Source organism: Cellulomonas cellasea, assembly GCF_006538745.1.
Lineage (GTDB): Bacteria > Actinomycetota > Actinomycetes > Actinomycetales > Cellulomonadaceae > Cellulomonas_A > Cellulomonas_A cellasea.
This window is the reverse complement of record NZ_BJLR01000025.1, coordinates 1-57,671: the sequence shown is the minus strand read 5'-3', so window position 1 is coordinate 57,671 and position 57,671 is coordinate 1. Positions and strand designations below refer to the sequence as shown.

The 57,671-nt window shown below is 75.7% G+C and carries 48 protein-coding genes (1 of these 48 running past the window's edge); 26 read left to right on the top strand and 22 right to left on the bottom strand.

The window, feature by feature from the left end:
• Both clsA and CCE01nite_RS13375 read right to left on the bottom strand, forming a co-directional pair.
• Positions 1-71, bottom strand: the 5' end (the start) of a protein-coding gene (gene clsA / locus CCE01nite_RS13380) for a cardiolipin synthase ClsA (protein ID WP_034628572.1). The gene continues 517 nt to the left of window position 1, outside the view; the window shows 71 of its 588 coding nt (coding positions 1-71); the start codon lies at positions 69-71; its stop codon lies off the left edge, out of view.
• 152 nt (positions 72-223) lie between these two features.
• Positions 224-1,675, bottom strand: coding sequence for an RNB domain-containing ribonuclease (locus CCE01nite_RS13375; protein WP_052103973.1), 1,452 nt, complete (start codon positions 1,673-1,675; stop codon positions 224-226).
• 166 nt (positions 1,676-1,841) lie between these two features.
• Here CCE01nite_RS13375 and CCE01nite_RS13370 point away from each other — a divergent pair, with 166 nt between their 5' ends.
• Together CCE01nite_RS13370 and CCE01nite_RS13365 are read left to right on the top strand one after the other, a co-directional pair.
• Entirely contained in the window at positions 1,842-2,261 is a 420-nt protein-coding gene (locus tag CCE01nite_RS13370; RefSeq protein WP_034628613.1) for a CoA-binding protein, read from the top strand.
• A gap of 263 nt (positions 2,262-2,524) precedes the next feature.
• Complete coding sequence (locus CCE01nite_RS13365) at positions 2,525-4,351, top strand: DEAD/DEAH box helicase (protein ID WP_052103975.1); 1,827 nt, start codon at positions 2,525-2,527, stop codon at positions 4,349-4,351.
• A gap of 61 nt (positions 4,352-4,412) precedes the next feature.
• Here CCE01nite_RS13365 and CCE01nite_RS13360 read toward each other — a convergent pair whose 3' ends face one another.
• Positions 4,413-7,124 carry a substrate-binding domain-containing protein gene (locus CCE01nite_RS13360; protein WP_034628574.1) on the bottom strand — a complete coding sequence of 904 codons (2,712 nt, stop codon included), beginning with the start codon at positions 7,122-7,124 and terminating at the stop codon, positions 4,413-4,415.
• 132 nt (positions 7,125-7,256) lie between these two features.
• Between CCE01nite_RS13360 and CCE01nite_RS13355 the strand changes: the two genes are divergently transcribed.
• The 3 genes from CCE01nite_RS13355 (at position 7,257) to CCE01nite_RS13345 (ending at position 13,194) form a co-directional block, all read left to right on the top strand.
• Positions 7,257-8,243 (top strand): LacI family DNA-binding transcriptional regulator, encoded by a 987-nt coding sequence (locus CCE01nite_RS13355; RefSeq protein WP_246056543.1) that lies wholly within the window; start codon positions 7,257-7,259, stop codon positions 8,241-8,243.
• A 267-nt stretch (positions 8,244-8,510) separates the two neighbouring features.
• The gene (locus CCE01nite_RS13350; RefSeq protein ID WP_052103977.1) at positions 8,511-10,826 is read left to right on the top strand and encodes a glycoside hydrolase family 6 protein; all 2,316 of its coding nucleotides are present in this window, start codon (positions 8,511-8,513) and stop codon (positions 10,824-10,826) included.
• Positions 10,827-10,941: 115 nt separating this feature from the next.
• Positions 10,942-13,194, top strand: a complete 2,253-nt coding sequence (locus CCE01nite_RS13345) for a cellulase family glycosylhydrolase (RefSeq protein WP_034628576.1) — start codon at positions 10,942-10,944, stop codon at positions 13,192-13,194.
• A gap of 183 nt (positions 13,195-13,377) precedes the next feature.
• On the opposite strand, the gene CCE01nite_RS13340 is transcribed toward CCE01nite_RS13345, so the two are convergent.
• The 5 genes from CCE01nite_RS13340 to ku all read right to left on the bottom strand — a co-directional run bounded on the left by CCE01nite_RS13340 (position 13,378) and on the right by ku (position 17,705).
• On the bottom strand, positions 13,378-14,430 hold the full coding sequence (locus tag CCE01nite_RS13340) for a threonine aldolase family protein (RefSeq protein WP_034628578.1): 1,053 nt from the start codon (positions 14,428-14,430) through the stop codon (positions 13,378-13,380).
• 77 nt (positions 14,431-14,507) lie between these two features.
• Complete coding sequence (locus CCE01nite_RS13335) at positions 14,508-14,912, bottom strand: Fur family transcriptional regulator (protein ID WP_052103983.1); 405 nt, start codon at positions 14,910-14,912, stop codon at positions 14,508-14,510.
• A gap of 202 nt (positions 14,913-15,114) precedes the next feature.
• The gene (locus tag CCE01nite_RS13330; protein ID WP_034628582.1) at positions 15,115-15,396 is read right to left on the bottom strand and encodes an HU family DNA-binding protein; all 282 of its coding nucleotides are present in this window, start codon (positions 15,394-15,396) and stop codon (positions 15,115-15,117) included.
• A 163-nt stretch (positions 15,397-15,559) separates the two neighbouring features.
• Entirely contained in the window at positions 15,560-16,612 is a 1,053-nt protein-coding gene (locus CCE01nite_RS13325) for a PHP domain-containing protein (protein WP_211254540.1), read from the bottom strand.
• Positions 16,613-16,616: 4 nt separating this feature from the next.
• Positions 16,617-17,705 carry a non-homologous end joining protein Ku gene (gene ku, locus CCE01nite_RS13320; protein WP_034628584.1) on the bottom strand — a complete coding sequence of 363 codons (1,089 nt, stop codon included), beginning with the start codon at positions 17,703-17,705 and terminating at the stop codon, positions 16,617-16,619.
• Positions 17,706-17,814: 109 nt separating this feature from the next.
• Here ku and CCE01nite_RS13315 point away from each other — a divergent pair, with 109 nt between their 5' ends.
• From CCE01nite_RS13315 to CCE01nite_RS13305, 3 genes are read left to right on the top strand one after another with little or no spacing between them, the layout of a single operon-like run.
• A complete protein-coding gene (locus tag CCE01nite_RS13315; RefSeq protein ID WP_307722743.1) occupies positions 17,815-18,741 on the top strand; it encodes an ATP-dependent DNA ligase in 927 nt (308 codons plus the stop codon).
• Complete coding sequence (ligD, locus tag CCE01nite_RS13310) at positions 18,726-19,619, top strand: non-homologous end-joining DNA ligase (protein ID WP_246056542.1); 894 nt, start codon at positions 18,726-18,728, stop codon at positions 19,617-19,619. Before CCE01nite_RS13315 ends, ligD begins: the two co-directional genes overlap by 16 nt.
• A 39-nt stretch (positions 19,620-19,658) precedes the next feature.
• Positions 19,659-20,282, top strand: coding sequence for a DUF4126 domain-containing protein (locus tag CCE01nite_RS13305; RefSeq protein WP_034628591.1), 624 nt, complete (start codon positions 19,659-19,661; stop codon positions 20,280-20,282).
• A gap of 148 nt (positions 20,283-20,430) precedes the next feature.
• On the opposite strand, the gene CCE01nite_RS22415 is transcribed toward CCE01nite_RS13305, so the two are convergent.
• A complete protein-coding gene (locus tag CCE01nite_RS22415) occupies positions 20,431-21,105 on the bottom strand; it encodes a TetR family transcriptional regulator (protein ID WP_052103979.1) in 675 nt (224 codons plus the stop codon).
• A 316-nt stretch (positions 21,106-21,421) separates the two neighbouring features.
• Between CCE01nite_RS22415 and CCE01nite_RS13295 the strand changes: the two genes are divergently transcribed.
• The 3 genes from CCE01nite_RS13295 to CCE01nite_RS13285 all read left to right on the top strand — a co-directional run bounded on the left by CCE01nite_RS13295 (position 21,422) and on the right by CCE01nite_RS13285 (position 23,949).
• Positions 21,422-22,069 (top strand): biotin transporter BioY, encoded by a 648-nt coding sequence (locus tag CCE01nite_RS13295; RefSeq protein WP_052103981.1) that lies wholly within the window; start codon positions 21,422-21,424, stop codon positions 22,067-22,069.
• 177 nt (positions 22,070-22,246) lie between these two features.
• The gene (locus CCE01nite_RS13290) at positions 22,247-22,831 is read left to right on the top strand and encodes a Dps family protein (protein ID WP_034628594.1); all 585 of its coding nucleotides are present in this window, start codon (positions 22,247-22,249) and stop codon (positions 22,829-22,831) included.
• Between the two features lie 8 nt (positions 22,832-22,839).
• Positions 22,840-23,949, top strand: coding sequence for an App1 family protein phosphatidate phosphatase (locus tag CCE01nite_RS13285; RefSeq protein ID WP_034628598.1), 1,110 nt, complete (start codon positions 22,840-22,842; stop codon positions 23,947-23,949).
• Positions 23,950-24,033: 84 nt separating this feature from the next.
• Here the strand turns inward: CCE01nite_RS13285 and CCE01nite_RS13280 are convergent, their stop codons facing one another.
• Positions 24,034-24,243 (bottom strand): hypothetical protein, encoded by a 210-nt coding sequence (locus CCE01nite_RS13280; protein ID WP_034628599.1) that lies wholly within the window; start codon positions 24,241-24,243, stop codon positions 24,034-24,036.
• A gap of 197 nt (positions 24,244-24,440) precedes the next feature.
• On the opposite strand from CCE01nite_RS13280, the gene CCE01nite_RS21825 reads away from it, so the two are divergent.
• Entirely contained in the window at positions 24,441-25,175 is a 735-nt protein-coding gene (locus CCE01nite_RS21825; RefSeq protein ID WP_141372585.1) for a helix-turn-helix transcriptional regulator, read from the top strand.
• Positions 25,176-25,310: 135 nt separating this feature from the next.
• Here CCE01nite_RS21825 and CCE01nite_RS13270 read toward each other — a convergent pair whose 3' ends face one another.
• The gene (locus CCE01nite_RS13270; protein ID WP_141372584.1) at positions 25,311-28,547 is read right to left on the bottom strand and encodes an AfsR/SARP family transcriptional regulator; all 3,237 of its coding nucleotides are present in this window, start codon (positions 28,545-28,547) and stop codon (positions 25,311-25,313) included.
• A 250-nt stretch (positions 28,548-28,797) separates the two neighbouring features.
• Between CCE01nite_RS13270 and CCE01nite_RS13265 the strand changes: the two genes are divergently transcribed.
• On the top strand, positions 28,798-31,545 hold the full coding sequence (locus CCE01nite_RS13265) for a cellulose binding domain-containing protein (RefSeq protein ID WP_281282395.1): 2,748 nt from the start codon (positions 28,798-28,800) through the stop codon (positions 31,543-31,545).
• 165 nt (positions 31,546-31,710) lie between these two features.
• On the top strand, positions 31,711-32,670 hold the full coding sequence (locus CCE01nite_RS13260; RefSeq protein ID WP_034632373.1) for a pirin family protein: 960 nt from the start codon (positions 31,711-31,713) through the stop codon (positions 32,668-32,670).
• A 3-nt stretch (positions 32,671-32,673) separates the two neighbouring features.
• On the opposite strand, the gene CCE01nite_RS13255 is transcribed toward CCE01nite_RS13260, so the two are convergent.
• The 4 genes from CCE01nite_RS13255 to CCE01nite_RS13240 form a co-directional block, all read right to left on the bottom strand.
• Positions 32,674-33,879, bottom strand: coding sequence for a sulfate/molybdate ABC transporter ATP-binding protein (locus CCE01nite_RS13255; protein ID WP_084142822.1), 1,206 nt, complete (start codon positions 33,877-33,879; stop codon positions 32,674-32,676).
• Positions 33,876-34,658: an ABC transporter permease gene (locus CCE01nite_RS13250; protein WP_034632371.1), complete on the bottom strand. Its 783-nt coding sequence runs from the start codon at positions 34,656-34,658 to the stop codon at positions 33,876-33,878. Before CCE01nite_RS13250 ends, CCE01nite_RS13255 begins: the two co-directional genes overlap by 4 nt.
• Positions 34,659-34,744: 86 nt before the next feature.
• Positions 34,745-35,488, bottom strand: coding sequence for a molybdate ABC transporter substrate-binding protein (gene modA / locus CCE01nite_RS13245; RefSeq protein WP_034632367.1), 744 nt, complete (start codon positions 35,486-35,488; stop codon positions 34,745-34,747).
• A gap of 92 nt (positions 35,489-35,580) precedes the next feature.
• A complete protein-coding gene (locus CCE01nite_RS13240) occupies positions 35,581-35,985 on the bottom strand; it encodes a TOBE domain-containing protein (RefSeq protein ID WP_034632364.1) in 405 nt (134 codons plus the stop codon).
• Between the two features lie 256 nt (positions 35,986-36,241).
• Here CCE01nite_RS13240 and CCE01nite_RS13235 point away from each other — a divergent pair, with 256 nt between their 5' ends.
• Positions 36,242-37,822 (top strand): SDR family NAD(P)-dependent oxidoreductase, encoded by a 1,581-nt coding sequence (locus tag CCE01nite_RS13235; protein WP_084142818.1) that lies wholly within the window; start codon positions 36,242-36,244, stop codon positions 37,820-37,822.
• 123 nt (positions 37,823-37,945) lie between these two features.
• Here CCE01nite_RS13235 and CCE01nite_RS13230 read toward each other — a convergent pair whose 3' ends face one another.
• The 3 genes from CCE01nite_RS13230 to CCE01nite_RS13220 are packed head-to-tail and all read right to left on the bottom strand — an operon-like array spanning position 37,946 to position 41,131.
• Complete coding sequence (locus tag CCE01nite_RS13230; RefSeq protein WP_246056540.1) at positions 37,946-38,764, bottom strand: carbohydrate ABC transporter permease; 819 nt, start codon at positions 38,762-38,764, stop codon at positions 37,946-37,948.
• 8 nt (positions 38,765-38,772) lie between these two features.
• Complete coding sequence (locus tag CCE01nite_RS13225) at positions 38,773-39,732, bottom strand: carbohydrate ABC transporter permease (RefSeq protein WP_084142817.1); 960 nt, start codon at positions 39,730-39,732, stop codon at positions 38,773-38,775.
• A 1-nt stretch (position 39,733) separates the two neighbouring features.
• Entirely contained in the window at positions 39,734-41,131 is a 1,398-nt protein-coding gene (locus CCE01nite_RS13220; RefSeq protein ID WP_034632356.1) for an extracellular solute-binding protein, read from the bottom strand.
• A gap of 323 nt (positions 41,132-41,454) precedes the next feature.
• On the opposite strand from CCE01nite_RS13220, the gene CCE01nite_RS13215 reads away from it, so the two are divergent.
• From CCE01nite_RS13215 to CCE01nite_RS13170, 10 genes are all read left to right on the top strand, one after another.
• The gene (locus CCE01nite_RS13215; protein ID WP_052104285.1) at positions 41,455-42,201 is read left to right on the top strand and encodes a GAF and ANTAR domain-containing protein; all 747 of its coding nucleotides are present in this window, start codon (positions 41,455-41,457) and stop codon (positions 42,199-42,201) included.
• A 344-nt stretch (positions 42,202-42,545) separates the two neighbouring features.
• Entirely contained in the window at positions 42,546-44,222 is a 1,677-nt protein-coding gene (locus tag CCE01nite_RS13210) for a carbamoyltransferase family protein (RefSeq protein WP_034632351.1), read from the top strand.
• Positions 44,219-45,883, top strand: coding sequence for an HAD-IIIA family hydrolase (locus tag CCE01nite_RS22510; RefSeq protein WP_141372582.1), 1,665 nt, complete (start codon positions 44,219-44,221; stop codon positions 45,881-45,883). The genes CCE01nite_RS13210 and CCE01nite_RS22510 overlap by 4 nt, the downstream gene beginning before the upstream one ends.
• The gene (locus CCE01nite_RS13200) at positions 45,880-46,911 is read left to right on the top strand and encodes a glycosyltransferase family 9 protein (RefSeq protein ID WP_141372581.1); all 1,032 of its coding nucleotides are present in this window, start codon (positions 45,880-45,882) and stop codon (positions 46,909-46,911) included. The genes CCE01nite_RS22510 and CCE01nite_RS13200 overlap by 4 nt, the downstream gene beginning before the upstream one ends.
• A complete protein-coding gene (locus tag CCE01nite_RS13195) occupies positions 46,908-47,867 on the top strand; it encodes a glycosyltransferase (protein ID WP_141372580.1) in 960 nt (319 codons plus the stop codon). The genes CCE01nite_RS13200 and CCE01nite_RS13195 overlap by 4 nt, the downstream gene beginning before the upstream one ends.
• Positions 47,864-49,099: a glycosyltransferase gene (locus tag CCE01nite_RS13190; protein WP_141372578.1), complete on the top strand. Its 1,236-nt coding sequence runs from the start codon at positions 47,864-47,866 to the stop codon at positions 49,097-49,099. Before CCE01nite_RS13195 ends, CCE01nite_RS13190 begins: the two co-directional genes overlap by 4 nt.
• Complete coding sequence (locus tag CCE01nite_RS13185; protein WP_141372576.1) at positions 49,096-49,788, top strand: D-sedoheptulose-7-phosphate isomerase; 693 nt, start codon at positions 49,096-49,098, stop codon at positions 49,786-49,788. The genes CCE01nite_RS13190 and CCE01nite_RS13185 overlap by 4 nt, the downstream gene beginning before the upstream one ends.
• On the top strand, positions 49,785-51,206 hold the full coding sequence (locus tag CCE01nite_RS13180; protein WP_141372573.1) for a PfkB family carbohydrate kinase: 1,422 nt from the start codon (positions 49,785-49,787) through the stop codon (positions 51,204-51,206). The genes CCE01nite_RS13185 and CCE01nite_RS13180 overlap by 4 nt, the downstream gene beginning before the upstream one ends.
• A gap of 9 nt (positions 51,207-51,215) precedes the next feature.
• Complete coding sequence (locus tag CCE01nite_RS13175) at positions 51,216-51,944, top strand: SDR family oxidoreductase (protein ID WP_141372572.1); 729 nt, start codon at positions 51,216-51,218, stop codon at positions 51,942-51,944.
• Positions 51,941-52,960 (top strand): glycosyltransferase family 9 protein, encoded by a 1,020-nt coding sequence (locus CCE01nite_RS13170; protein WP_141372570.1) that lies wholly within the window; start codon positions 51,941-51,943, stop codon positions 52,958-52,960. The genes CCE01nite_RS13175 and CCE01nite_RS13170 overlap by 4 nt, the downstream gene beginning before the upstream one ends.
• Positions 52,961-53,046: 86 nt before the next feature.
• On the opposite strand, the gene CCE01nite_RS13165 is transcribed toward CCE01nite_RS13170, so the two are convergent.
• Both CCE01nite_RS13165 and CCE01nite_RS13160 read right to left on the bottom strand, forming a co-directional pair.
• A complete protein-coding gene (locus CCE01nite_RS13165) occupies positions 53,047-54,039 on the bottom strand; it encodes a UDP-glucuronic acid decarboxylase family protein (protein ID WP_141372568.1) in 993 nt (330 codons plus the stop codon).
• Positions 54,036-54,968, bottom strand: a complete 933-nt coding sequence (locus tag CCE01nite_RS13160; protein ID WP_141372566.1) for a glycosyltransferase family 2 protein — start codon at positions 54,966-54,968, stop codon at positions 54,036-54,038. The genes CCE01nite_RS13165 and CCE01nite_RS13160 overlap by 4 nt, the downstream gene beginning before the upstream one ends.
• A 255-nt stretch (positions 54,969-55,223) precedes the next feature.
• On the opposite strand from CCE01nite_RS13160, the gene CCE01nite_RS13155 reads away from it, so the two are divergent.
• Entirely contained in the window at positions 55,224-55,973 is a 750-nt protein-coding gene (locus tag CCE01nite_RS13155) for an ANTAR domain-containing protein (protein WP_170223974.1), read from the top strand.
• Between the two features lie 69 nt (positions 55,974-56,042).
• Here the strand turns inward: CCE01nite_RS13155 and CCE01nite_RS13150 are convergent, their stop codons facing one another.
• Both CCE01nite_RS13150 and CCE01nite_RS13145 read right to left on the bottom strand, forming a co-directional pair.
• A complete protein-coding gene (locus tag CCE01nite_RS13150) occupies positions 56,043-56,834 on the bottom strand; it encodes a GAF and ANTAR domain-containing protein (protein WP_141372562.1) in 792 nt (263 codons plus the stop codon).
• On the bottom strand, positions 56,831-57,529 hold the full coding sequence (locus CCE01nite_RS13145) for a GAF and ANTAR domain-containing protein (RefSeq protein ID WP_170223973.1): 699 nt from the start codon (positions 57,527-57,529) through the stop codon (positions 56,831-56,833). The genes CCE01nite_RS13150 and CCE01nite_RS13145 overlap by 4 nt, the downstream gene beginning before the upstream one ends.
• Between the last annotated feature and the right edge of the window lie 142 nt (positions 57,530-57,671).

Below are 57,671 nucleotides of genomic sequence, written 5' to 3'. Positions count from 1 at the left end.
ACCAGCCGCACGAGGCTGATCACGTTCGGGACGGTCAGGACGCGATCCGAGACGGCACCCTGCTCGGTCACTGCCTCCCCTGACGTCGACCCGGATGGACGGGGACGATCCTATGGTGCCGGTGCGTGGGCACGGACCGGCACACGCGGTGATCAGGTGGACGACGTGAGCAGGTGTCGGGTCAGGCCTCCGCGAGGGCGTGCCGGACACCCGGCCGGTCGGGTCAGGGGCGCGCAGGCTCCGCGGCCCGCACGTCCGCGTCGAGCGTGAAGCGGACCTCGCGCGTGTCGACGTCGGCCCGCACCAGCCGCACCCGGACGCGCTCCCCGACGGGGAGGTCCTCGCCGTCGCACCGCGCCACGACGGCGGGGTCGGCGAGCTGCACGGTGTCGTGGTCGAGCGCGACACCGTCGAAGACCGTACCGACGTGCAGCGCCAGCACGGCGGCCTCGACGACGTCGGTGCACGCGCGGTCCACCGCGGACGACCGCCGCGCGGCCGTCGCCATCTCCTCCCCGAGCGTGGGCAGCGCGGCCGTCACCCACTCCGGGACCGGCGTCCCGGCGTGCGCCGCGAGGCTGACCTCGAGCCCGTACCGGTCGACGAGCCGGCGCAGCGGCGCGGTCACGTGCGCGTACGGCGCCGCGATGGCGCCGTGCAGCGGCTGCGCGGGCGGAGTGCCGTCGAACGGCGTCCAGGCCGCACCGCGGAACAGCGCCGTCGCCGCGGAGAGGAACGCGGCCGTCCCCGGCTCGGTGTGGTCGAGCCGCGCGAGGACGTCGCCGTACTCCTCGCCGTCGGCCCACGCCACCCCGAGCGCGCGTGCCTGCCGCCGCAGCCGGGCGAGCGCCTCGGCGTCGGCCGGGGGCATCGTCCGCAGGATCCCGGCGCCGGCGTCGAGCATCAGCCCCGCGGCAGCCATGCCGGTCAGCAGCGAGATCTGCGCGTTGTGGTCCTCGACCGGCAGCGGCGCGCGGTACTCGAGACGCCAGCCGGTGCTGTCGGGCACGACCTCCTGCTCCGGGCGCCCGAGCGAGACGCCGCCGCGGGCCCGCTCCTGCCGGGCGCGCAGCGTGCCGATCTCGGCGAGCAGCGCCGGCAGGTCGTCGCGGCCCGCCGAGGCGAGCTGCGCCTGGACGCCGGCGTAGTCGAGCTGCTCGCGGCTGCGCACCCGTCCCCGGCGCACGTCGGTCGACGCCACCGCTCCCTCGGCATCGAGGTCGAAGGTCCACACCACGGCGAGCCGCTCGACGCCCGCGAGCAGCGACGCCGCACCCTCGGACAGCTCCGCGGGGTGCAGCGGGATGCGCCCGTCCGGGCAGTAGACGGTCTCCCCGCGCCGGTGCGCCTCCGCGTCGATGGCGCCGCCGGCCCGCACGAACGCGGCGACGTCCGCGATCGCGTACCGGACGCGGTAGCCCGTGCCGCGGCGCTCGAGGTGCACCGCCTGGTCGAGGTCGGTCGACCCCGGCGGGTCGATGGTCACGAACGGGACGTCGCGCAGGTCGGTCCGCTCGCCGTCGTACGGGTCCTGCGTCGACGTCGCGGCCGCGTGGGCCTCGGCGAGCACGTCGGCGGGCAGCTCCTCGGGCACCTCGAGCTCCCGGCGGACGGCGGCGAAGGCCCCGCGCAGGACGTCACCGTCGGCGGCCAGGGTCAGCGATGGTCTCGGCACGCCCTCACAGTAGGGCCGGCCCGCGGGGCCCGCCGGGCGCCGGGCGGCGTGCCCACGCGGCGGTGCTGGGCGCCGCGCCCCGGTGCGCGGTGCGCCGCCTCCGCGTGCGGCGTCCCGAGCGAGCCCGGGCGCTGTGCCGGACGGGGCGCTGTGGTTCGCTGGGTGGGTGAGCCACGTCAACGACCCCGAGGTCATCCGCCGGCTCCTGACGACCCCGGCGCGCTGGGCGGTCGTCGGGCTGTCCACGAACCGTGCGCGGGCCGCGTTCGGCGTCGCGGCCTACGTCCAGGGCACGCTCGGCCACGAGATCGTCCCGGTGCACCCCCGGGCGGAGACCGTGCACGGCGCCGCCGGGTACGCCGCGCTCGCGGACGTCCCCGGGCGGGTGGACGTCGTCGACGTCTTCGTGAACTCGCGGCTCGCGGGCGCCGTCGTCGACGACGCGATCGCGGCCGGGGCGGGCGCGGTGTGGCTCCAGCTCGGCGTCGTCGACGAGGAGGCGTCGCAGCGCGCGCTCGCCGCGGGTCTCGACGTCGTGATGGACACGTGCCCCGTGATCGAGGGGCGGCGCACCGGCCTCGTCTGACGCTGCCCCCGGGCCCCCGGCACTGCTCGCGGCGTCGCGTCGGAGGACCGCGCGAGGTCCCCGTGTGCCCGACGTCACCCCCGGTCCCCACGCCAGGACGGCGGTGGCCCGGTAGGCTGGGATCACCCCCGGAGTTTGTCGCGCTTCCCTCGTGTGTCTGTGCCGGTGTCCGCACCGTCGATGTGTTCGGGACAAGCGACCTCCTGGACGGCCCCCCTGGCCGGCCACGACGCCACTCCCCCGCACACGATCGGTGATCCCACATGACCTTGACCGACCCCACGCTGCCCGCGACCTCCCCCACCGGCCCCGCCTTCGCCGACCTCGGCCTGCCCGAGGCGCTCGAGCGCGCGATCGCCGACCTCGGCTTCGAGATCCCCTCCGCGATCCAGGCCGAGGCCATCCCGGCGCTCCTCGCCGGCCGCGACATCACGGGCGTCGCCCAGACCGGCACCGGCAAGACCGCCGCGTTCGGCCTGCCGCTCCTCGCCGCGATCGACCCCGAGCTGCGCCAGGTGCAGGCGCTCGTCCTGACCCCGACGCGCGAGCTCGCGATGCAGGTCGCCGAGGCGATCGAGTCCTTCGCGCGGCACCTGCCGGGCGTCGAGGTCGTCGCCGTGTACGGCGGCTCGCCGTTCCTCCCCCAGCAGCGCGCGCTGGCCCGCGGCGCCCAGATCGTCGTCGGCACGCCCGGCCGCGTCATGGACCACCTCGACCGGCGCACGCTGCGCCTCGACGACGTGCGCTTCCTCGCGCTCGACGAGGCCGACGAGATGCTCCGCATGGGCTTCGCGGAGGACGTCGAGAAGATCTTCGCGTTCGCGCCGGCCCAGCGTCAGGTCGCCCTGTTCTCCGCGACGATGCCGCCCGCGATCCGCCGCGTCGCCGCGCACCACCTGACCGACCCGGTCGAGATCACCGTCTCGCGCCAGTCGTCGACCGTGACCGACATCCGCCAGACCTACGCGGTCGTGCCGTTCCGGCACAAGACCGGTGCGCTCGCGCGCGTCCTGGCCGTCTCGGACGCCGAGGCCGCGATCGTCTTCGTGCGGACCCGCGGCGCGGCCGAGGAGGTCGGCAGCGCGCTCGTCGAGCGCGGCATCCCCGCGGCGTACATCTCGGGCGAGGTCGCGCAGGGTGACCGCGAGAAGATCGTCGAGCGCCTGCGCAACGGCACGCTCGACGTGCTCGTCGCGACCGAGGTCGCTGCGCGCGGGCTCGACGTCGACCGCATCGGGCTCGTCGTGAACTTCGACGTCCCGACCGAGCCCGAGGCGTACGTGCACCGCATCGGCCGCACCGGCCGCGCCGGGCGCACGGGTGAGGCGCTCACGTTCGTCACGCCGAGCGAGCAGCACCGCCTGCGCGCAATCGAGCGGACGACCCGCCAGCGCCTCGAGGAGATCCAGATCCCCTCGCCCGCCGACGTCTCCGCGCACCGCGTGACCAAGCTGCTCGGGCAGGTCGAGGAGCGCACCGCGCTCGGCCGGCTCGACCTCTACCGCACCGCGGTGAGCGAGTACCTGGGCGCGAACCCGGGCGTCGACCCGGTCGAGCTCGTGGCGGTCCTCGCGGCGCTCGCGGTCGGCGACACCGGCCCGAGCGCACGCCCCACGCAGGGTGACGACATGGACGACGCGCTCTCGCGGGCGTCGCTCAGCCCCGAGCGCGACGGCCAGCGGTCGTCGGCGTCGGGCTCCGGCCCGCGGCGGACCAGCCACCGTCCCGACGGTGCGCTCCGCTACCGCATCGCGGTCGGGCACACGCACGGCGTGCAGCCGGGCGCGATCGTCGGTGCGCTCACGAACGAGGGCGGGCTGACCGGCAAGGACCTGGGGAAGATCGACATCTTCCCGAGCTTCTCGCTCGTCGAGATCCCCGGCGGCCTGACGCCCGAGGCGTTCGACCGCATCGGGCGCGCGCGCGTCGCGGGCCGTCCGATGCGCATCCGGGTCGACGAGGGACCGGGCCCGCGCAGCGGCCAGGGCGCCTCGCGACCGACCGGCCCGAGCACGCACCGGGGCGAGCGTCGTCCCGAGAACCGCTCGGACTCGCGCGAGCGCCACGCCCGCCCGCACGCCGCCCGCTGAGCCCGCGGGCCTTCGGCCCGACACTCGGCGAACGACCTCCCCGGCCCCCGGCCGCCCTCGATCAGCGCACGGTCGAGCGGCGCCGCGGGTCGGGCTGCGTCTGCGCCCGGAGCAGCGCGATGTCCGCCTCGCGCAGGGCGTCGTCGGCGTCGTGGAAGCGCTGGATGCTCGACAGGACCCCGACGGCGACGTCGACGCCGAGGTCGGTCCGCACGTGCGTCAGGAGCTCCTCGACGCGCACCGGGTCACCGCCGGCGCCCACGTCGTCGAGCAGCACCGCGAACTCGTCCTGGCCGAGCCGCGCCGCCGAGTCGCCCTCGTGCAGCGCTCGCCGCAGCCGGCGCACGACCTCCCGACGCACCTCGACGTCGCCGTCGCCCAGCTCGGTGCCGTCGTCGCGCAGCGGGTGCCCCGGCTCGGCGACCACCCGCAGCAGCACGACCGTGCAGTCGAAGTGCCCCGAGCGGCGGGTGCGTTTGATCGCGGCGCCCAGCCGGTCGAGGAACAGCATGCGGTTCGCGAGCCCGGTCTCGGGGTCGCGCAGCGCGTTGCGGCGCAGCGCGAGCTCCTGCTCCTTGCGCTCGGTCATGTCGACGAGCGCACCGACGAGGCGGGCCGGGCAGCCGGCGTCGTCGAGCACCGTGACCGCGCGGCACATCATCCAGCGGTAGTCGCCCGACGACGTGCGCACGCGGTGCTCGAGCTCGAGCGGCGTGCGGGCACCACCGAGCTGAGCGGCGATCGACGCCGAGAGCTCGTCGCGGTCGTCGGGGTGCACCCGCTCGAGCCACTCGGTCGGCGAGGAGCCGATCTCGTCCTCCTCGTAGCCGAGCGTCTGCTTCCACCGGGGCGAGTAGTAGACCGTGCCCGCGGAGACGTCCCAGTCCCACGTGCCGTCCTGCGCCGCCATCGACGCGAGCGCGTACCGTTCCTCGCTCGCCCGGACGGTGTCGGCCAGCGCTCGCTCCCGGGCCGCCGCCTGCTCGAGCGCGCGGCGCTGGTCCCGCAGCGAGGCCACGAGCCGCTCCTGGTCGAGCGCGACCGCGAGCAGCGCCGCCCAGTGGTTGTACTTGTCGCGCGCGCTCGTCATGCGCGTCTCGACGTTCCCGTCGATCGCGAGCAGGCCCCAGTCGCTCCCGCCGAACGTCACGGGGATGACGAACGTGAGCTCGGTGCTCCCGATCGTCCCCGCCCGCGTCAGCGCCGGCGGCGGGAACTGGCTCGCGGGCGTGCGCAGTCCGATGAGGCGCGAGAGCGTGCCCGACGTGTCGTTGACGCCGACGATCTCGATCTCCCGGTCGCCCGGGGACCGCTCGTGACCGACCCACAGGCCCAAGCACGCCGGCCCACGCACGGCCCGTGGGAGCCAGGTGAGCGCGCGGGGGCTCGGCCCCTTGCCGCGCAGGAGGTCCATGTCGACCTCGTACTGGTCCGCGATCGTCCGCTCGAGGTACCCGCTGCGGGCGAGCATCGGGCGCGTGCAGCCCTTGGTCAGGGTCAGCAGCACCTCGGTCGTCACGCGACGCAGCACGGGGTGCCGGTCGGACGTCGGTGGGAGCGCGCCCATGAGCTCGCTCTCGAGGTCCCGGACCGCCGAGACGAGCTGCTCGAGCGCCTCGGGGTGCGGTTGCAGCGCGGACGTGAGGTCCGCCAGGCGACCGAGGGCGACCCCGGACGGCGCCGAGCCGCGCTCCGCGGCCGCGGCGACCGGGTCGACCACCGCGTGCAGCCAGCTCGTGCGTGCCTCGTCGCCCGCACGCCGGGTTCCGGCGGCCGCAGACGGACCTGCGAAACCGGTGTCGGACAGGCGCCGCAGCCGCGCCCGGGCCGGCGTGGAGCCGTACGTGTCGAGCGAGCCGTCCTCGTGGCACGCGTCGGGCGTCGTGCTGGGCTCGCCGCACCCGCACGACTCCCGGGTCACGAGCGTCGCCGGCGCCCGGTGCGCACCCGTTGCGACCTCCTCGCCGCGCAGCCGCGCGAGCAGCAGCTTGACGGCGAGCTCGCCGACACGGTCGTTGTGCGGGTCGACCGTCGACAGGCGCGGGACGAGCCGGGCGCCGCTCTCGGTGTGGTCGAACCCGACGACCGCCTGGTCCCGCGGCAGGACGAGCCCGCTCGCGCGCAGCGCCCGCAGGAAGCCGATCGCGTTGCGGTCCGTCGCCGCGATCGTCGCCGTGGTCGGCACGCCCGCCGCGAGGAACCGGGCCGCCGCGTCCGCGCCGCCCTGCTCGTGGTTGTCGACGGTCTCGTAGAACCACTCGGGGTCCGGCTCGACGCCGTGCTCGGCGAGCGTCGCGCGGTACGCCTCGTAGCGCTCGCGGATGTCGCGCTGGGCGAGGCTGCCGACGAACGCGATGCGCGTGTGGCCGTGCTCGAGCAGGTGCTCGACGGCCGCGCACACGCCGCCCGCGTTGTCGGGGACGACCACGGGCGCGGGGAGCTGCGTCTCGTCCTCGCTGATCATGACGACCGGGCGGCCCCACTCCTGCACCGACGCGAGCCGGTCGTGGCGCACCGCCTTCGCGATGATGATGATGCCGTCGACCGCGCCGAGCGCGACCGGCACCTCGAGCAGGGGCTCGTCGGGGTAGCGCTCCCGGTCGAGGCCCGCGGGGTAGGTCTGCACCGCCACCACCCGGTGACCCGACGTGCGTGCCGCGCGGGAGACGCCCGCGATGAGCCCGCCGAAGTAGAAGCCCCCGACGACCGGGGACAGGACGCCGATGGTGCGCCGAGCGCTCGCCGCCACCGGGCCGCGCCGAATCGTGCCCATGCACACTCCTCGTCCACGTCATCGGAGCCGAGACGATGCGCTCGCACGCATCGGGCGACACACTAGGCGATTGTGGTCACACCCGCAGCAGACAGCCCAGGATCGCTCTCCCGCCGCCCCACGATCTCCGACGTGGCGCGCGCGGCAGGGGTCTCGATCGCCGTCGTCTCGTACGCGCTGAACGGCAGGCCGGGGGTCTCGGCGGCGACGCGCGAGCGCGTCCTGCGGGTCGCCGACGAGTTCGGGTGGCGCCCGAGCGCGGCGGCGCGCTCGATGCGGACCGGTCCACGAGCCGTTGGTCTCGTGCTCAGCCGCGGGGCGGGGGCCGCCGCGCACGCGACCTCGTTCCTCGACTTCGTCACGGCGACGCAGGACGTCGTCGCGCAGCGCGGGCTGGCCCTCGTGCTCCAGATCGTGGACTCCGCCGAGGCCGCCGTCACGACGTACCGCGAGTGGTGGGCCGAGCGGCGGTTCGACGTCATGGTCGTCACGGACGTCCTGACGCAGGACCCGCGCGTCGAGGCGCTGCGCCGCATGCGCGCACCCGCCGTGGTGCTCGGGCCGCCGTCGGTCGCGCAGGGGCTCGCGTCGGTCTCGCTCGACGAGGACGAGGCGTACACGCGCGTCGCGAACTACCTGCTCGAGCTCGGCCACCACGACGTCGCCGCGGTCACCGCACCGGCGACGCTGCACCGCACGCGCCTGCGCCTGGACGCGCTGGGGCGGGCGATGGACGCGGTCGGCGGCCGGCTCGTGCACGAGCCGACGAACGCCACCCCCGAGGAGGCGGCCGCGGCCACGCGGCGGCTGCTGACGGCGCCGGTCCCCCCGTCGGTCATCGTGTACGACTCGGACCAGATGGCGGTCGCGGCACTCGACGTCGCCCGTCGCACGGGGCTCGAGGTGCCGTGGGACCTGTCGATCCTCGCGGGCAGCGACTCGGCGCTGTGCCGGCTCGCGACGCCCTCGATCACGACGCTGCCCCTGCCGCTCGGTGACCTCGGCACGGCGGCGGGCGAGGCCGTGCTGGCGGTGCTCGACGGCACCGCGGACATCGAGCGCACGGTGCCGATCGGCGGCATCGCGGTGCGCGGGAGCACAGGGCCGCGCTCGCGCTGACGGCGCACGACGACGCACCGGGGGCGGGCGTCCGCGGCAGGGATGCCCTGCTGCGGGTGGCCTTTCCCGGTGTTCGGCGTGGCCTCGGCGCCGGCCGCGTGAAGGTCACGATTAGGTAACGCGGAAACGCCTAATCGCTTCACCCGCTGCCCGGCCTGCGGCGCCGCGTGTGAGGTTCACGGCAGTCGCCGAGGACTCACCCCGGGCGACTCGTGCCTGGGCCCTCCTGCTTGGGACCGGCACGCCGATCCCAACCCGGAGGACCGTGTGTCCAAGATCCCCAAGCGGCTGAGGGCCGCCACCACCGCCGCAGCTGCAGCGGCGCTCGTCGTCGCGCCGCTGACCTTCGTCGCCACCGGCGCCCAGGCGGCCGAGGCGCACGTCGACAACCCGTACGCGGGTGCGACGCAGTACGTGAACCCGACCTGGTCCGCTGCGGTCGAGGGCGCAGCGACGCGCGTCTCGGACCCGGCGCTCGCCGCGAAGATGCGTGCGATCAAGAGCATGCCGACAGCCGTGTGGATGGACCGCATCAGCGCCATCAACGGCAACGCGGACGGGAACGGGCTGAAGTTCCACCTCGACAACGCGGTGGCCCAGAAGAAGGCCGGCACCCCGCTCGTCTTCAACCTCGTCATCTACGACCTGCCGGGTCGCGACTGCTTCGCGCTCGCCTCGAACGGTGAGCTGCCCGCCACGGACGCCGGGCTCGCGCGCTACAAGACCGAGTACATCGACCCGATCGCGGCGCTCCTCGCAGACCCGAAGTACCAGGACATCCGCGTCGCGGCGACGATCGAGCCGGACTCGCTGCCGAACCTCATCACCAACATCGCCGAGCCGACGTGTGCGACCGCGGCTCCGTACTACCGCGAGGGCGTCAAGTACGCGCTCGACAAGCTGCACGCGATCCCGAACGTCTACAACTACATCGACGCGGCCCACTCGGGCTGGCTCGGCTGGGACTCCAACGCGGGTCCGGCGGCCAAGCTCTTCGCCGACGTCGCCAAGACGACCAAGGCCGGCTTCGCGTCGATCGACGGCTTCGTCACCAACACGGCGAACTCGACCCCGCTCGAGGAGCCGTTCCTGACCGACCCGACCAAGCAGGTCGGCAGCGGCCAGGTCCGCTCGTCGAAGTACTACGAGTGGAACCCCGACTTCGACGAGATCGACTGGACGGCGCACCTGCACCGCCTGCTCGTCGCCGAGGGCTTCCCGGCCACCACCGGCATGCTCATCGACACGTCGCGCAACGGCTGGGGCGGTGCTGCCCGTCCCACCGCCGCGTCGACGAGCACGACGCTCGACACCTATGTCGACCAGTCCCGCATCGACAAGCGCACGCACCGCGGCGCCTGGTGCAACCCGCTCGGTGCCGGTATCGGTGAGCGCCCGAAGGCGACGCCGTCCGGCTACGCCGCCTCGCACCTCGACGCGTTCGTCTGGATCAAGCCTCCGGGCGAGTCCGACGGTGCCTCGTCGGAGATCGCGAACGACCAGGGCAAGCGGTTCGACCGCATGTGCGACCCGACGTTCAACTCCCCGAAGCTCGCCGGCGCGCTCACGGGCGCCACGCCCAACGCCCCGCTCGCGGGTCAGTGGTTCGAGGAGCAGTTCGTCACGCTCGTGAAGAACGCCTACCCGGTCATCGAGGGCAACGGCACGGTCGACCCGACCGACACCGTCGCCCCCACGGTGCCCTCGGGCGTCACGGCCGGTGCGGTGACGAACACCTCGGTCGCACTCTCGTGGACCGCCTCGACCGACGCTGTCGGCGTGGCCGGTTACGACGTCTACCAGGGCACGACGCGCGTCGGCACCTCGGCGACGACGAGCTTCACGGTGACCGGTCTGACGGCCAACACCGCCTACTCGTTCACCGTCCGCGCCAAGGACGCCGCCGGCAACGTCTCGTCGCCGTCGACCGCGGTCTCGGCCCGCACCACGAACGACACGACGGTCCCGCCGCTCGACACGACCGCTCCCACGGCGCCTTCGGGCCTCGTGGCCGGCACGGTCACGCAGAACTCGGCCGCGATCTCCTGGACCGCCTCGACCGACGCGGTCGGCGTCACGGGCTACGAGATCTTCAACGGCACCACGTCGGTCGGCACCTCGACCACGACGAGCTTCACCGCGACCGGCCTCACCGCCGCCACGGCGTACTCGTTCACCGTCAAGGCCAAGGACGCGGCGGGCAACGTCTCGGCGTCGTCGACCGCGCTGTCGGTCACCACGAAGCCGGCCGACACGGTCCCGACCGGTGGCTGCTCGGTCACCTACTCGGCCAACAGCTGGAACTCCGGCTTCACGGCCTCGGTCAAGGTGAAGAACACCGGCACCACGCCGCTGGCCAACTGGAAGCTGACGTTCTCGTTCGCGAACGGCCAGACGGTCCAGCAGGGCTGGAGCGCCACGTGGAGCCAGTCGGGCACGGCGGTCACCGCCACCGGCGCGTCGTGGAACTCCACGCTCGCACCGGGCCAGAGCGTCGACATCGGCTTCAACGGGAACCACTCGGGCACGAACAACGCCCCGACCGGGTTCGCGGTCAACGGTGCGGCCTGCACGAACGGCTGACACCGCAGCCCCCCGTGCGTGGTCCCCGCTCCTCGCGAGCGGGGACCACGCACGGCCCCCGCTCCCCACCTCCCCCGGTCGCACCGCGGCCCACCCCGTACCCCGGAGGTACTCCGTGTCACTCGCTCCCTGGTCGACGGCTCCCCGTCGCGTGCGCGCCGCCGTGTCGGCGCTCGCCGCGGCCGCGGTCGTCGCCGCCCCGCTGGTTCTCGCCCCTCCGGCGCAGGCCGCGCCCGCGCAGGACTGGCTCCATGTCGAGGGCAACCAGATCGTCGACGAGGCGGGCCAGGAGGTCTGGCTCACGGGCGTGAACTGGTTCGGATTCAACGCGAGCGAGCGCGTGTTCCACGGTCTGTGGTCCGCGAACCTCGAGCAGACGACGAAGGCCATGGCGGACCGCGGCCTCAACGTCGTGCGCGTGCCGATCTCCGCGCAGCTGCTCCTCGAGTGGTCCCAGGGCAAGACCGTCGCGGCGCCGAACGTCAACACGTTCGCGAACCCCGACCTGGTGGGCCTGAACAACCTCCAGATCTTCGACCGGTTCCTCGAGCTGTGCGAGAAGTACGGCCTCAAGGTGTTCCTCGACCTGCACAGCGCCGAGGCGGACAACTCCGGGCACGTGTACCCGATGTGGTGGAAGGGCTCGATCACCACCGAGAAGGTCTACGAGGCGTGGGAGTGGGTCACCGCGCGGTACAAGACCAACGACACGATCATCGGCGCGGACGTCAAGAACGAGCCGCACGGGTCCTTCTCCGAGCCCGAGTTCGCGAAGTGGAACGACACCACCGACGCGGACAACTTCAAGCACTTCGCGGAGACCGCCGGCAAGCGGATCCTCGCGATCAACCCGAACCTGCTGATCTTCGTCGAGGGCACCGCGGTGTACCCGAAGGACGGCGCGAGCTGGACCTCGAAGAACAAGGACGACTGGTACAACACGTGGTGGGGCGGCCAGCTGCGCGGCGTCGCCGACCACCCGATCGACCTCGGGGCGAACCAGGACCAGCTCGTGTACTCCCCGCACGACTACGGCCCGCTCGTGTTCGAGCAGCCCTGGTTCACGGGCACGTGGGACGCGACGACGCTCGAGCGCGACGTGTGGGACCCGAACTGGCTGTACATCCACAAGCAGGACATCGCTCCGCTGCTCATCGGTGAGTGGGGCGGGTTCATGGACGGCGGCCCGAACCAGAAGTGGATGACGGCGCTGCGCGACCTCATCGCGAAGTACCGCCTGCACCACACGTTCTGGGTCCTCAACCCGAACTCGGGCGACACCGGCGGCCTCCTCGGGAACGACTGGGTCTCGTGGGACGAGGCCAAGTACGCGCTGGTGAAGCCGGCGCTGTGGGCCGAGGGCGGCAAGTTCGTCAGCCTCGACCACCAGGTCAAGCTGGGCGGCGCGGCCAGCACCACGGGCATCTCGCTCAGCGAGGCGACGGGCGGCGGCGGCGAGCCCGCGGACACCACGGCGCCGTCGGTCCCGACCGGCCTCACCGTCGCGGCGACCACCGCCTCGAGCGTGTCGCTGACCTGGACCGCGTCGACCGACGCCGGCTCGGGCGTCGCGGGCTACGAGGTGTACCGCGGTGCGACGCGCGTCGGCACGTCCACGACGACGTCGTTCACCGCGACCGGCCTCACCGCCGACACCGCCTACTCCTTCACCGTGCGGGCCACCGACCGCGTCGGCAACATCTCGGCCGCCTCGGCCGCCGTGGCCGCACGCACGAGGACCGGGACCACCCCGACCGACACGACGGCGCCCAGCGTGCCGACGGGTCTGCGGGCCGGCACGGGGACGTCGACGTCGGTGGCCCTCGCCTGGGACGCCTCGACGGACGAGGCGGGCGGCAGCGGGGTCGCCGGGTACGACGTGTACCGCGGCACGACGCTCGTCGGCAGCAGCACGACGACCATGCTCGGGGTGAGCGGGCTCAGCCCCGCCACGGCGTACACGTTCACCGTCCGCGCCAAGGACGCCGCCGGGAACGTCTCGGCCGCGTCGGCGCCGGTCGCGGTGACGACCCCGCCGGACCGGGCGACGGGTGCGTGCGCGGTCCGGTACACCGCGAACGGCTGGAACGCCGGCTTCACGGGGACCGTCCGGCTCACCAACACCGGCACCTCGGCCCTCTCGAGCTGGACGCTCGGGTTCGCGTTCCCGTCCGGCCAGACGGTGACGCAGGGCTGGAGCGCGACGTGGGCGCAGACCGGGACCGCCGTCACCGCGACGTCGCTGCCCTGGAACGGCACCGTCGCTCCGGGCGCCAGCGTCGAGGTCGGCTTCAACGGCGCCCACGGCGGCACCAACACCGCACCGACCGCGTTCACGCTGAACGGCGCGACGTGCACGGCCGGCTGACCGCCGGCCCCTGAACGCAGGTGCGGGGGGCGGGCGGATCGCCCCCCGCACCTGTTCCCACGTGTCACCCTCCCGTGATCTCCGGGTGACAGCACGAGGCCCCGCGCGACCGGACCCCCACCGGTTGCGCGGGGCCTCCTGCGTGCGCCCCCGCGGCGCGCGCGGGTTCTCCCCGGCGACGCGTCAGACCCGGGCGAGCTCGCCCTCGAGCGCGGCGACGAAGCCGTCGACGTCGTCCTCGGTCGTGTCGAACGAGCACATCCACCGCACCGAGCCCGTCGCGGGGTCCCAGTCGTAGAACCGCCGCACCTCGCGCAGCCGCTCCGCGACCGGCGGCGGGACGACCGCGAACACGGCGTTCGCCTGCGTGGGCAGCATGAGCGTGACGCCGTCGAGGCGCTCGACGCCGGCGCGCAGCCGGGCCGCCATCGCGTTGGCGCGCCGGGCGGAGCGCAGCCACAGGTCGTCCTCGAAGAGCGCGACGAGCTGGGCGGACACGAACCGCATCTTCGACGCGAGCTGCATGTCGATCTTGCGCAGGAACTCGACGCCCGTCACGGCCGCGGGGTCGAGCACGACGACGGCCTCGCCGAACATCGCGCCGTTCTTGGTCCCGCCGAGCGACACGAGGTCGACGCCCGCGTCGGTCGTGAACGCGCGCAGCGGGACGTCGAGCCACGCGGCGGCGTTGGCGATCCGCGCGCCGTCCACGTGCACGCGCATGCCGAGGCCGTGCGCGTGCTCGGTGATCGCGCGCACCTCCTCGGGCGTGTAGGTCGTCCCCAGCTCCGTCGACTGCGTGAGCGACACGACGCCCGGCTGAGCACGGTGCTCGTCGCCCCAGCCCCACGCGTGCCGGGCCACGAGCTCGGGGGTGAGCTTGCCGTCGGGCGTCGGGACGGTCAGGAGCTTGAGCCCGCCGACGCGCTCGGGGGCGGCGTTCTCGTCGGTGTTGATGTGCGCGGTCTCGGCGCAGATCACGGCGCCCCAGCGCGGGAGCGCGGACTGCAGCGCGAGCACGTTGGCGCCGGTGCCGTTGAACACGGGGTACGCGTGCGCGTCGCCGCCGAAGTGGTGGGCGACGACCTCCTGGAGGCGCGCGGTGTACGCGTCGCCGCCGTACGCGGTCTGGTGACCGCCGTTCGCCGCCGCGATCGCGGCGAGGACCTCGGGGTGCACCCCGGCGTAGTTGTCGGACGCGAGCTCGCGCCGCTCGGTGTCGTGCAGTCGGTTCACGCGTCCCAGTCTCCCCCACGCCGGTCGGTCGTCCGCGCGGGGCGGGCGCGACCGGGCGTCGCGACGGGCCGGGGTGCTCAGTGCGTGGCGCTGCGGGCGGCGCGGCAGTCGGCGCACGTGCCGACGAGCTCGATCGTGTGCTCCACGTCGACGAACGCGTGCGCCGCGGCGATCTGGTCGGCCCACGTCTCGGCCGCGGGACCGTCGATCTCGACGGTTCGCCCGCAGTACCGGCACACGAGGTGGTGGTGGTGGCTGCCGCGGCGCTCGCACCGGCGGTACACGGACTCGCCGTCCTCGCTGCGCAGCACGTCGACCTCACCGCTCTCGGTGAGCGACTGCACCGCGCGGTAGACGGTCGCGAGGCCCGTGGACGACCCCCGCGCCCGCAGGAGCTCGTGGAGCTGCTGCGCGCTGCGGAACTCGTCGAGCCCGTCGAGGAGCGCGAGGATCTCCGCGCGCTGGCGCGTGTTGCGCTGGATCACGGCCACGGGTTTCCTCCGTCCGGGTCACGCGGCGGGCTGGGGCACGGCGGGGACGACCCCGCCGCACGGAAGATTCTAGGCGAGCGGCCCGCGGGCACCCGGGTCGGGGGCGTGCGCGGGCACGGCTCGGGCCCCCGTGCGGTCAGCACGAGGGCCCGGACCGGGTCCGGGCGCCCGGATGCGGCGCCCGAGGGGACGACTACTTGGCGACGGCGCGCTTGAGCGCGCTGCCGGCCGTGAGCTTCACGCGGTAGCCGGCCGGGATCTCGAGCTTCTCGCCGGTCTGGGGGTTGATGCCGGTACGAGCGGAACGGTCCGCACGGGAGACTGCGAGCAGCCCGGGGATGGTGACGCTCTCGCCGGCGGAGAGCTGCTCGACCAGGACCTCCTGGAAGGCCTTGAGCGCCGCGTCGGCGGCGGTGTTGGTCAGACCCGCCTTGGCGGCGATGGCCTGGACGAGCTCGGTGCGGTTCACGCTCACGGGATGTGCTCCTTGTAGGTCGGACGTGCCTGCCCGGGCGACACGCCCGGACGTTCAGGCCGCACCCGTGGCGGCGGGGTGGGGACCCCTCCGCCGTCGGCCTGTCGCGGACGACCTTAGTGGCCGCTCAGGCTCGCGCACGCCAGGACGGGCGTCGAGCGCGTCACCCGACGCGCCGTTCCGCGCGGTCGAGGAGCCGCTCGACCGGCCACGTGCACACGATCCGCTCGGGCCCTAGGTCGTGCTCGACGGCGCGCTCGCACCCCGCGACCTGCCAGTCGAGCTGCCCGGGGGCGTGCGCGTCCGAGTCGATCGAGAAGACGCAGCCGGCCTCGATCGCGACGTCGAGCAGCGCGTGCGGCGGGTCGAGCCGGTCGGGGCGGCTGTTGATCTCGACCGCGACGCCGTGCTCCGCGCACGCCTCGAAGACCGCACGCGCGTCGAACTCGCTCTCGGGCCGTGGCCGGCCGGTCAGGCGGCGGCCCGTGCAGTGCCCGAGGACGTCGGTGCGCGGGTCGCTGACCGCCGCGACCATGCGCCGGGTCATCTCCTCGCGCCCCATGCGCAGCTTCGAGTGCACCGACGCGACGACGACGTCGAGCTCGTCGAGCAGGTCGGGGTCCTGGTCGAGGGTCCCGTCGTCGAGGATGTCGACCTCGATGCCCGTGAGCACCCGGAACGGCGTCACCGCACGGTTGAGGGCCGCGACCTGCTCGAGCTGGACGCGCAGCCGTGCCGCGCTCAGGCCGTTCGCGACCGTCAGGCGCGGCGAGTGGTCCGTGATCGCCAGGTACTCGTGGCCCAGGTCGACCGCCGCGAGCACCATCTCCTGCAGCGGGCTCGACCCGTCGCTCGCCTCGGTGTGGGAGTGCAGGTCCCCGCGCAACGCGGCCCGGAGCGCCGCCCCGGGACCGGCGTCCGACGCGCGCGTCCCGAGACGCTGCTCGAGGTCCGCGAGGTAGTCGACGGCTCCCCCGGCGGCCACGTCCGCCGCGACCTGCGCCGTGCGGGCGCCGACGCCCGGGAGGTCCGTCAGGGTCCCGGCGGCGACCCGGGCCGCGACCTCGTCGGCCCCGAGCCGCTCGACCGCGCGCGCCGCCCCACGGAACGCCTCGGCCCGGTACCCGCTCTCCTGCGCCCGCTCCAGCAGGAACGCGACACGCCGCAGCGTCGCGACGACCCGCTCGCGCAGGTCGCCCGTCGAGGCGTGCCCCACGGCCTCAGGACGCCCGACGACGCGACGCCGCCTTCGCGGGCTCCTTCGCCGCGCCCGACCGCGCGGTCGACGCGCGCTTCTTCGGTGCCGCCGGCTCGCCGTCGTCGTCGGCCTTCGCGCGGCGCGACCTCGTGCTCGCCGCGGGGGCGTCGTCCTTCGCGCTCGCGGACGCCTTCGACGCGCGCTTCGCCGCGGGCTTGCGCCCGGCACCGGGGTCGCCGTCCTCGTCCGACGACGACGCACGCGCGCGCTTCGCGGGTGAGGTCTCCTCCGTCGCCTCCTCCGTGTCCGCCGCCGCTCCCCCACGCCCCGCGCGCGCCTTCTCGACGCTGCGCTGCAGCGCAGCGAGCAGGTCCACGACCTCGCCGCCGGTGCTCTCGTCCTTCGCCGCCGTCGCCGGGACCTGGCGCGTGCTGCCCGAGGAGACCTTCGCCTCGATGAGCGCCTCGAGCGCCGCCTGGTAGGAGTCCTCGAAGCCCGACGGGTCGAAGTCCCCCGCGAGGGACTCCACGAGCGAGGAGGCCATCGCGAGCTCCTGCGGGCGCACCGTCACGTCGGTGTCGAGGATCGGGAAGTCCGCCTCGCGCACCTCGTCCGGCCACAGCAGCGTCTGCAGGCAGATCACGTTGTCCCGCACCCGCAGCACGGCCATCGACTCGCGCTGCCGCAGCGCGACCTTGACGACCGCCATCCGGTCGCTCGCCTCGAGCGCCTCGCGCAGCAGCGCGTACGGCTTCGCCGACGTCTTCTCCGGCTCGAGGTAGTACGTCTTGGCGAGCAGGATCGGGTCGACCTGCTCGGCGGGCACGAACTCGACGACCGAGATCTCGCGCTCGGTCGCGAGCGGGAGCTCCGCGAGGTCCTGGTCGGTCAGCACGACGAGCTCGCCCTCGTCGGTCTCGTAGCCCTTGGCGATGTCGCTGAACTGGATCGTCTCGCCGCACACGCTGCACACCTTGCGGTAGCGGATCCGCCCGCCGTCGTCGCGGTGCACCTGGTGCAGCGGGACCTCGTGCTCGCCCGTGGCCGCGTAGAGCTTCACCGGGACGTTGACCAGACCGAAGGCGACGGCACCCTTCCAGATGGCACGCACCGACGACCACCTCCTCGAGCTCCGTGACGCGCAGCCTCGCCGGTCCGCAGAGCGCGCTCGAGCGCGCGCCGAACACGGCCTACCTGGGCAGGATGGACCCGTGCAGCCCATGCTCGCCACCCCTACGACCTCCGGGTCACCCCTGCCGAGCGGCCCGGACTGGGCGTTCGAGATCAAGTGGGACGGGGTCCGCGTGCTCGCCGACACCACGAGCGGGCGCCTGCGGCTGCACGCACGCAGCGGGCGGGACGTCACCGTCGCCTACCCCGAGCTCGCCGCGCTCGCGGGCGTCCCCGGCGCGGTGCTCGACGGCGAGGTCGTCGCGATGGCCGACGGGATCCCGTCGTTCGAGGCGCTCGCCTCCCGCATGCACGTGCGCGACGCGGCCCGCGCGGCGGCGCTCGCGCAGCAGCTGCCCGTCAGCTACCTCGTGTTCGACGTCCTGCAGCTGTACGGCGTGGACGTGACCCGCCGGACGTTCGACGAGCGTCGCGCGACCCTCGAGCGCCTCGACCTGCCGGCGCCCGCGACGCTGTCCCCGGTCTACCCCGACGGCCCCGAGCTCTGGGAGGTCACGCGCGCGCACGGGCTCGAGGGGGTCGTCGCCAAGCGCCGGTCCTCGACGTACCAGCCCGGGCGACGTTCACCCGACTGGCTCAAGGCGGCGCACCGCTCGACCCGCACGGCGCTCGTCGCGGGCTGGCGTCCCGAGACGACGGGCTCCGGGCGGCTCGGCGCGGTGCACCTGGCCGCCCCCGCCGCCGACGGCCGGCTGCGCTACCTCGGTCGCGCCGGCAGCGGGCTCGCCGGGGAGCTCGGGCGGGAGCTGCGGCGGCTGCTGGAGCCGCACGCGCGCGCCGGCTCGCCGCTCGACGACGAGATGGCGACCGTCGACCGGCGCGACACCCACTGGTGCGAGCCCGTGGTGCAGGTCGACGTCGCGTACCTGGGCCGCACGGGCTCGGGACGGCTGCGTCACCCCGCCGTCCGGGGGGTGCGCGACGAGGTGCCGGTCGACCCGTGGGAGGACCTGTGACGCCGCAGGGTGACGTCCAGGTCGTCGACGTGGGCGGGCGTCCGGTGCGGCTGACGCACCTCGATCGCGTCATGTACCCGTCGACGGGGACGACGAAGGGCGAGGTGCTGCACTACGTCACGCAGGTGGCACCCGCGCTGCTGCGGCAGCTGCGGGACCGGCCGGTGACCCGCATCCGGTTCACGGGCGGCGTCGACGGCGAGACGTTCTTCGAGAAGAACCTGCCCGCGTCGGCGCCCGACTGGGTCCGGCGCCAGACGCTGCGGGCCGCACCCGGGGCCGACGACGAGGGCAAGGAGCTGACCCTGCCCTTCCTCGACGACCTCGCGTCGCTCGTCTGGGCGACGAACCAGGGCGCGCTCGAGCTGCACACCCCGCAGTGGCGCGTCGGACCGCGCGGCGGCGTGCGTCACCCCGACCGGCTGGTGATCGACCTCGACCCCGGGCCGCCCGCGGGGCTCGACGCGTGCGCCGAGGTGGCCCTCCTCGTGCGCGAGCGGCTGCGTGCCGACGGGCTCGCGTGCCTGCCGGTGACGTCGGGCAGCAAGGGCATGCAGCTCTACGCGCCGCTGCCGGGGCGGCGCAGGGTCATGGAGGTCCGCGCGTACGCCCGCGACGTCGCGCACGAGCTCGCGGCGGCCCACCCCGACCTCGTCGTCGCGATCATGCGCAAGGAGCTGCGCGGCGGGAAGGTCCTGCTCGACTGGAGCCAGAACCACCCCGCCAAGACGACGATCACGCCGTACTCGCTGCGCGGGCGCGAGCGGCCGTCCGTCGCGGCACCGCGCCGGTGGGACGAGATCGGCCCCGGGCTCACGCAGCTGGGTCCCGACGAGGTCGTCCGTCGGCTCGAGGAGGACGGCGACCCGCTCGCCTGACCGGGGTGCGGCCGTCGCCCGGGATGGGATGCTGACCGCATGCTCGAGGCGCTCACCGGCACGGGCCTGGCCACCGCGGCGGGCCTCAACGCGTACGTCCCGCTGCTCGTCATCGGGCTGCTGGGTCGCTGGACCGACCTCGTGGACCCGCCGGTCGGCTGGGAGTGGCTGTCGAACGAGTGGGTCCTCGTCGTGCTCGGGGTGCTCCTGCTGCTCGAGGTCGTCGCGGACAAGATCCCCGGCGTCGACTCGGTCAACGATGTCGTCCAGACGGTCGTCCGCCCCGCTGCCGGCGGCATCGCCTTCGGTGCGGGCTCGACCTCGCAGACCGCCGTCGTGAGCGACCCGGGCGCGTTCGTCGAGTCGGGCCGGTGGGTTCCCGTCGTGATCGGGATCGTGCTCGCGCTGGTCGTGCACGCGGCCAAGGCGACCGCCCGGCCGGTGCTCAACGCCGCGACGCTCGGGATGGGTGCCCCGCTGGCCAGCACGGCCGAGGACGCGACGAGCGTCGGCCTGTCGTTCGCCGCGATCCTCGCTCCGGTGCTCGTACTGCTGCTGCTCGTCGGGCTCGGGTTCGTGTGGTGGCGCCTGCGGCGACGCCGGGCGGCGCGTGCGCGGACCGGCGTCGAGGCCGACGGGGCACCGCCGCCGCTCGTCGGCTAGGAGACGCGCGACGCCGCGCGTCACGCCGTGGTCGTCCTGGGCCGGCGGGACGCGGCCCCGCCCGAGCCGGGCACCTCGACGGTGCGAGGGTTGAGGCCGGAAGCGAGGCTTCACGCCAGGAGCGAGGCTCCCGGCCGGGCGCGAGGGATCAGGCCGGTGGCTCGACGGCTCGCAGGGCGAGCCCGTCGAGGAGCAGCGCGAGGCCGAGCTCGAAGCGCTCCCCCGCGTCGTGCCCGGTCTCGGCGCCCGCCGGGGCCCCGGCCACGAGCTGCGCGTGCGCCTGCTCGTGCGCGGTGTGCCCGAGCACGTAGTGCACGAGCGCGGCCGCGCCGGCGGCCGCCAGCGCCTGCGGGACGCCCGCCGCACGGATGCGGTCCGTGAGCGCCGAGACGGTGGGGTCCTGGTCCGAGCGCAGCGCGTAGGCCGTCGCGACGACGTCGGCGCCGTCCCGGTGCCCGAGGAGCGTGCGGCGCAGGGCGCGCGCCCAGCCGGCGACCCCCGCGAGGGCCTCCGGGGCGGCCGAGGCATCCGGGGAGACACGGTCCTCCGGCGCGTCGAGCGCGTCCGGCGCGGCCGGCGCGAGCCCGGGAGCGTCGGCGGTCGTGAGCCCGGGAGCGTCGCCGGTCGTGAGCGCCGGGAGGTCGGCGACGATCGCGTCCGCGACCTCCGCGAGCAGCGCCTGCTTGTTCGCGACGTGCCAGTACAGCGCCCCGGGCTGCACGCCGAGCGACGTCGCCAGGCGACGCATCGTGAGGTCGCCCAGACCGTACTCGTCGAGGATCTCGAGCGCGGCCGCGACGACCTGGACGCGACTGAGGGCCACGCTCCCTCCCCTCCAGACCGTCGGTCACGCGCAGCGACCGGACCGGCTGCGCGCCTTGACGCTACTGCAGGCCGACGCTAACTTGAACGCCGTTCAGGTCGCCTGAACGATGTTCAATCGTCCGGAGGCCCGGTGGACAGGACCTCGCACGATCGCAGACGCCGGGCGGTCGTCGAGGGGGCGGCGACCGAGCGGACGGCGGTGGACGACGCTCCCCCGCCGGTCGTCGCGCGCCGGCCCGGCGCGGGCACCGCACTCGGCCGAACGCTTGACCCCGTCCCTCCCGACCACCACCCGCACCGACCCGAGGAGCCCCATGACCACCGTGAGCCTGTCCGCACCACGCCCGCACGTCCTCGCCGACCTCGTCCCGGCGGTGCGGGCCCGAGCGGCCGTCGACGCCGCGCTCGTGGTCACGGGGACGCTCTTTATCGCGGCGTTCGCCCAGCTGACCATCACGCTGCCGTTCACCCCGGTCCCGATCAGCCTCTCGACGCTCGCCGTGCTGCTCGGCGGCGCCGCGCTCGGTGCCCGGCGCGGCGCCCTGAGCGTGCTGCTCTACATCGCCTGCGGCGTCCTGGGTGCCCCGTTCTACGCGGACGGGAACAGCGGCTGGGCGATCGCGTCGTTCGGCTACATCCTCGGCTACCTCCCGGCGAGCGCGCTCGCGGGCTACCTCGCCCGGCGCGGCGCCGACCGCGGGCCGGTCCGGGCGTTCGGCGCCGTCGTGCTCGCCTCCGCGGTCGTGTACCTCGGCGGGGTGCCGTGGCTCATGGCCTTCCTCGACGTCGACCTCGCGACCGCCGCGCAGCTCGGGGTGTGGCCGTTCCTCGTCGGCGACACGATCAAGGCCGTCCTCGTCGCGCTCGCCCTCCCGGGCGCCTGGCGCCTCCTCGGACGGCACACCGGCACCCTCGCAGCGGCCCCCGGACCCGCCGCCGCCGGACCCGACGACCAGGGCTGACCCGCCACCGCGAGACCCGCCTCCGCCCGCCCGCGACGCGCCCACCTGCGCGCTCGCGGGCGGGCGGCGCTCCTGCGGTCGGCGACGCCCGGATGCGACGCCGTCGCAGGTAGGGCACGGTGGAGGCACACGAATCCAGGCGCCAGCACGGCGCCGGACACGAGGAGGCACCCCACCATGGCCCGTCGTACAGGTCTGCCCAAGTTCACCGTGCCGTCGATCTCCCCCGAGGACGGCGCCCAGCTCGCCGAGATCCTGCAGACCCGCCTGAACGCCCTCAACGACCTGGCGCTCACGCTCAAGCACATCCACTGGAACGTGGTCGGCCCGCACTTCATCGCGGTCCACGAGATGCTCGACCCGCAGGTGGAGGCGGTCCGGGCGATGGTCGACGCGATCGCCGAGCGCATCGCGACCCTCGGTGTCCCCCCGCGCGGCACGCCGGGCGCGCTCGTCGCCGAGCGGACCTGGGACGACTACTCGATCGGCCGCGCCGGCGCCATTGAGCACCTGGGCGCGCTCGACGAGGTCTACCAGGGCGTCATCACGGACCACCGCAAGGCGGCCAAGGACACCGAGGAGCTCGACGACGTCACGAACGACCTGCTCGTCGGGCACCTGCACGAGCTCGAGCTGTTCCACTGGTTCGTCCGCGCCCACCTCGAGTCGGCGGGCGGCGTGCTGAGCACCGACGGCGCGACGACCGAGAAGGCAGCGGCGAGCAAGGCCGGCTCCGCCGCCAAGGGCGCGGCAGACCGCTGAGCGCTCCGATGACGCACCACGCGCGACCCGCCGCGACCACGACCCAGCGCCCGCACCGCGCGGCGCGCTACGAGGACGCGCTCAACCGGCGGGTCGCGCGCTGGCTGTCCGGCCGCGGGTGGACCGCCCGGATCGAGCCCTACGTCGGCTACGGCTCGTCGGCCGGGTGGGTCCGCGTGCTCGCGCGCGTGCTCCTCGCCTCGCCGGCCGTGCCCGACGCGGACCTCCCGGGTGCCGGCACCGTGACGAGCGAGCGCGACGCGCGCGACGTCGGCGCGGTGCGCGGCTGGCGGTCCTTCGCGACCGCGCAGGTGCCCGAGGCCCGCGTCGAGATCGAGGTCTCGGGCCGGACCTTCACCGCGGTCGCGGACCGCGGCGGGTACGTCGACGCGGTCGTGGAGGCCGAGCTCGCTCCGGGCTGGCACGACGTCACCGTGCGGGCGCCCGGCGGGGCGAGCCAGTCGGTCCCGGTCCTCGTGATCGACCCGGCTACGCCCTACGGGCTCGTGAGCGACATCGACGACACGATCATGGTCACGCGCCTGCCGCGTCCCCTGATCGCGGCCTGGAACAGCTTCGTGCGGCACGAGAACGCGCGCGAGCCCGTCCCGGGGATGGCGTCGCTCTACCGCGCTCTGCTGACGGACCGCCCGGACATGCCGGTGATCTACCTGTCGACCGGCGCCTGGAACGCAGCCCCGACCCTCGGCCGGTTCATCCGCCGCCACGAGTACCCCGTCGGGCCGCTCATGCTGACCGACTGGGGGCCCACCAACACCGGCTGGTTCCGCAGCGGGCAGGAGCACAAGAACCAGACCCTGCGCCGGCTCGTGCAGGACTTCCCCGAGATGCGCTGGGTGCTCGTCGGGGACGACGGGCAGCACGACCCGGAGATCTACGCGAGCCTCGTGCGCGAGCGGCCGGACCGGGTGCGCGCCGTCGTGATCCGTCAGCTGACGGGGGCCGAGCACGTGCTCGCGCACGGTGCGCCGACCTCGACCGACCAGGCGAGCCGGGCCGAGGGCCGCACGCAGGCCGAGGGCGTGCCGGTGGTCCAGGGCGCCGACGGCAAGGCGATCCTGCAGGAGTGGCGGTCCCGGGGCGTCACGCTGACCTGACTTGAGCCGGCGGCCTGACCGCACGCACGGATGCGCCCGACCCCTCACCGGGGGTCGGGCGCATCCGTGCGTGCGGGGCTGTGCTCAAAGACGCGCGGGGTCGTCCCACTCCTCCGTGGCGGCGATCGCCTCGTCGTCCGCCTGCTGCTCGGTCGCGGACAGCGAGTGCGGGGCCCGGCTCGGGTCTCCCCCGGTCCGCGCGTCACCGGCGAAAGCCTCCGCCTCGGTGAGGACGCGCTCGGCGCGGTGGTCGGCGGCGGTGTCGGACGTCAGGTCGCGGGGCACGGTGCTCATGGTCTGGTTCTACCGTCTCGGACGCCCCGCCGCATCCGGCCCCCGGTCGTCCTGAGCTGGTTGTGGCTTGTTGCTGTTGCGCCGTCGGCGGCGCGTGTTTCCGTTATCGTGCACGGACTTGGACGCCCGGTCGAGACGGCCTGCCCCGTTGACACCCTGTTGAGCCCCTGTTGAGCGGCGTCGGACACGCTGCCCCCATGACGACGACAGCCACGCGTCCGGCGACCCAGCGTCCCGTTGCACCGGTCGCCGACCGCACCGCCCACGACAGGCCCACGCACGACCGTGCCGCCCACGTGCGCCCCGAGCCGCTCCCCCGCGTCCACGTCGCCGTGCACTGCGACGACGCGCTCAGCGCCGCCGGCCTCGAGACCCTGCTGCGCGACTGCGCCGACCTCGTCCTCGTGCCGCGCCCCGAGCGGGGCGCGGCCGACGTGCAGCTCCTCGTGCTGGACCACGTCCGCGCCGAGGACCTCGCGTCGGCCGACCCGGGCGGTCGCCAGCGGGCACGGCGCGTCCTCGTGGTCACCGAGCTCGACGCGCAGGACTTCGCGCTCGCCCGGTCCGCCGGCGTCGTCGGGGTGCTGTGGCGCCGGGACGTGACGCGCGCGAGCCTGGCCGCGCTCCTGCGGGCGGCCGCCGCCGCGCCTGCGCCGCACGCGGCGCCCGCACCGCATGTCGCACCCGTGGCGCAGGGAGCCGGTGAGCACGCGGCCCCCGCGACGAGAGCCGGTGCCGGCCCGGCGCTGAGCGAGCGGGAGATCGAGGTCCTGCGGATGCTCGCCGCGGGGTCGGACACGCGCGAGATCGCGCACCGGCTCTGCTACTCGGAGCGCACCGTCAAGACCGTGATCCAGGACATCACGCGGCGCTTCGGCCTGCGCAACCGCTCGCACGCGGTCGCGTACGCCGTGCGGCACGGCCTGGCGTAGTCCACCGGTCGCTGGCACGCGCGGGGCGCCTGGGCTCTCTGCTCTACGCAGGGCCGGGCAGGGCTGGGCCAGGCAGGGCACGGCTACGCAGGGCTGGGCCGGCTGGGTGGGCCAGGTCGGGCGGGGCGGCTGGGCTCAGGAAGGTGTCCGCCGCGGCACCGACCCGACGAGCGGACCGGCCGCGCGCACCGCACGCACCGGCGCCGTGCGGGCGCCGTCCTCGACCGTGCGCGACGCGGCGCCGGACCGCGCCGGCCCGGGACCGACGAGCACGTCGAGCTCGCGGAGGATCCCGGCGTACGCACGCCGGGCCGCCGCCGCGGCCGCCGGCTCCCCGGCCTCGTCGAGCGAGAGGGCGAGCCGCTGCCACAGGCCGTCCTGGTAGGCGTCGACCGCGAGGCCCCGGCGGCACACCTGGATCGCCGCCGCGTGGTCGCCCGCCCGCGCGTACCGGTCGGCGAGCACCCGGCACGCGGACACGGCGGCGGTGCGCAGCCGCTCGCGCTCGTGCACGACCCACTCGCTCACGCCGTCGTCCGGCAGGAGGTCCGCGGGGTAGGCGTCGACCGCAGCCTGGTAGAGCGCGGTCCCCGCCGCGCCGTCGGCGGCGATCCGGGCGTCGTGCAGCAGGCGCTCGAAGGTGCGGGCGTCGTGCTCGTCGTCGGGCCCGAGCTGGAGGCCGTAGCCCCCGGCGTCGCGGCAGATCACCGAGCCCCGCGCGCCGGGTGTCGCCGGCTCGAGGAGCTTGCGCAGCTCGCTGACGGCGACCTGGAGGCTGTGCTGCGCGCGCTCGGGGTCCCGCCCCGGCCAGAACCACTCGAGCAGCCGGTCGCGGTTCACCGGGGCACCGGCGTGCGCGCACAACGCCCGCAGCAGCTCCTGGTGCTGGGGGCGCAGGTGCACGAGCGGCACCGGGCGACCGTCCCGGTCGAGCGAGAAGCCCCCGAGGCACCGGACGACGAGACGCGTGCCGCCCACCGCGGGCGTCACCGGCGGGCCGGGCGTCGCCGGCGCAGGGACGAGTGCGTGCGGTCGCGTCGCGACGTCGAGCGCCGCGACCCGTCCGAGCGCCGCGACCGGTCCAGGGGGCTCGAGCCCGGCCCGGCCGACCCACGCGTGCACGGGCACCGGACCACGCGGGACGGCGCGCCGATCCCCGGTCAGCGGGACGACGCCGGCGGACCCCGCGGTGCCGCGCCGCGCTGCTCGGCGCCCCGACGACTCCAGCGTCCGGGCCACCGCGTCGAGCCAGCCGCGCGCGGACGCCCCCGACGCGTCGCCCCCCGCCGTGAGCCGCGCGGAGCCCTGGCCGCCGGGCACCGACGCCGGGACGGCCGTCGCGCCGGTGCTCGCGAGCCGGACGAGGGCCGCCGGGACACCCGTCGGCTGCGGGGCGTCCTCCGCCGCCACGAGGCCCGGCTCGCCGGTGTCGCGGTGGCGGCCGACGGCACGCGCCAGGGGCCGCCCTGCGGCGTGCGCGCGTGCCACCGCGGAGATCCCGGTGCACCAGGCGGCCGCCGCCGGTGCGTCGAGGGCCGCGAAGCGGGCACGCAGGTCGTCGGCGTCTCCGGGCGTGGCCGCCCGGCGGGTCAGGTCCGCGCACAGCGCGAGGAGCCGGAGCACGGCGGCACCCCAGTCGTCGCCGGCGGCGTCGGCGCACTCCGCGAGGTGCCGCAGCGCGCGCCGGTGCGGGCGCGGGCGGCACGCGAGGTCGAGTCCCTCCGCGAGGCGCTCGAGCGCCGCGCTGCCGAGCAGGTGCGCCGCGGTGCTCGCGCGGGTCCGGGCGTCGTGCGCCGCGGCGTCCCCGGTGAGGCTGAGCGCCGCGGCCCGGCCGAGGAGCGCGAGCGCCTCGACCACCGGTGTGGCCGCGCCGGCGTCGACGACGGCGCCCAGCTGGTCGGCGCTGCGGCGGGGGTCGCCCGCGACCAGCTCCGCGAGCCCGCGGGCGACCGTGGGCCGGTCACCGGAGGTGGCGCCCGACCGGCTCCGGTCCGGCGCGACGAGCGCCGCGCGGGCCGGCTCCCGCCGGAGGGCCAGGCGGTCGGCGCCGGGCACCCACGCGAGGACGCACGCGAGCTCGCGCTGGACCCCCGCACGGTCGGCCGCGGTGGCGGCGTGGTCGAGGGCCGCGCGGTAGGCGTGCGCGGCGGCGCGGAGGTCCCCGTCGGCGACGCTGCGGCGCGCACCCGCGAGGAGCGCCCACGGGTCGCTCGCGCGCAGCACGTCGGGGAGCTCGTCGAGCCAGGGTCCGGGGCGTCGCGCGAGCTCGGGGCCGTCGACCGCGAGGAGGTGGTGCACCGTCGCGTGGTCGTGGGCGCGGCACGCGGCGTCGAGCGCGTCGTGCGGGTCGCCGTCGGCGGCGGCGAGGCGCGCGGCCGCCGCGTGCAGGGCGCGCGTGCGGGCAGGGCCGTCGCGCCGCTCGAGCGCGTCGAGCAGGTGCGCGCGCAGCGGCCCGGTGCAGCGGAACCGGCCGGGGTCGTCGGGCGCGGCGCTGACGATCCCGAGGTCCTGGGCGGCGTCGAGGTGCTGACGCGCGTCGCCGTCGACGAGCGCCGTGCAGCGGGCGACCGTCAGGTGCGCGAGGACGCTCGTCGTGACGAGGAACTCGCGGGTGGCGTCGGGGACGTCGGCCAGGACGTGCCAGCTCAGGTACTCGTGCTCGAGGCCGGTTCCCTCCCCCGCGACGTCGCGCCGTCGGGAGGCGGGCAGGCGGCGCGTCGCGAGGTCGAACAGCTCGACGCCCGCGGCCCACCCTCCGGTGCGCCGGGTGAGCGCCACGACCTCGCGGGCCGTGACCGGCGAGCCGTGCGTCCGCGCGAGCTCGGCGACCTCCCAGGTCCGCAGCCGCAGGTCGTCGGCGTCGAGCTGGGTCGCCGTGCCGCGCAGGCGCCGCGTGAGCAGAGCGGCCGGCGTCGTGCGCGAGGCGAGCAGCACGCGCAGCCGGGCGGGCTGGTGGCGCAGCAGCAGCGTGACGGCGTCGGCCGCGGGACCGGCGCCCAGGGTGTGCACGTCGTCGAGCACGAGCAGCCCCGGGGGCCCGGACTCGTGCAGCGCGGCGACGGCGTGCTCCGCCGTCGTCCACGGCGCGGGCGCGTCGGTGAGGGCGGCGCACGCGAGGCGCAGGTGCTCGAGCAGCGCGGTGAGGTCGCGGAGCCCCGGGTCGAGGGTCAGCCATCCGCGAGCGCCGGTCCACGTCGTGGTGGCGTCGGCGAGGAGGGTGGTCTTGCCCCAGCCGGCGGGAGCGACGAGGGCGGCGAGGTGGGGGGTGTCGGGGGCGAGGAGGGTGTGGAGGAGGTGGGGTCGGTGCAGGGTGGGTGCGGGGGGCGGCCAGGTGCGGCTGCGGAGCAGGGCCGGTTGGCCTGATGTGGTCATACGCACCTCGCCTGGGTGTCCCGTTGCGTCGTTGCAACTGCCCTCGTGCCCCTCGTGCCGCGTACCGGTGCACAGTATCGGGTGGGCGTTTCGGGGGGAATGGGCGCTTCGGGGTGCGCTGAAATGTTTCGTGGCCTCGTGGTCGTCGAACCGCTTCGATACGGTCGGGCGCCGCCGCAGCCCACTGTCCGGGTCCCGGGGGCACCTCACCGTTCCCGAAGGAGTGAACCGGATGCGTGTCCTACCAGTGATGGCGCCACTGACGGCGATCGGCCTGGTCGCTGCGGCGGCGGTCGGCGTGAGCGCGGCGGACGTCGCCTCGGCCCCCGGGGCGGCTGCGGCCACCGGGTACGGCTGGGGCAACGTGGAGGTCGTGGGCGGGGGCTTCGTCCCCGGGATCGTCTTCAACCAGTCGGAGAAGGACCTGGTGTACGCACGCACCGACATCGGGGGCGCGTACCGGCTCGACAAGGCGACGCGGCGCTGGGTGCCGATCACGGACCACGTGGGGTGGGACGACTGGGGGCACAACGGCATCCTGAGCCTCGCGACGGACCCGGTGGAGACGAACCGGGTGTACGTCGCGGCGGGCACCTACACGAACGGCTGGGACCCGAACAACGGGGCGATCCTGCGCTCGACCGACAAGGGCGAGACGTGGCGGACGACGGTCCTGCCGTTCAAGGTGGGCGGCAACATGCCGGGGCGCGGCATGGGTGAGCGGCTCAGCATCGACCCGAACAAGAGCTCGATCCTGTACTTCGGGGCCGAGAGCGGCAACGGCCTGTGGCGGAGCACCGACTACGGGGCCACCTGGAACAAGGTCACGAGCTTCCCGAACGTGGGGAACTACGTGCAGGACGCGTCCTACGACTACACCGCCGACAACCAGGGCGTGCTGTGGACGACGTTCGACCCGACGACGGGGACGAGGGGTCAGGCGACGAGGACGCTGTACGTCGGGGTCGCCGACAAGGAGAACAGCGTCTACCGCTCGACCGACGCCGGCGTGACGTGGGAGCGGGTGGCGGGTCAGCCGACCGGGTACCTGCCGCACAAGGGCGTCTTCGACCACGTCGGCAAGCAGCTGTACGTCGCGACGTCGGACACGGGCGGCCCGTACGACGGCGGCAAGGGTGACGTGTGGCGGCTCGACACGACGACGGGCGCGTGGACGCAGATCAGCCCGGTCCCCTCGTCGAGCACGGACAACACGTTCGGGTACTCGGGCCTGACGATCGACCGGCAGGACCCGGACACGATCATGGTCACGACGCAGGTGTCGTGGTGGCCGGACATCAACGTGTTCCGCAGCACCGACCGCGGGGCGACGTGGACGCGGATCTGGGACTGGGCGGGCTACCCGGCCCGGACGCTGCGCTACACGCAGGACATCAGCGGCGCGCCGTGGCTCACGTTCGGCAAGCAGTCGGTCGAGCCGGAGCTCAGCCCGAAGCTCGGCTGGATGACGGAGTCGTTCGAGATCGACCCGTTCGACTCGGACCGCGCGCTGTACGGGACGGGCGCGACGATCTACGGCACCGACAACCTGACACGGTGGGACGCGGGCGGGAAGATCGACATCACGGTGCGGGCGCAGGGGCTCGAGGAGACCGCGGTGCTCGACCTCGCGGCGCCGCCCGGTGCGGTCGAGCTCGTCTCGGGGCTCGGGGACATCGGCGGGTTCGTGCACACCGACGTCCGCACGGTCCCGTCGAGGATGTACACCCAGCCGTACCACGGCTCGGTCACCGGGGTGGACTTCGCGGCGCTGAAGCCGGCCACGATGGTGCGGGTCGGGCAGGCGGTCGACGGCGCCGTCGAGTCGCACATCGGCGTCTCGACGAGCTCGGGCAGCAGCTGGTGGGCCGGGCAGGAGCCCGCGGGCGTCACGGGCTCGGGCACCGTCGCGATGAGCGCGGACGGCGGGGCGATCGTGTGGAGCCCCGAGGGCACGGGCGTGCACGTCTCGACGACGTTCGGGTCGTCGTGGACGGCCTCGACGGGGGTGCCGGCCGGTGCGCGCGTCGAGTCGGACCGCGTGAACCCGAAGACGTTCTACGCGTACGCCGCCGGGAGGGTGTACGTCTCGACGGACGGCGGGGTGAGCTTCTCGGCGTCGGCCGCGACGGGTCTGCCGACTGAGGGCAACCTGCGCTTCGCGGCGGTCCCGGGCGTCGAGGGCGACGTGTGGCTCGCGGGCGGCGCAGCGACCTCGGCGTACGGCCTGTGGCGCTCGACGGACTCCGGGAAGACGTTCACGCGCCTGGGAGGCGTCGACCAGGGCGACGTCGTGGGCTTCGGCAAGGCGGCCCCGGGGACGACGTACCCGGCGGTGTACACCTCCGCGAAGATCGGCGGCGTGCGCGGCATCTTCCGGTCCGACGACGCGGGCGCCACGTGGGTGCGCATCAACGACGACCAGCACCAGTGGGCGTGGACCGGCGGGGCCATCACGGGCGACCCCGACGTGTACGGCCGGGTCTACGTCGGCACCAACGGGCGCGGCATCGTGATGGGCGACCTCGACGGGACGGTGCCGACACCGACCGCGACGCCGACGTCCACCGCGACTCCCACGGCGACGTCCACCCCGACGCCGACCGTGACCCCGACCGCCACGCCGACGGCCACCTCGACGCCGACGCCGACCCCGACCTCGACGGCCACCATGGCCCCCGGGGCGTGCCGGGTGACCTACACGACCAGCGACTGGGGCTCCGGCTTCACGGCGTCGGTCAAGATCACCAACACGTCCGCGAGCGCCCTGCAGTCGTGGCGGCTGGGCTTCTCCTTCGCGGGGAACCAGAAGGTCACGAACGGGTGGTCGGGCGAGTTCGCGCAGAGCGGCACGGCGGTGACGGTGTCGAACGCGGCGTGGAACGGCGCCCTCGCGGCGGGGGCGACGGCCGAGGTGGGGTTCAACGCCTCGTACTCGGGCGCGAACGCGCGGCCGTCGGCGTTCACGCTGAACGGCACGGCGTGCACCACGGGGTGAGCTGACCCCGGCGCGCACCGCCGTCGCGGCGCGCGGGGCCCGATCTCGGCGGAGCACGTCGGCCCGTCCCGGACCTCCGGGGCGGGCCGGCGTGCGTGTGGGGGGCGTCACCCCGGCAGGGCGTGACGCCTGCCGCGGTGGGCGCGCGCCTGAGACAGTGGGGGCGTGACGAACCTCGACGTGCGCCCCGACGAGACCCTGTGCCACCCCGTGCTGCAGCGCGGGCCGGTGCACCGGCTCCTCGAGCCGCGGGACGTGCCGCTCGGTGGGCTGCGGGCGATGCACGTGAGTCGCACGCTCCCGCAGCGGGACCTGCCCCTCGTCGGCGCGTGGTGCTTCCTGGACCGGTTCGGCCCCGACCGCACCGACATGCGGGTGCTCCCCCACCCCCACACCGGGCTGCAGACGGTGACCTGGCCGCTCACCGGGGAGATCCACCACCGGGACAGCCTGGGCAGCGACGTCGTCGTGCGGCCCGGGGAGCTCAACCTCATGACCGCGGGCCACGGGATCGCCCACTCGGAGATGTCGCTCGGGGACGGCCCGATGCTCGACGGCGTGCAGCTGTGGGTCGCGCTGCCCGCGAGCGCCGCGGACGGCCCGGCGGCGTTCGCCCAGCACCGGGACCTGCCGCGGGTGAGCGGTGACGGGCTGGTGGCCACGGTGCTGGTGGGTGAGCTCGGCGGGGCGGGGTCGGCGGCGGTCGTGCACACCGCCCTGCTCGGGGCCGACGTCGAGGTCGCCCCCGGTGCGACCACGCAGGTGGGGCTGCGCCCGGACTTCGAGCACGCGGTCCTGGTCCTCGCGGGTGACGTCACCGTCGACGGGGCGGTGCTCCCCCCGGGGCCGTTGCTGTACCTGGGGGCGGGCCGGGACCGGCTCGCGGTCGCGAGCGGGTCGGGGGGCCGGTTCCTGCTGCTCGGCGGGGAGCCGTTCGCGGACGAGATCGTCATGTGGTGGAACTTCGTGGGGCGCAGCCACGACGAGGTCGCGCGGGCGCGGCACGACTGGGAGCACGCGCGGGAGGAGCGCTTCGGGGTGGTCGACGGGCACGACGGGGCGCGCATCCCGGCCCCCGAGCTGCCGAACGTGCACCTGACGCCGCGGCGGCGTCGCGCGGACTGACCCTCAGCGCAGGTGCACGCCGACCTCGGTCGCCTTGACGGACAGCCACACCGGAACCCCGGGGCGCAGGCCGAGCTCGGCGACCGACGCGGGCGTGACGTCCGCGACGACCTCGGGCCGCCCGCTCGTGCGGACCCCCACGGCGGCGCCGCGCGGCTCGAGCGCGACCACCGTCGTCGGCCACACGTTGCGCGGGCTGGCGTGCACGGGCTCCTCAGTGTGCACGGACACCGCCGCGGGGGCGAACACGGCGGCCGCCGCGACGCCGTCGGGCACGGGGTCCGTCCCGCGCAGCAGCCGGCCGTCCGCGGCACGCACGGCGCCCCGCTCCCCGGTGCCGACGACGAGGTTGACGCCCGCGAGCGCCGCGGTGAACGGGTCGCGCGGGGCGGCGAGCACGGCGCCGGTCGGGCCGTGGTGGACGGCGCGGCCCGCGTCGAGGACGAGGACCCGGTCGGCGAGGACGACCGCGTCGAGCACGTCGTGGGTCACCAGGACGGTCGTGGTCCCCGTGCGGGCGACCTGCTCGCGCAGGAGCTGGCGCACGAGGGGGGCGTGGGCGGCGTCGAGGGCGGCGACGGGTTCGTCGAGCAGGAGCGCGTGCGGGCGTGCGGCGAGGGCGCGGGCGAGGGCGACCCGCTGGCGCTGCCCGCCCGAGAGCTCGGCGGGGCGGTGCGCGGCGAGGTCGGGCAGCCCGACGGCGTCGAGCCAGGCGGCGGCGTCGGCACGCGCGTGGGCGGGGCGGGCGCCGCGGGCGCGGGGCCCGAAGGCGACGTTCTCCAGGGCGGTCAGGTGCGGGAACAGCCGCGGGTCCTGGCCGAGCAGGCCGACGCCGCGCTGCTCGGGGGGAACCGCGGCGTGGACGCGGCCGGCGGGGTCCACGTGGGTCAGCGCCCGTCCCGCGAGGTGCACGGTCCCTCCGCTCGGGCGCAGGAGCCCGGCCAGGACCGCGAGCAGCGTCGACTTGCCCGCCCCGTTGGGGCCCACGACGGCGAGGACCTCCCCGGCGCCGACGTCGAGCTGCACGTCGAGCGTGAACGCCGCGGTCCCCTGGCGCGCGGCCCGGTGCACGCGCACGTCGGCCTGCAGCCGGCGCCCGGGCACCGTGACGCCGGCGGCAGCGGCCCCGCCGCCCGGACCGGCACCCCCGCCCGGACCGGGACCCCATTCGTGTCGTGCACCCCCGGCGCGGCGGCGCGGGAACCTCATGCCCGCACCCCCGGTCGCCACGCTCGCGCCAGGACGAGGATCACGACCGCGGCCCCGACGAGGAGCAGCGACAGCGCGACCGCGGTGTCCGGGGACACCCCCGCGCCGTTGAACGCGGTGTAGATCGCGAGCGGCATCGTGCGAGTGACCCCCGGGACGTTCCCCGCGAACAGCGCCGTCGCCCCGAACTCCCCGAGGGCCCGCGCGAAGCACAGGACCGTCCCGCTCGCGAGGCCCGGGGCCGCGAGCGGGAGGGTGACCCGGCGCAGGACCATCCAGCGGCCCGCCCCGAGGGTCGCGGCGACCGTCTCGTACCCCGTGCCGAGCGTGCGCAGCGACCCCTCGACCGCGAGCACGAGGAACGGCAGCGCGACGAACGCCTGCGCGAGGACCACCGCGGCGATCGTGAACGGGACCCGGACCCCGAGCAGCGCGTCGAGGTGCTCGCCCACGAGCCCCTGGCGACCCAGCAGGTAGAGCAGCGCGATCCCCCCGACCGTCGGGGGCAGCACGAGCGGCAGCGTCACGAGCGCGCGCACCACGTCCGCGGCGCGACCCTGCGAGCGGGCGAGCAGCACCGCGAGCGGGAAGCCGAGCACGACGCACAGGGCCGTCGCGGCGGCACCGGTGCGCAGGGACAGGCCCAGGGCGGCGAGCGCCTCGGGTGAGGTGACCGCCGCCGGGACGCTCCCCCAGTCGGCGCGCACGAGCAGCGCGAGCACCGGCAGGACCAGCAGCGCGAGGCCGGCCCCCGCGGCGAGGGTCACGACGCGGGGCACGCGCGGACCGAGCGGCCGCGGCGGGACGGTGCGCGGGCGGGCTCCCTCATCCACGGGAGACCGGCCGCCGTGCGACCCCGGCCCGGTCACGGCGCCTCGAAGCCGTGCCGGGCGAAGACCACGCGCGCGCCCGCCGAGCCGAGCAGCGCGACGAGGTCGCCCGCCTCGTCCGGGTGCGGTGCACCGGCCACGACCGCGGCGCTGACCGTGGTGCGCGCCCGGTCCGCACCGGGGATCGCGACCCCCTCGACCGCGCCGCCCGCGCCGAGCACGTCCGTGACGTACACGACCCCGGCGTCGGCCTCGCCCGAGACGACCTTCGCCAGGACCGCGGTGACGGCCTGCTCCTCGCTCGCGCGCGGGACCTCGACGCCGGTGTCCGCGAGCAGCGTGCGGGTCGCCGCCCCGCACGGCACGGGCGGCGCGCACAGCACGACCGTCACGTCCGGGCGGGCGAGGTCGGCCAGGCCCGTGACCGCGAGCGGGTTCCCCGGGGCGACGGCGATCCGCAGCGTGTTCGCGGCGACCTCGACGGCGCGGCCCGCGAGCAGGCCGGCGTCCTGCGCCTGCGACGTCGACGCGGCGTCCGCGAGCACGACGACGTCGGCGACGGCGCCCTCGCGCAGCTGCGTCAGCAGCGCGGCCGACCCGTCGTACGTCACGAGCGGCGCCGGTCCGCCGGTGCTCTCGGCGTGCGCCGCGAGCAGCTCGTCGAGCGGGGCGTGCAGCGATGCCGCGGCGAGCACCCGTACGGGGTCAGCTGCGCCGGTCGTCGGGGGCGAGCACGCCGCCAGCACCAGCCCCGCCCCGGCGGCCAGCACGAGCACCACGCGGCACCTCTGCCCGCCGCCGGGTGCCCGTCGTGGCCCAGCCCCCGGCGCGGTCCGCGCACTCGACCACGGGAGGCGGAGCGGCACCGTGCTCACCGCCGCGTGTCCGGCGTCTCGACCACGACCGTCGTCGCCTTGACCACCGCGACCGCGAGCGCCCCCACGTGCAGCCCGAGCTCGCGCACGGCCTCGCTCGACATGAGCGACACGACCCGGTGGGGGCCGCACTGCAGCTCGACCTGCGCTATCACGGTGTCCGCGGTGATCGCGGTGACGAGCCCGACGAACCGGTTGCGCGCCGAGCTGGTGCCCGCACCGGGGTCGTCGGGCGTGCGGGCGTTCTGCACGGCACGGGCGGCGAGGTCGGCGCCGTCGATGAGCCGGCGCCCGGCGCTGTCCCAGCCGGCGCGCAGGAGGCCCGAGTCGACCCACCGGCGGACGGTGTCGTCGCTCACCCCGAGCAGGGTCGCGGCCTCGGCGATCCGAAAGTGCGTCACGACCCGGACGATATCACCGCAGAAGCGGTGGAAGCAGCCACGCGATGACGCACACGCGGTGTGCATCGACACCGCCCGGGCACCGGTGCACCGGGCGGGGAGCGGCAGGGAGATGCGGTGAACGTCACCCCGGTGATCGGCCGCGTCGCCGGTACGCTGAGCGGTTGGCGCGCACCTCGCGCCCGCGTGTGCCCGTGAGGACGAGGCCCCGCAGGAGGCCCGTCGTCCGCCGGGGCGGCAGAGATGGAAGAGCCACATGACCGTCACTGAGAGCCGCGACGCGCGCGAGCAGGCCCCGCCCACCCCGCAGGAGCACGCCCCGGGGGTCGACGCGATCGAGCAGGCCGACCCGGCGGAGCAGGACGAGCGGACCGAGCAGGCCGAGCACGCCCCCGGCGTCGACGACGCGGACCTCGCCACGTTCCTGCGCGTCGTCGACCAGCTCGTCGCCCTCCCCCACGACCACCCCCAGCACGCGGTCGCCCGGCGCGCGACCTCGGGGCTGTTCAAGGCCGTGAAGAAGCAGCGACGCACCCAGAAGCGCGCCGCGATCAGCGCCGCGGACCGGGCCGTCGTCGCCGCGACCGCGACCGGCAGCCCCGGGCGCATCGACGACGAGACCCTCGGCATCCCGCTCGTGTCGAACGTGCGGGGCGCGACCGCGGGGACGCTGCTCAAGGCCCGGCCCTGCTACATCTGCAAGGAGCTGTACAGCGAGGTCGACGCGTTCTACCACCAGCTGTGCCCGTCGTGCGCGGCGCTCAACCACGCCAAGCGGGACGCCCGCACCGACCTGACGGGTCGGCGGGCGCTCCTGACGGGCGGGCGGGCGAAGATCGGGATGTACATCGCGCTGCGGCTCCTGCGCGACGGCGCGCACACCACGATCACGACCCGGTTCCCGCGCGACGCGGCCCGGCGCTTCGCCGCGATGCCCGACGCCGCGGACTGGCTCCACCGGCTCGAGATCGTCGGGATCGACCTGCGCGACCCCGCCCAGGTCGTCGCGCTCGCCGACTCGGTCGCCGCCGCCGGGCCGCTCGACGTCCTGATCAACAACGCCGCGCAGACCGTGCGTCGCTCCCCCGGGGCCTACTCGCGCCTCGCAGACGCCGAGCTCGCGCCGCTGCCCGCGGGCCCGCTGCCGGCGATCCGCACGTTCGGGCACACGAGCGACGCCCACCCGCGCGCGCTCGCCGGCGCGGTCAGCGAGCTCACCAGCCCGACGCTCGCGCTCGCCGCGGCCGACGCGGACGCGCTCACCGCGCAGGCCCTCACGGCGCACGCGGCGTCGCTCGAGCGGCTCGTCGCGGGCACGTCGATCGACGCGGGCGGTCTCGTCCCGGACACCCACGACACCAACAGCTGGGTCGCGACGGTCGACGAGGTCGACCCCATGGAGCTGCTCGAGGTCCAGCTCTGCAACCAGACGGCGCCGTTCATCCTCGTCAGCCGCCTGCGCCCTGCGATGCGGGCCGCGAGCGCCCGGCGCACGTACGTGGTGAACGTCTCGGCGATGGAGGGCGTGTTCTCGCGCGGCTACAAGGGCCCGGGGCACCCGCACACGAACATGGCGAAGGCCGCGCTGAACATGCTCACGCGCACGAGCGCGGCGGAGCTCGCGAGCGACGGCATCCTCATGACCGCGGTCGACACGGGGTGGATCACCGACGAGCGCCCGCACCCGACGAAGGTGCGCCTCGCCGAGGAGGGCTTCCACGCCCCGCTCGATCTGGTCGACGGCGCCGCGCGCGTGTACGACCCGATCGTGCGCGGCGAGGCGGGCGAGGACCTGTTCGGGTGCTTCCTCAAGGACTACGCGCGCTCCGCGTGGTGACCGGCGCCCGGCGTCGCTGACCGGACGGCGCCCCGACCGGGCGTGCCGTGGGCGGCCCGGGCGCGCCGTCCGCGGCACGCGCGGGACCGGCAGGCCCGGCGGGCGCCGGACCTGCCGGTGGGCTCAGCCCTTCGAGCCGGTCGTGGCGATGCCCTGCACGAAGTGCCGCTGCCCGGCGAAGAACAGCAGGATCATCGGCAGCGTCGCGATGACCGAGGCGGTCACGACGATCTCCCAGTGCCACTCCCCGCCGAACCCGTACTGGTCGAGCAGCGCCTTGAGCCCGCGCGGGACCGTGAACTTGTCCGTGTCCTGCACGTAGATCAGGGGCCGCATGAGGTCCGTCCACGCGGCCTGCGTCTCGAACAGCAGGGTCAGCACGAGCGCGGGGCGCGCGAGCGGCAGGGCGATGGCGCGGAAGATCGTCCAGTTCCCGGCGCCGTCGAGCTGCGCCGCCTCGAACAGCTCCCGGGGCAGCCCGAGGAAGAACTGCCGGATCAGGAAGATGTAGAACGCGCTGCCGAACAGGTTCCCCGCCCACAGCGGGGTGAGCGTCCCGACGAACCCGAGCTCCTTCCAGATCAGGTACGTCGGGATGAGCGTGACCGCGCCGGGCAGCATCATAGTGGCGAGCACGAGCCCGAACAGCAGCCCGCGCCCCCGGAACCGGAAGTACGCGAACCCCCACGCGACGGCGGCGCTGGACAGGGTCACGGTGATCCCCGCGAGGACCGTGACGAGCGTGGTGTTGCCGAGCCACTGGGCCATCGGCACCTCGCGCCACACCTGCACGTAGTTGTCGAGCGTGAACGTCTCCGGGACGAGCCGGTTGTCGAAGACCTCCCCGCGCGGCTTGAACGACGCGCTGACGAGCCAGACGAACGGGTAGACGAACACGACGGTCGCGGCGACGAGCGCCGCCAGGATGAGCGGGCGTCCCACGCGGCGGGTCACTTCTGGTCCCCCTCGTAGTAGACGACCCGCTTCGAGACCGCGAGCTGCACGAGGGTCACCGCGAGGATGATCACGAACAGCAGCCACGCCATCGCCGAGGCGTACCCCATGTTGAGGTTCTCGAAGCCCTGCTGGAACAGGTAGATGACGTAGAACAGCGCGGCCTCGTTGGCGTAGGTGGTGTTCCCGGAGCCGAAGAACGCCGTGTACGCCTCGGTGAACATCTGGAACGCGGCGATCGTGTTGACCACGACGACGAAGAAGATCGTCCCGGAGATCATCGGCACGGTGACCGCGAACGTCCGCCGCCAGAACCCGGCGCCGTCGACCCGGGCCGCGTCGTACAGCTCGGACGGCACCTGGCGCAGCGCCGCGAGCAGGATGATCACGGTCGACCCGATCGTCCACATGCTCATGAGCACGAGCGCCGGCTTGATCCACGTCTGGTCCGTGGTCCAGTACGGACCCTGGATCCCGACCGCGCCGAGCGCCTCGTTGACGAGGCCGTTCTGCCCGTTGAACAGCAGCAGCACGAGCACCCCGACCGCGACGGGCGGGGTCATCTTGGGCAGGAAGAACGCGGTGCGGAAGAACCCGGAGGACCGCCCGGCCCGCTCGAGCAGCAGCGCGAGCCCGAGCGCGCCCGCGACGTGCAGCGGGACCGCGAGCACGGTGTAGACGACCGTATTCGTCAGCGCGAGCGCGATCTTCGGGTCCGTCGCCATGGCGCGGTAGTTCTCGAGCCCGATGAACTGCGGGTCGTTGATCACGTCGTAGTCGGTCAGCGACAGGTACGCCGAGTACAGCACCGGCCACAGCGTGAAGATCAGGAACCCGAGGATCCACGGGCTCAGGAACAGCAGGGCGGAGCGCAGGTTGCGGCGCGAGCGGGACCGCGCGGCGGCCGTGGGCGCGACCGGGCCCGCGGCCACCGGGGCGGCCGTCGTGGTGGTCACGTCAGCCGTCCGACCGCTCGTCCCACTCGGCCCACGCGTCGTCGAGCGCGGACTGGGCCTCCTCCTGCGCCTGCGCGAGCGCCTCGGCGGGCTCCTGCTGGCCGTTGAGCACGCGGTTCACGCCGTCCTGCCACGCGGCCTTGAACTCGGCGTCGGCCGGGTTCGCCGGCAGGGAGAACGTGTTCTCGTTCGCCTCGTACACCGCCTCGACCGCCTCGTCCCACACCGGGGAGCCGGACGGCTCGACGAGCGTCGAGCGGATCTCCTCGTCGGCGTCCGCGTTGCCGGTCAGCAGGCCCGTGAACACCTGGCCCGACTCGGCGCGGGCGTCCGCGCGGGCGCGGGCCGCCGCGAGCCAGCTCTCCTGCTCGACCATCGTCGCGGCGAACCGGCACGCCGCCGCCGCGTTCGGGCTGCCCGCCGGGATGGCCCACGCCGAGCCCGTCGCGAACGCGAGCGGCTCACCCTCGCGCGTGCGGAACGTGTCGAACGCGAGCGTCGCGTCGGGCGAGACCTCGTTGAGGACGTTGACGTACCAGTTCTCCATGGGCATCGCGCCGAGCGTGTGCGTCGCGAACTGGTTGCCCTCGCCGAAGAAGTCCGCGGAGTCGCGGAACGCCTTGACCGCGGGGAACCCGCCCTGCGCGTCGTACACCGACACCGCGAGCTCGAGCGCCTCGAGCGCCTCCGGGGAGTCCAGCTGCGCGGTGCGCGCGTCGTCGGACAGCAGGTCCGCCCCGTTCGCCTTGGCCCACAGCGGGAAGAACTCGGGCAGCTTGGAGTCGAAGCCGATGACCGACAGCGCCCCACCGTCGTTGCGCACCAGCGCCGACGTCGCCTGCGTGACGGCGTCCCAGTCCGACCCGTTGACGTCCTCGATGCCGAGGCCGGCCGCGGACAGCAGCGAGGAGTCCGCCATGGTGACCTGCACCTGGTTGAACTCCGGCAGCGCGTACACCACGTCGTCGAACGTCACCTGGCCCGACGCGGCCTCCCGGAACTGCCCCGTGTCGACGTCCTCCGCGGCGATGCAGTCCGTCAGCGGCATGATCGCCCCGCGCGAGGCGAACGTGCCGATCTGGTCGCGGTTCGCGTACACGAGGTCGGGCGGGTCGCCGGCCGCGACCGCCGACAGGAACGCCTGGATGTCGAGGTCGCCCTCGACGAGCGAGACCTCCACGTCGTCCCCGAGCTCCTCGGTGGCGCGGTCGTAGCGCACCTGCGCCACGTCGTCCCCGGTCCCGAAGCCCATGACCGTGAGCTCGCCGCTCATCGCGGCGTCCGACCCGAACGTCACGTCGGCCTCGCTCGGCTCTCCGCTGCCCGACGCGCACGCGCCGAGCGCGAGCACCCCGGCCGCCGCGACCGTCCCGCACAGTCCAACCCGTCGCGTGCCCATCACGCACCCCTCCGATCCCGCCCGTGGAGACCCACGCCGGTCCGGGCCGACGGTCGTCGACGGAAGCGGACGCGGACGCCGGCGGGCGGGTGCGTCCACGGGTGGCGGACGGCACCGGTCCGCCCGGGCGGACCCGGGCGGGCGTCCCCGCTGGCTGGAGGACCGAGCCGACGCGGCTCTTGGGACAGATGGTGCGCCGGAGAACCGCTTCTCGCGACCGGAGCCGGACGGGCGTCCGACCGGCCTCGCGCGCGGCGCGTGCGGGAACCGGGTGCCCGCGCGATCCTGGTCCCGTGAACGTCGTCGACCCGAGGAGCGCCCCCATGGACCAGACCGTCGAGCGCGCACAGGCGATCACCGAGCTGCACACCCTCCTGCTCGAGGCGGCGGGTGTCGAGGAGTTCGTCGAGGGCGTGGCGCAGGCCGCCGCCGGCCGCATCGCGCCCGACGCGCACGTGGCGATCATGCTCAAGCGGCAGGGCCGTCCGACGGGTGTCGCGAGCAGCGACGAGCGCGCCGCGCAGTGCGACGAGGTCGAGTTCGCCGCGAACGAGGGTCCGTGCCTGACGTCCGCGGAGACCGGGGGGCGGATCGTCATCCAGGAGCTCGAGGGCGAGGACCGCTGGCCCGCGTGGGCCGACGCCGCCCGACGTGCGGGCTTCCGGTCCGCCGCCGCGATCCCCCGCCCGGTCCGGGAGGGCGTCGACATCGCGATCAACCTGTACTCCGAGGACCCGGGCGCGTGGGACGACGCCGCGCTCGCGACCGCCGAGATGTACGCCGACGAGGTGGCCCGGACCCTGCGCCTGTGCCTGCGCTCCGCGGACCAGGCGGAGATCAACGAGGACCTCAAGGCCGCGCTCGCGTCCCGGGCCGTGATCGACCAGGCGATGGGCGTGATCATGGCCGAGAACCGCTGCTCGTCCGAGGAGGCGTTCCGGATCCTGCGCAGCGCGTCCCAGAACCGCAACCTCAAGCTCCGCGACGTCGCCGCGTCGCTCATCGAGAACGTCACCGGCGTCGCCCCGCAGCCCGGCACCGAGTTCGCGGAGCGCAAGCCAGGGCTCTGACGCCACCGTCTCCCGGACGGCCCGCCACGGGCACCGCCGCGCCCGCCCCGGGACCGGCCGCAGACCGCCGCGGAACCGCCCGTGGACCGCCCCGGGACCGTCCGCGGACCGCCCCGAGGGGCGGCGTCCGGCCCCGGCGCGCACCGCCGGGGCCCCCGCCTGCGGCCCGCTCGCGGAACGGGCGCCGGAACCGATGTCGCAGGTCAGGCGCTCGCGGTTCGGAACGAACCGGACAGACCGCCGAGAACCGGTTCAAGGTGCGAGAACCGCCCGAGGGGAACAGAGTGTCCCTCGAGTCCAGCCACGCGCTCACACGACTGACCCCTGAGAAAGGTCGGCCCTGCATGCGCGTGCTCGGCATCAACGCCATCTACCACGACCCCTCCGCAGCCCTCGTCGTCGACGGCGTGACGGTCGCCGCCGCCGAGGAGGAGCGCTTCAGCCGGCGCAAGCACGGCAAGCGCCCCGTGCCGTTCTCGGCGTGGGAGCTGCCCGAGCTGTCGATGCGCTGGTGCCTCGCCGAGGCCGGCCTGCGGCCTCAGGACCTCGACGCGGTCGCGTACTCGTTCGACCCGAGCCTCGTGGTGCCCGCCGAGCAGCTCGGCCTGCACGACCCCTGGGACCACCTGCGCACCACGTACGCCGAGAAGGCCCCGGGCTTCATCTCCACGGCGCTCGGCGGCGAGGTCGACCCCGCGCTCGTGCGCTACGTCCCCCACCACGTCGCGCACGCCGCCTCCGCCGCGCTGGCCGCGCCGCACGGCGACTGCAGCGTCCTCGTCCTCGACGGGCGCGGCGAGCGCGCCTCGCACCTCGCCGGCCGGTACCGCGGCGGGCGCCTCGAGGTGCTCGCGAGCCAGGGCCTGCCCCACTCGCTCGGTCTGCTCTACGAGTCGCTGACCGAGCACCTCGGCTTCCTGCGCTCGAGCGACGAGTACAAGGTCATGGCGCTCGCCTCCTACGGCAAGCCGCGCTTCCTCGAGGAGCTCCGCGAGGTCGTCCACACCACCGGCGACGGCGGGTTCGTCGCGCAGGCGCCCGACTGGTCGCGCTGGGCCCCGAAGCGGGTCGACGACGGCACGTGGGGCGGGGACCACGCCGACCTCGCGTGCTCGGTGCAGGCCCGCCTCGAGGAGGTCCTCGTCGAGCTCGCGCGCTGGGTGCACGAGCAGACCGGCGACCGGATGCTCGCGATGGCTGGCGGCACCGCGCTGAACTGCGTCGCCAACTCCCGGATCTGGCGCGAGACCCCGTTCGAGGACGTGTGGGTCCAGCCCGCCGCCGGGGACGCGGGCACGTCGCTCGGCGCCGCGCTGCAGGTCGCGGCCGACGGCGGCGAGCAGCTCACGCCGATGCCCGGGGCGGACCTCGGCCGCGGGTGGAGCGACGACGACCTCGCGGCGTGGCTGCGCGGGGCGGCCGTCCCGTTCAGCGAGCCCGCCGACCTCGGCGCGGAGGTGGCGGACGTCCTCGCGCGCAACGGCGTCGTCGCGTGGTTCGACGGCCGCAGCGAGTTCGGCCCGCGAGCGCTCGGGCACCGGTCGCTGCTCGCGCACCCGGGGCACCCGGAGAACCTCGAGCGCCTCAACGACGTCAAGGGCCGCGAGCAGTTCCGCCCGGTCGCGCCGATGGTGCTCGCGGACCGCGCGGAGGAGATCTTCACGGACGGGCCGATCCCGAGCCCGTACATGCTGTTCGTGCACAGCGTCCGCCCGGCGTGGCGCGAGCGGATCCCGGCGGCGGTGCACGTCGACGGGACGGCGCGGATCCAGACGGTGGACCCGGCGGTGCAGCCGCGCCTGGGGGCGACGCTGCGGGCGTTCGAGGCGCGCACGGGCCTGCCGGTCGTGATCAACACGAGCCTGAACACGGCGGGGCGGCCGATGGTCGACGACCCGCGGGACGCGCTCGAGCTGTTCGGGTCGGCGCCGGTCGACCTGCTGGTGGTGGGGCCGTACCTGGTGCGGCGGTCCACGATGTTCGCGCGGGTGGGGGCGTCGGCCGGGGTGGCCGCCCGATGAGGGCGGCGTACGCGGTCGTGGTCCCGACGATCGGGCGTCCCTCGCTGGGGGTGCTGCTCGAGAGCCTCGCGGCGCAGCGGTTCGACGACGCGCGCCCGGCGCCGGTCGAGGTCGTGGTGTGCGACGACCGGCCGCTCGACGGCGCCCCGGAGGCGCTCGTGCTCCCGGACCTGCCCGCGCTGACCGCGCGGGGCGTGCCGGTGCGGGTCGTGCGCTCGGGCGGCCGCGGTCCGGCCGCGGCGCGCAACGCCGGGTGGCGCTCGGTGCGCGCGGAGTGGGTCGTGCTGCTCGACGACGACGTCGTGCTGCCCGGGGACTGGTCGGAGCGCCTCGCGGCGGACCTCGCGGCGACGGGGCCGGACGTCGCGGGGACGCAGGCGCGGCTGCGGGTCCCGCTGCCCGCGCACCGGCGCCCCACGGACTGGGAGCGGAACACCGCCGGGCTCGAGGGTGCGCGCTGGGCGACCGCGGACATGGCGTACCGCCGGGAGGTGCTCGAGGGGCTCGCCGGCTTCGACGAGCGGTTCCCGCGGGCCTACCGCGAGGACGCGGACCTCGCGCTGCGGGCACGGCGCGCGGGCTGGCGGCTCGTGCGGGGCTCGCGCACCACGGAGCACCCGGTGCGGCCGGCGGACCCGCGGGTCAGCGTGCGCGTCCAGGCCGGGGCGCGGGACGACGCGCTGATGCGGGCGCTGCACGGACCGCGGTGGCGCGAGGCGGCCGAGACGGGGCGCGGACGGTTCGCGTGGCACGTCGCCACCGTGGGCGCCGGGGTCGGTGCGCTCGGGGCGGCGGTCCTCGGCCGCCGCGGGGTCGCGGCGGCCGCGGGCGCGGCGTGGGCGGCGCTCACCGCGGACTTCGTGCGGCGCCGGGTCGCCCCCGGGCCGGGGCCCGGCGAGGACGGCTGGGTCGCGGAGTGGCGGACGATGGCCTGGACGAGCGCGGTGATCCCGCCCGTCGCGGTGCGGCACCGGGTGGCGGGGCTCCTGCGCCACCGCGGCGGGGCGCCCGCGTGGCCGCCGCCGGTGCGCGCGGTGCTCTTCGACCGGGACGGCACGCTCGTGCACGACGTCCCGTACAACGGCGACCCGGACCGGGTGCGGGTCGTCGACGACGCGCGCGCGGTGCTCGACGACCTGCGGGCCCGCGGCATCCAGGTCGGCGTCGTGACGAACCAGTCGGGCATCGGTCGGGGCATCGTCACCCTCGCGCAGGTCGAGGCGGTCGAGGCGCGGGTCGAGGCCGAGCTCGGGCCGTTCGACGTGTGGGTGCGCTGCCCGCACGCCCCCGAGGACGCGTGCACGTGCCGCAAGCCGCAGCCGGGTCTCGTGCTGCGCGCCGCGGCGCAGCTCGGGCTGAGCCCCGCGGAGTGCGTCGTGATCGGCGACATCGGCGCGGACGTCGGTGCGGCGGTCGCCGCCGGGGCGGGTGCGGTGCTCGTGCCGACGCCCGTGACCCGGCCCGAGGAGGTCGCCGCGGCACCCCAGGTGGCCGTGAGCCTGACCGAGGCCGTCGCGCTGGTCCGCGAGCGCCTCGCGGGCGGCTCCCCCGCGGCGCCCACCGAGGTGGCCGAGGTCACCGGCGCGGTGCCCGTGCCGGGCGAGCACGGACCCGCCGCGCGACCCGCGCCGCTGTCGACCGTGGGCGGGGGTGCCCGATGAGCAGGGTCCTGGCTGTCCGCCTCGACAACGTCGGGGACGTCCTGCTGACCGGTCCCGCGGTCCGGGCCCTCGCCGCGACCGCGTCAGGCGTCGACCTCCTGGTCTCCGCGTCGGGCGAGGCTGCCGCACGGCTGCTGCCCGGGGTCGACGAGGTGCTGCGCTTCGACGCCCCCTGGACCGGCTACCGCCCCCCGGAGTTCAGCACGGGTGCGGTGCAGGCGCTGCTCGCGCGGCTGCGGGCCCACCAGTACGACCGGGCCGTGGTGTTCACGTCCGACCACCAGAGCCCCCTGCCCATGGCGCTGCTCGCGCGGATGGCGGGCATCGGGTGGGTCGGCGCGACGAGCCACGACTACCCCGGGTCGCTGCTCGACGTGCGCCACCCGCGCCCGGACGGCCTGCACGAGGTCGAGGCCGCGCTCGGGCTGGCGCGGGCGGCGGGCGGGGAGCTCGCGCCCGGCGACGACGGGCGCCTGCGGGTGCGCGAGCCGCTGCCCTCGGTCGCGGACCTCGCGCCCGACGCGCCGTACGTGGTGGTGCACCCGTCGGCGTCGGTGCCCTCGCGGGCCCCCGCGCCCGGGCACGCCGCGGCGATGGTCGCGGCGCTCGCGGACGCCGGCTGGCGGGTCCTGGTGACCGGCGGCGCGGCGGAGCACGAGCTCGCGGCGCAGGTCGCGGGCGACGCCGGGACCCCGGTGGCGGGCCGCACCGACCTGCACCGGCTGGCGGCGCTGCTCGCGGGCGCGGCGTGCGTCGTGACGGGCAACACCGGCCCGGCGCACCTCGCCGCCGCGGTCGGCACGCCCGTGGTGTCGTTGTTCTCCCCCGTCGTCCCCGCGGAGCGCTGGGCGCCGTACGGCGTGCCGGTCCGGCTGCTGGGCGACCAGGGCGCGGCGTGCCGCGGGACGCGGGCGCGGGAGTGCCCCGTCGCGGGCCACCCGTGCCTGACGGGCGTCGGCGCCGCGGAGGTCGTCGACGCCGTCGCCTCCCTCGCCGGTGCGCGCGTCGCCACGGAGGTGGGCGCATGAGGGTCCTCGTGTGGCACGTGCACGGCTCGTGGCAGACGTCGTTCGTCGCCGGCCCGGACGAGTACCTCATCCCCGTCGTGCCCGACCGCGGCCCCGACGGGCGCGGGCGCGCGCGGACGTGGACGTGGCCCGCGAGCGCCCGCGAGGTCGCCCCCGAGGACCTGCGGGACGCCGAGCCCGACGTCGTGGTCCTCCAGCGCCCGCACGAGATCGAGCTGCTCGAGCGCTGGACGGGGCTGCGGGCCGGGGTCGACGTGCCGGCGGTGTACGTCGAGCACAACACCCCGGCGGGCCCCGCGGCGACGACCCGGCACCCGCTCGCGGACCGCTCCGACATCCCCGTCGCGCACGTGACCGCGTTCAACGCGCTCATGTGGGACTGCGGGCGCGCGCTCACCACGGTCGTCGACCACGGCGTGCACGACCCGGGGCCGCTGTGGACCGGGGAGCGCGAGCGCATCGCGGCCGTCGTCAACGAACCGGTGCGCCGCGGCCGGGTCGCCGGGACGGACCTGCTGCTGCACGCCGCCGAGCGGGTCCCCGTCGAGGTGTACGGCATGGGCGTCCTCGGGCTCGCGGACCTCGCGCCCGCGCTCGCCGGGCACCTGCACGACGACGTCCCGCAGGCCCAGATGCACGCCCGCCTCGCCGGGGCCCGCGCGTACCTGCACCCGTTCCGGTGGACGAGCCTCGGGCTGGCCCTCGTCGAGGCGATGACGATCGGCATGCCGGTGCTCGCGCTCGCCACGACCGCGGCCCCCGAGGCGGTCCCCCCGTCGGCGGGGGTCGTGAGCTCGGACCCCGACGTGCTCGTCTCCGCCGCACGCCGCTGGTTGCACGACCCCGAGGAGGCCCGCGCCCACGGCCGGGCCGCCCGTGCCCACGCGCTCGAGCACTTCGGTCTCGACCGCTTCCTGTCCGACTGGCAAGTCCTGCTCAAGGAGGTCGTCCGATGAGGATCGCGATGGTGTCGGAGCACGCCAGCCCGCTCGCCACGCTCGGTGGCGTCGACGCCGGCGGGCAGAACGTCCACGTCGCCGCGCTCGCCGAGCACCTCGCGCGGCTCGGGCACCAGGTCGACGTGTACACCCGGCGCGACGACGCGAGCCTGCCGCGCGTCGTCGAGATGCGCCCGGGCGTGCGGGTCGTGCACGTGACCGCGGGGCCGGCCCGGGCCCTGCCGAAGGACGAGCTGCTGCCGTACATGACCGAGCTCGGCGACGAGCTCGCCCGCGAGTGGCGCGAGCACGGCGCACCCGACGTCGTGCACGGCCACTTCTGGATGTCGGGGCTCGCCGCGCTGCGGGCCGCCGCCGTGACCGGACCGCCCGTGGTGCAGACGTTCCATGCGCTCGGCTCCGTCAAGCGCCGCCACCAGCGCGAGCGCGACACGAGCCCGGCGGGGCGCGCGGACGTCGAGGCGAAGATCGCCCGCACGGTCACGCGGGTCGTGGCGACGTGCACCGACGAGCTCGCCGAGCTCGTGCGGCTCGGGGTCCCGTCCTCGCGCGTGTCGGTCGTGCCGTGCGGCGTGGACGTCACGCACTTCCGGCCGCCTCGGCCGGACGACGCCGTCCCGCCGCTGCAGGACGGCCGGTTCCGGATGCTGTCCGTCGGCCGGCTCGTCGAGCGCAAGGGCGTCGACAACGCCGTGCGCGCGCTGCCGCTCCTGCCCGACGTCGAGCTCGCCGTGGTCGGCGGGCCCGCGCAGGAGGAGGTGCGCGACGACCCCGAGGGCCGGCGCCTGTGGCAGCTCGCGTGCGACCTGCACGTCGAGGACCGCGTCCGGTTCCTCGGCCGCGTCGCGCACGACGACATGCCCGCCGTGCTGCGCTCGGCGCACGTCGTGGTCGCGACCCCCTGGTACGAGCCGTTCGGGATCGTCCCGCTCGAGGCCGCGGCGTGCGGGCGGCCCGTCGTGGCGAGCGCGGTCGGCGGGATGCTCGACACCGTCCAGGACGGCACCACCGGCGTGCTCGTCCCGCCGCGCGACGCACTCGCGCTCGCCCGCGCCGTCCGCTCGATCGTCGACGACCCCGACCATGCCGTCGGGCTCGGCACCGCCGCACGCCGGCGCGCCGTGCGCCGGTACGGGTGGGACCGCGTCGCGCAGCAGACCGCACGCGTGTACCGAGAGGTCCTGTCCGCCGGCCGGGTGGCCCACGTCGTCGAGGAGCAGGCCGTATGAGCACGCAGTCGTGGATCGAGGAGCACACCCACGAGCTGACCCGCGCGCTGCGCTGGCTCGGGGACCAGAGCTGGCTCGTCGAGCGGTGGGGCGCCGAGCTCGCCGACCGCCTCGTCGCCGGGCACCGCGTGCTCGTCGCGGGCAACGGCGGCAGCGCCGCGGAGGCGCAGCACCTCACGAGCGAGCTCGTCGGGCGCTTCCTCGCCGACCGCCGCCCGTTCTCCGCGCTGTCGCTGTGCGCGGAGAGCTCGAGCGTCACCGCGATCGTCAACGACTACGGCGCCGACGAGATGTTCGCCCGCCAGGTCGAGGCGCACGGGCGCCCCGGCGACGTGCTCGTGCTGCTCTCCACGTCGGGCCGCAGCCCGAACATCCTGCGCGCCGCCGAGCGCGGCCAGGCGCTGGGCCTGCGCGTGTGGGCGCTGTCCGGCGCCGCGCCGAACCCGCTCGTCGGGCGCTCGCACGAGGCCCTGGCCGTGCCCGCGCCGTCGACCGCCGCGGTGCAGGCCGCGCACCTCGTCGCGATCCACGCGCTGTGCGCCGCGTTCGACGCCCGCGTCGAGCAGCACGACGCGGGGCTCGTCGCCGCGGACACCCCGGCCCTCACCGTGACCGCTGTCCCCGCAGCGCCGGGACCCGCGCGCACGGCCGGCGCCCGCACGCTCGACGGCACGGGGGCCCGCGCGTGAGCGCCCGCCCGCACGTCGTCGTGGTCGGCGACGTCGTCCTCGACCGCGACGTGCACGGACGCTCCGACCGGCTCAGCCCCGACGCCCCCGTCCCGGTCGTCGACGTCTCCGACGTGCGCGAGCGCCCCGGCGGTGCGGGGCTCACCGCGCTGCTGTGCGCCGCGTCCGGTGCGCGCGTGACGCTCGTCGCCCCGATCGCCGACGACCCCGAGGGCCGCCGCCTGCGCGCCGCCCTCGAGCCGCACGTCGGGGTCCTCGCGCTCGGGCACCGCGGACCCACCCGGCTCAAGGAGCGCGTGCGCAGCGGCGGCCAGTCGCTCGTCCGCCTCGACCACGGCGGGCCCGGCACCCCGCGCGACGTCGAGGTCGGCGCGGTGCGCGCCGCGCTCGAGAGCGCCGACGTCGTGCTGGTCAGCGACTACGGCGCCGGCACGACCCGCGACGAGGACCTGCGCTCGCTGCTCGCCGAGCGGGCCGCGCGCGGGCTGCTCGTGTGGGACCCGCACCCGCGCGGGGGCGCTCCCGTACCCCGCGCGACGCTCGTCACGCCGAACCTCGGCGAGGCGCGCGCCGCCGCGGCGGGTGACCGCTCGCCCGCCGGCGACTCCCCCGAGGCGCTCGCCGTGCACCTGCGCGCGACGTGGCAGGCCCGCGCCGTGTGCGTGACCGTCGGCGCGCAGGGCGCCTACGTCGCCCCGACCGGCGGCGCACCCCTGTTCGTGCCCGCACCGAGCGTCGAGGGCGGCGACCCGTGCGGGGCCGGCGACCGGTTCGCCGCGACCGCCGCCGTCGCCCTCGCGCGCGGCGCCGTGCTCACCGAGGCCGTCCAGGCCGCCGTCGCCGAGGCCACCGCCTGGGTGCGCGGCGGCGGCGCCGACGCGTTCCGGGCCGTCACGGACGCGGCCCGCGACGCGGCGGCACCCGTGCGGCCCGACGCCGTCGAGCACCGCGACGTCGCGGTCGCCGACGTCGCCGCGCGGCTGCGGGCCGGCGGCGGGACCCTCGTCGCGACCGGTGGCTGCTTCGACCTCGTGCACGCCGGGCACGTCGCGATGCTCGAGTCGGCCCGCCGGCTCGGGGACGCGCTCGTCGTCCTGCTCAACTCCGACGCGTCGGTGCGCCGCCTCAAGGGCGACGGCCGGCCCGTCGTGACCGAGGCCGACCGGGCGCGCGTGCTCGCCGCGTTCGACTGCGTCGACGCCGTCGTCGTGTTCGACGAGGACGACCCCCGCGCCGCGCTCGACGCCCTGCGCCCCGACGTGTGGGCCAAGGGCGCCGACTACGGCGGCGCAGACCTGCCCGAGACCGAGGTCGTGCAGCGGCACGGGGGGCGCGTGGTCCTCCTGCCCTACCTCGACGGGCGCTCGACCAGCACCATGATCCGCCGCTCGGGGCTCGCCCGTGCGGACCACCAGTGAGGAGACCCTGTGACCCAGCTCGACACCTCGACCCGACCCGCCGCCCGGGCCCCGCGTGAGATCGGCACCGTCTTCGTGACCGGCGGCGCGAGCGGGCTCGGCGCCGCCGTCGTGGAGGCCGTCACCGCCGCCGGGGGCCGCCCCGCGGTGCTCGACGTGACCGCCCCCGCGGGCGACGTCCCGCACGTGCAGGTCGACCTGTCGGACAGCGCGGCCGCCGCGGCCGCCGTCGAGCAGCTCGTCGCGCAGGTCGGCCCGCCCACGGCCGTCGTGACCGCCGCCGGGACCGACGCGTGCGGGACGCTCGCCGAGATCGACCCCGAGACGTGGGAGCGCGTCGTGCGGGTCAACCTGTTCGGGACCGTTGCGGTCGTCCGCGCCTGCCTGCCCTACCTCGAGGAGTCCCGCGGGACGGTGGTGACCGTCGCGTCGACGCTCGGGCTCAAGGGCGTGAGCGACGCCACGGCGTACTGCGCGTCGAAGTTCGCGGTGCGCGGCTTCAGCCAGGCGCTCGCCGCCGAGCTCGCCGGGCGGGTCGGGGTCACGCTGCTCGTCCCCGGCGGGATGCGGACGCCGTTCTTCGACGGGCGCACCGAGCAGTACCGCCCCGGGCCCGACGCGGACCTCAACGACCCGGCCGACACCGCCGCGGCCGTGCTGACCGCGCTGCGCCAGCCCGTGGGCTGCGAGATCCGCGAGATGCTCGTCATGGCGTCCGGCGAGGGCTCCTGGCCGTGACCGGTGCGCCCGGCGGCGCGGGCCCGGCGCACCCCGCGGGTGACGTGCTCGTGCTGCGGGCGCTCGGCCTCGGGGACGCCCTGACCGCGGTGCCGGCTCTGCGCGGGGTGCGGCGCGCGTGGCCGGACCGCCGGCTCGTGCTCGCCGCGCCCCGGGCCGAGGGTGGGCTCCTGCGGGACCTCGGGGTCGTCGACACGGTCCTGGAGACCGACGCGACCGGGGTGTCCGCGCGCGGCATCGCCCCGGACGCCGCCCTGCCGTGGGACACCCGCGGGCACGTCGCCGTCAACCTGCACGGCCGCGGGCCGCAGAGCCACCACCTGCTGCTCCGCACGGCACCGGCGCGGCTCGTGGCGTTCGCGTGCCCCGAGGCCGGGCACGACGCCGGGCCGGCGTGGGACGACACCGAGCACGAGGTCGCACGGTGGTGCCGTCTCGTGCGCGACGCGGGCGGGCCGTGCGGCGCCGAGGACCTCCGGCTCCCCGTCCCCCCGGCGTCCGCCGGCGACGCGGCTCTGCGCGCCGACGTCGTGCTGCACCCCGGCGCGGCGTCGGCGTCCCGGCGCTGGCCCGTCGCGCGCTGGCGCGCCGTGCTGCACGACCTGACCGCGCGCGGCCTGACCGTCGCGCTCACCGGCTCGGCGGGCGAGAAGGACCTCGTCGACCAGGTCGCGCAGGCCGCCGCAGCCCCCGACCTCGTGCACCGCACCGCGGGGACGCTCGACCTGGGCGGGCTCGTCGGGCTCGTCGCCCGCGCGCGGCTCGTCGTGTGCGGGGACACCGGCGTCGCCCACGTCGCGACCGCGACCGGCACCCCGTCGGTCCTGCTGTTCGGCCCCGTGCCGCCCGCGCAGTGGGGCCCAGCGGTCGATGCCGAGCTGCACACGGTGCTGTGGCACGGGTCCCCGGGCTCCCCGGGCGACCCGCACGGCGCGGCGCTCGACCCCGCGCTGGCCCGGATCACCGCGGACGAGGTCCTCACGGGCGCCCACGCGCTCCTCGGCCGCGACGGCTGAGACGCGCTCGGTCGGTGCTCGCGCGGCGACGCGCACGAGCACCGACCGAGCGGAGCCTCACGCGGCGTGTCTCCTCCGGCGGAGCCTCACGCCGGGACGGTCACCACCGACCGGAACCACTCCACGGTGCTCGCGAGCCCCTCGTCCCAGGACACCCGCGGGCTCCACCCGAGCACCCGGCGCGCGAGCGCGGTGTCGGGTCGCCGGACCTCCGGGTCGTCGACGGGCCGCGGGACGAGCTCGATCGTGGAGTCCGAGCCGGTCGCGGCGATGACGTCCTCCGCGATCCGCAGGATCGTCCGCTCGGTCGGGTTGCCGATGTTCACCGGGCCCGGGTGCGTGCTCGCCGCCATCGCGAGGATCCCCTCGACGAGGTCCGAGACGTAGCAGACCGAGCGGGTCTGCGAGCCGTCGCCCGCGATGGTCAGCGGCTCCCCCGCGAGCGCCTGCCGCACGAACGTGGGGATCGCGCGGCCGTCGTTCGGGCGCATGCGCGGCCCGTAGGTGTTGAAGATGCGCACGATGCCGGTGTTGACGTGGTGCGTCGTGCGGTACGCCGTCGTGATCGCCTCGCCGAACCGCTTGGCCTCGTCGTACACCCCGCGGGGTCCGACGGGGTTGACGTGGCCCCAGTAGTCCTCGGGCTGAGGGTGCACCTGCGGGTCGCCGTAGACCTCGGAGGTCGACGCGAGCACGAACCGGGCGCCCTTCTCCTTCGCGAGCCCGAGCGCGTGCGCGGTGCCGACCGAGCCGACCTTGAGCGTCTCGATGGGCAGCTGGAGGTAGTCCACGGGCGAGGCGGGCGACGCGAAGTGCAGCACGACGTCGACGTCGCCGGGCACGTGCACGTAGTCGGTGACGTCGCAGCGCAGCAGGTGGAACGCGGGGTCGCTCATGAGGTGCGCGACGTTCGCGGGCGAGCCGGTGAGGAAGTTGTCGAGGCACACGACCTCGCTGCCGCGCGCGAGGAGCTCCTCGCACAGGTGGCTGCCGAGGAAGCCGGCTCCCCCGGTGACGACCACCCGGCCGAGGGACGTGTGCACGGGCACGGGTGCGGGCGCGGTGAGGTTCCTCGTCATGGTGTCTCCTGTCGCGGGGCGGAGGTGGGGGCGGGGGCGGGTCGGGCCGGTGCGGGGTCGTCGCGGAGCAGCGCGCGCAGCTCCTGCACGTGGCGCGGCACGACGCGGCGTGCGCGCAGCGCCCGGGGCACGTCGTGCAGGGCGGCGCGGACCCCGGCGCGCGACGCGGGCCCGGCTCCCCACGCCGCGGCCACGGTGCGCAGCACGTCGCGCACCGGGAGGCGCAGCACCGCGGTGAGCACGCGCGAGCGGGTCACGGCGCTCACGCGCGCGTCGGGCGAGTGCCGGGCCGGCGACGGGTGGTGGTGCACGAGGACGTCGTCGACGTACACGAGCTGCCACCCGTCGGCGGCGAGGTCGAGCGCGACCCGCTCCTCCTCGCCGGGGAAGCGCACCACGTCGTCGAAGCCGCCCACGGAGGCGAACGCGTCCGCGCGCACCATCGCGGCGCACGCGACGAAGCCGAGGACCGCCGGCCCGGGCAGCCCTGGCCGGCGCGGGAGCGGCGAGCGCGCGAGCTCGGCGCAGAACGGGTCGAGCCGCTCCCGCGGACCGACGTGGATCCGGGCGGCCACGACGGCGACGTCCGGGTGCGCGTCGAGCACGTCGGCGGCGCGGCGCAGCGCGCCGTGGGCCCACCAGGAGTCGTCGTCGGCGAAGGCGACGTACGGCGTGCGTGCGGCCCGCACCCCGAGGGTCCGGGCGTACGCACCGACGTTGCGGTCGAGCCGGGTCACGCCGACGTCGGGGAGCGCCGCGCGCACGGCGTCGGCGGTGCCGTCCCGAGAATCGTTGTCGAGAAGCAGGACCGGGGCGCGGTGCCGGGCGAGGGAGCCGAGCAGCTCCTCGCGCCGGTCGCGGCTCGCGACGACGACCGTCACGCGGTCGTCCTCGACGACCCGGCCGGTTCCCTGCTGCTGCTGGTGCACGCGCGCGCCTCCGTCGGTCCCTCGGGGACGTCGGCACGGGGCTCGGCCGGACCCCCGAAGAATGGCATGAGCAGGCACGACGCGCGCGCGGAACGCTCCCCGTGTTGCGCCGGGGCGCTGGGCGATTCATGCTGTTTGCGGCGGGTCCGCCGTGCCCGCACCACGACGGGGACAGCGGCTCGAACTGCGCCTGCGGAACACGGGCGACGAGGGCGCACGCGGCATCGAGCCGGACGTTCAGGGGTGAGCAACGGCATGACGACCATACGGGACGAGATCACGGTCGACGGCGACGTCGGCGCGCACGAGCACGGCGTGACGGAGACGGCGTGCGTCGAGCGGTTCCTCGAGCAACTCTCCGTCGCTGCCATCCAACGGGTGGTGCCCTCGACGCAGGTGGTCGTGTCCGTGCGCGACGGCGAGACCACGCGCCTGGTGGCCTCGAGCAGCGCGCGGGCCGAGGCGTGCGAGCGCGCGGCGCACGACGCCGCGACCGGTCCCTCCACCGCGGCGCACCACCAGGGCCGGGTCGTCGTGGTCCCCGACGTGGACGACGACTCGCGGTGGCCCGGCTGGGCGGAGCTCGCGCATGACGCGGGCTTCCGGTCCGCCGTCGCCATCCCGGCCCGTCTCGACGGTGACGCCGAGCTGCTGCTCGTCCTGTACTCCCTGGTCCCCGACGCGTGGGACACCGCGGCGCTGACCACGGCCGCGCACTACGCCCAGGAGCTCGCGCACGCGCTCACGGTGTGCCGCACGGCGCACCGCCAGGCCGAGGTCAACGCGCACCTCAAGGCCGCGCTCGCCTCCCGCGCGACGATCGACCAGGCGATGGGCGTGATCATGGCGCAGAACCGGTGCAGCGCCGAGGAGGCCTTCGGGATCCTGCGGACCGCGTCGCAGCACCGCAACACCAAGCTCCGCGACGTCGCCGTCGCGATCATCGAGGGCGTGACGGGTCAGCCCGCGAGCCCTCCCCCGGCGTTCCGCGACTCGAGCCGCTGACGCACGGACGCCGGCGCACCGGGTGCGGGAGACCCCGCCCGGTGCGCCGGCGTCCGTGACCGGCGCGCGTCAGCCGTCGGCGTCGTCCCAGCGGCGGCCCCGCTGGGCGTGCACGACGACCCGTGCGGCGAGCGCCGCCAGGGACACGCCGCGCGCGTCCGACCGGTCGAGCAGGCGGAGGAACGCCTCCGCCGGGTCGACCGAGTCCTGCACGGCGATCACGCCCTTGGCCTGCTCGACGACGGTCCGCCCGTCGAGGGCCTCCTGCACCTCCCGGGCGATGACCTCGACGCGGGGCTCGGCGCGCGCGTGCACGATCGCGATCGTCGCGACGTCGGCGAAGGCTTGCGCGGCGATCTCCTCCTCGGCGTCGAACCGGCGGTCGGTGCCGAAGAACAGGTTCAGCCCGCCGAGCGCACGCCCGCGCCACCGCAGCGGGTAGGCGTGCGCCGACCGAACACCCGAGGGCGCGGCGACGGCGGCGAACCGGGGCCACCGCCGGGCGAGCTCGTCGGCGTCGTCGGCGTGCACGGGCCGGCGTTCGGCGACGGCGTCGAGGCACGGGCCCTGCTCGACCTGCTGCTGGTGCAGCTCGACCTCCGCAGCGCCGTGCGAGGACGCGGCGAGCAGCTCCAGCCCGGCGCCCGCGCCGTCGTCCCCCACGACGAGCAGCGCCGCGGCGCTCGCCCCGAACACGTCCGTGCACGCCACGCACAGGTGCGTCAGGGCGCTCACGACGTCGTACTCCTCGACCAGGGTCGCGGACACGTCGGCGAGCGCGCGGGTCGGGCTGCGTCCGGTCATGGGGTGGGCTCTCTCGGTCGGGGTGCGGGCGGTCACGGGGGCACCGTCCTCGCTCATCCGTCGTCCTTCCGCCGGAACACCAGCTCGCGGGCGACGACGGCCTGGGCGACCTGCGCGAGCGGCTGATCGAGGGCGAAGGCGTGGGCCCGCAGGATCGCGAGGGCGTCGCGCACGCCGACGGCGAGCTGGGCGACGACCATGCCGGTGGCCTGGTGGACCTGCGCGCGGTTCGACCAGGAGCCGCCCGGGCCGAGGTCGGAGAGGACGTCGGCGTCGTGCAGGAGCGCCGCGGCGAGGGCGTCCGCGAGGAACTGCGCGCCCGCCTCATCCTCGGTGAGCGGCCCGGCGGTGCGGCGGTAGAGGGTCAGGACGCCCTGCACGGCGGTCCCCTGGCGCATGGGCAGGGCGTAGATCTGGCCGGCGTCGGTCTGGCGCGTGGCGGACCCCGCGAACACCGGCCAGCGCTCCGCGGCCTGGGCGAGCGTCACGACGACGGGCTCGCCGGTGAGGTACGCCGACGTGGCGGGACCCTCGCCGAGCACGTCGTGGAGGTTCTCGAGGCGGGCCGCGACCTCGTCCGTGGCGCACAGCGTGATGCGGTTCGTCGACGCGTTGTCGACCGTCAGGGACGCCCCGTCGGCCCCGAGGAGCCGGCGCGTCGCCTCGCACAGCCGCCACGTGAAGCTCTCGTGCTCCGGTGCGCTCGCGACCGCGGACGCGAGGCGGGCGAGCAGTTCCGTGTGCGCTGCCACCGCCACCCCTCGCCCTCGTCCGTCGCTCTCGTTGCACGCTACACGCGGCGTGCCCGTCCTCCACCCGCACCGCCCGGCCCGCCGGCCGGGGAGCCCGCGCCTCCCGGCGCGCGCGCCCCGGACCGGGCGGGGGGGGGGGGGG

Coding starts and splice junctions, on each gene's coding strand:
- CCE01nite_RS13365 (WP_052103975.1), top strand. CDS start 2,525: ATGACCTTGACCGACCCCACGCTGCCCGCGACCTCCCCCACCGGCCCC.
- CCE01nite_RS13360 (WP_034628574.1), bottom strand. CDS start 7,124: ATGGGCACGATTCGGCGCGGCCCGGTGGCGGCGAGCGCTCGGCGCACC.
- CCE01nite_RS13315 (WP_307722743.1), top strand. CDS start 17,815: ATGCTCGCCACCCCTACGACCTCCGGGTCACCCCTGCCGAGCGGCCCG.
- CCE01nite_RS13305 (WP_034628591.1), top strand. CDS start 19,659: ATGCTCGAGGCGCTCACCGGCACGGGCCTGGCCACCGCGGCGGGCCTC.
- CCE01nite_RS13295 (WP_052103981.1), top strand. CDS start 21,422: ATGACCACCGTGAGCCTGTCCGCACCACGCCCGCACGTCCTCGCCGAC.
- CCE01nite_RS13290 (WP_034628594.1), top strand. CDS start 22,247: ATGGCCCGTCGTACAGGTCTGCCCAAGTTCACCGTGCCGTCGATCTCC.
- CCE01nite_RS13285 (WP_034628598.1), top strand. CDS start 22,840: ATGACGCACCACGCGCGACCCGCCGCGACCACGACCCAGCGCCCGCAC.
- CCE01nite_RS13280 (WP_034628599.1), bottom strand. CDS start 24,243: ATGAGCACCGTGCCCCGCGACCTGACGTCCGACACCGCCGCCGACCAC.
- CCE01nite_RS21825 (WP_141372585.1), top strand. CDS start 24,441: ATGACGACGACAGCCACGCGTCCGGCGACCCAGCGTCCCGTTGCACCG.
- CCE01nite_RS13270 (WP_141372584.1), bottom strand. CDS start 28,547: ATGACCACATCAGGCCAACCGGCCCTGCTCCGCAGCCGCACCTGGCCG.
- CCE01nite_RS13265 (WP_281282395.1), top strand. CDS start 28,798: ATGGCGCCACTGACGGCGATCGGCCTGGTCGCTGCGGCGGCGGTCGGC.
- CCE01nite_RS13255 (WP_084142822.1), bottom strand. CDS start 33,879: ATGAGGTTCCCGCGCCGCCGCGCCGGGGGTGCACGACACGAATGGGGT.
- CCE01nite_RS13235 (WP_084142818.1), top strand. CDS start 36,242: ATGACCGTCACTGAGAGCCGCGACGCGCGCGAGCAGGCCCCGCCCACC.
- CCE01nite_RS13220 (WP_034632356.1), bottom strand. CDS start 41,131: ATGGGCACGCGACGGGTTGGACTGTGCGGGACGGTCGCGGCGGCCGGG.
- CCE01nite_RS13215 (WP_052104285.1), top strand. CDS start 41,455: ATGGACCAGACCGTCGAGCGCGCACAGGCGATCACCGAGCTGCACACC.
- CCE01nite_RS13210 (WP_034632351.1), top strand. CDS start 42,546: ATGCGCGTGCTCGGCATCAACGCCATCTACCACGACCCCTCCGCAGCC.
- CCE01nite_RS22510 (WP_141372582.1), top strand. CDS start 44,219: ATGAGGGCGGCGTACGCGGTCGTGGTCCCGACGATCGGGCGTCCCTCG.
- CCE01nite_RS13200 (WP_141372581.1), top strand. CDS start 45,880: ATGAGCAGGGTCCTGGCTGTCCGCCTCGACAACGTCGGGGACGTCCTG.
- CCE01nite_RS13195 (WP_141372580.1), top strand. CDS start 46,908: ATGAGGGTCCTCGTGTGGCACGTGCACGGCTCGTGGCAGACGTCGTTC.
- CCE01nite_RS13190 (WP_141372578.1), top strand. CDS start 47,864: ATGAGGATCGCGATGGTGTCGGAGCACGCCAGCCCGCTCGCCACGCTC.
- CCE01nite_RS13185 (WP_141372576.1), top strand. CDS start 49,096: ATGAGCACGCAGTCGTGGATCGAGGAGCACACCCACGAGCTGACCCGC.
- CCE01nite_RS13165 (WP_141372568.1), bottom strand. CDS start 54,039: ATGACGAGGAACCTCACCGCGCCCGCACCCGTGCCCGTGCACACGTCC.
- CCE01nite_RS13155 (WP_170223974.1), top strand. CDS start 55,224: ATGACGACCATACGGGACGAGATCACGGTCGACGGCGACGTCGGCGCG.
- CCE01nite_RS13150 (WP_141372562.1), bottom strand. CDS start 56,834: ATGAGCGAGGACGGTGCCCCCGTGACCGCCCGCACCCCGACCGAGAGA.